Genomic DNA, 57,671 nt, shown 5'->3' with positions numbered 1-57,671 from the left:
TAAGCGCTGAGCTTCTGTTGAGGAGGCCCGCGCTGATAAGTCCTTTGTCGGGATGGAAAAGCTATTCAGTCTGCGTGAGCGCGTCGATGGAAAACGATATGTTCCACGTGGAACTTAGCATCGAGATTCCATATTCCTCGACTTGCCCTTGCTCGGCCGCGCTCGCGAGGCAACTGATTCAGCAGCAATTCATTGAAGATTTCGCCAACCGATCACTGCACCATGCCGACGTATTAGCGTGGCTAGGCTCATCCAATGGCATTGTTGCAACGCCACATAGCCAACGAAGTTATGCGCACCTGCAGGTTCGCCTCGACGATTATCTGGACAATCTGCCGTGGGTGGCCGTGATCAATGACGCAGAAGCCGCTTTGGGAACAGCCGTGCAAACCGCCGTCAAGCGCGCTGACGAGCAAGCTTTTGCGTTGGCCAATGGACAGAATCTGATGTTTTGTGAGGACGCAGCCCGACGATTGAACTTGGCGCTCAAACGTTCTCCAGGCATCAACGGCTTCAAAATTCGCGTGGTCCACAGCGAAAGCCTGCACGCTCATGACGCGGTAGCGCTAAGCCGGTGGAATTGGAGGGTCGACTCCTAAGAACCTGGAATGATCTGCAACTGATGGCGGAATCAGCACACCTGGTCGCCACGGAGATCCGCCAACTCTGAGTTTTCAGAGGACGTAGCGCGCACCCGTGTGGATGGATGCGCGGCTGAAAGGCAGAATAAATTCTGATCTGAAGTGCGGTGACAGCTTAAGCGCGCGGTTTTACCGTTCCGCATTCCTTGCCCAACCAGACTGCGCGAGTATCAAGGCTGCCCTTCTGCTGGATCCCGGTCGCGTTGAAGGTGCCATTCACCTTGGTGGTGAACTCACGATCGCTGAGGAAGGTTGCGACACCAGCACCTTGAGCCTTAGGGCAGCTGAAGCGAAATTTCCACTGGTTACCGGTGCGCTCAGTGATTTCCTGTTTGCAACCCGACTGCGGGTCGGTCAGCGGGATGTTGTCGGATCGCACCTGCTCTGGCGTCAGGCAAGCGCGAATGCCTTTGCCGCCCATGGTGATGCCCTGCTTCTCCAGTTGAGCACGCTGTTCCGGGGTCATCTGGCTTTGAATCTGACCGAGGATCAATTGCAGGTCAGGCAAATTCTGATCATCGACTTTCATGTTGCTCGAGGTCAGTTCCCACAACCCAGGCTGCAACATTTGCGCTTGGGCAGCGACAGGAAGTGTCAAACCAAAAGCCACGGCCAAACCCAGCAGACGTACGTTCATCGTGTAACTCCTGATCAGTAGTGGCCGTTAGACGTCAGCCGCTGGCTTCGGTTCATGGACCAATTAAATAGCGACATTCTGCACGGAACATGGTCTGTTAAGCATTGAAACTTCAGGAGCAAGGCTGCCCCATGGATTATTTCGGCCCGCATGTTTTCGGTTACCTGATCGCGTTGATCCACACGCTCGGCATGATCGCTGCGATCCATGCCGTACTGACCGTCCGCACGGCGCAAGGCTCCATCGCCTGGGCATTGTCACTGTTTTTCATTCCCTATCTCACGCTGATTCCTTATCTGGTATTCGGCCGCAGTACCTTCGATGGCTACATCCAGGCGCGTCGCCAGGCCAACGAGGAAATGCGCAAAGCAATCTCCGAGCTGAACTGGCGCCCGTGGGTTGAAGAGGCGCTGACCGCCCGCGCATCGAGCGCATACGCCTCGTTGAGAGCGATGCCAAAACTGGGACGCATGCCCTGCCTGGCAAACAACGAAGTGCAACTCCTGATCAACGGACAAGCCACGTTCGAATCAATATTCGAGGCCATTCGTGGCGCCAGACAGGCAGTGCTGATTCAGTTTTTCATCATCCACGACGATCGGCTCGGCCGGCGTCTGCAGACGTTGCTACTGGAAAAGGCTGCCGAAGGCGTGGCCGTGTTTCTACTGTATGACCGGATCGGGAGCCATTCCCTGCCTCACAGTTTCGTGCAGCCATTGCGTGATGCCGGTGTGGAAGTCAAAGCGTTCGCCACGCGCAGCGGATGGCTCAATCGCTTCCAGGTCAACTTCCGTAATCACCGCAAGATTGTTGTGGTCGACGGTGTGCTGGGTTTCGTCGGCGGTCACAACGTCGGCGACGAATATATGGGCGAAAAACCGCCACTGGCGCCTTGGCGCGATACCCACGTACGGGTAAGCGGGCCTGTAGTGGCGTGCATGCAGGAATCGTTTGCCGAGGACTGGTTCTGGGCAGCGCGAACACTGCCACCGCTGATCTTGCCCGACGAATATCCTGAAGATGGCGTGCTCTGCCAACTGCTCGCCAGCGGCCCGGCAGACTCCTACGAGACTTGCTCGCTCTTCTTCGTCGAAGCCATCCACGCGGCGACTGAACGCGTGTGGATAACCAGCCCCTACTTCATTCCCGACGAGGCAGTATTCGCAGCGCTCCGACTCGCAGTTTTGCGCGGGGTTGATGTGCGGATCCTCCTGCCTTCACGACCCGATCACCGAATCGTCTACGCCGCCTCCAGCCTCTACGCCTTCGAAGCAGTACGTGCCGGCGTGCGCGTGTTCCGCTACGAACCGGGGTTCCTGCATCAAAAAGTCGTCTTGATCGACAGCGAGATCAGCGCCATCGGCAGCGCAAACATGGATAACCGTTCGTTCCGGCTGAATTTTGAAGTGATGTTGCTGACGGTCGACAGTACATTCGCCGCAGAGGTGGAACAGATGCTCAACGACGATTTCGCCAACGCGTACGAAATCGCAGCGCAAGATCGCCGGGAAACGCGCCGCCTGCAACAGCTAGGCATGCGAGTCGCCCGGTTGATTTCACCGATCCTTTAGGGCGTGTAGATATCGTCGCGGGTCCAGGGCAGCTCATGGCTGCCGTCGACGTGCGTCTTTACGGCAAGCACCTGGTGAAGATTGATCCAGCCCCTGGCGAACGCATAAGCGCATCCAGCGAGGTACAGGCGCCAGATTCGCAATGCCTGCTCGGGCACCAGACCACCCGCGGCTTCGAGGTTGTCTTCCAAGCGTTCGCTCCAGTGGTCGAGCGTGCGAGCGTAGTGCAGACGCAGGCTCTCAACGTCGACAATCTCCAACCCGACCTCACTGATTTGCGCGGAAATCATCGACAGGTGCGGCAGCTCTCCGTTGGGGAATACGTACTTCTCGATGAACTCTCCGGCACCGCGTCCCACAGGTCGTCCGTCCGTGTGCTTCGCCGTGATGCCGTGATTCATCACCAGGCCGCCCTCCCTCACAGCGCCAAACAAGGTGCTGCAATATTCATGAAGATTCGCATGGCCAACGTGTTCGAACATGCCGACGCTGACGATTTTGTCGAAGCGGCCATCTTGCGGCAGGTCACGATAGTCGAGCAGTTGCAGCTCAACCAGATCTTCGAGACCTTCGGCCAATACGCGCTCACGAGCAAGATCAAGCTGTTCTTTGCTCAGCGTAATCCCAAACACCTTTGCGCCAAATTCCCTGGCGGCGTACCGCGCCAGCCCGCCCCAACCGCAACCGACATCCAACAGATACTCGCCAGGCTGAAGTCGCAGCTTGCGGCAAAGGTGACGAAATTTAGCTTGTTGGGCCTGTTCCAGGGATTCACTGCCGGTCTCGAAATAGGCGCAGGAATAGGCCATGTCGCTATCGAGCCACAGTTGATAGAAGGCATTGGAAAGGTCGTAATGGTAGGAGATAGCCTTGGCGTCGGTTTCTTTGTCATGCATGGCGCGGACCGGCTGGTTGTCATCACCTTCATCCAGCAAAGCCTGACTCCACTCATCACAGACACGGATCACGTCGCTGATGGAACCTTCAAGCTCGAGTTTGCCCTCGACGAACGCGGCCCCGAGTGCATCCAGGCTCGGGTGCGTAAATTGAGTCACCATTTGTGGGTCCTTTACCACAATCGTCACGCTGGGCGTCGGGCCCAGATTGAATTCATGGCCATCCCAAAGTCGCAGACGAAGCGGTAACTGCAGATTCTGTAAGGCCGGTGGAAGATGCGCGAGCATGGAAAATCCCCCTTGTTTCAGACGTCTGATTTGAGGGTAGACCATCCATGAAAAATAGCTGGCTATCGATAAATAGCGTTTTTCTATCGGCTTGGTTGCGCCCACCAACATTTGTTCCACGTGGAACGTGTTTCTTTTCTAGACTGGGAGAGCCTATTCATTTGCCTCGCCAACCGGAGTTATTCATGAGTAATTATGATGTCGTGATTTTAGGCGGAGGACCTGGCGGCTATAACGCGGCGATCCGCGCCGGCCAATTGGGTTTGAAGGCTGCCTGCGTAGAGGGTCGCGCAACCCTGGGCGGCACCTGTTTAAATGTCGGTTGCATGCCATCCAAAGCCTTGTTGCACGCGTCAGAACTCTACGATGCTGCCATGGGCACTGAATTCGCCAACCTGGGAATCGAGGTCAAGCCCACGCTTAATCTGACTCAGATGATGAAGCAGAAAGATGAAAGCGTTGCAGGCCTGACCAAGGGCATCGAATTTCTGTTTCGCAAAAACAAAGTCGACTGGATCAAAGGCTGGGGCCATATCGACGGCCCGGGCAAAGTGACGGTAACCGATGGCGCAGGCAACAAGACCGAACTGAGTGCGAAAGACATCGTAATTGCGACGGGTTCTGAACCCACACCCCTGCCCGGCGTGACCATCGATAATCAGCGCATTCTCGATTCCACGGGAGCGCTTGCGCTGGCGGAAGTCCCCAAGCATCTGGTGGTCATTGGCGCCGGTGTCATCGGTCTGGAACTGGGTTCAGTGTGGAGACGCTTGGGCGCGCAGGTTACGGTGATCGAGTTTCTCGATCGGATCTGCCCGGGTGTGGACGGTGAAGCAGGTAAAACGCTGCAGCGCTCGCTGAGCAAACAGGGCATCAACTTCAAGCTGAGTTCCAAAGTAACCAGCGCCACAACGTCGGCGACTGCTGTCCAACTGAGCGTTGAACCGGCGGCCGGTGGAACAGCTGAGCTGCTGGAAGCCGACTACGTATTGGTCGCTATCGGCCGCCGTCCTTACACCCAAGGACTGGGGCTGGAGAATGTCGGCCTGGCCACCGACGCGCGCGGCATGCTCGCCAACCAGAACCATCGGACTGAAGCCGCCGGCGTGTGGGTCATCGGTGATGTAACGTCCGGCCCGATGCTCGCTCACAAGGCTGAAGACGAAGCCATGGCGTGCATCGAACAGATTGTGGGCAAGGCAGGCGAGGTCAATTACAACCTCATCCCCAACGTGATTTACACCAAACCGGAATTGGCCAGCGTCGGCAAAACCGAAGAACAACTCAAGACCGAAGGCCGGGCCTACAAGGTCGGCAAATTCCCCTTCACGGCCAACAGCCGGGCAAAAATCAATCACGAAACCGAAGGCTTTGCCAAAGTGCTGGCCGACGAGCGCACCGATGAAATCCTTGGCGTGCATCTGGTAGGCCCAAGCGTCAGTGAAATGATCGGCGAATACTGCGTGGCCATGGAATTCAGCGCGTCTGCTGAAGACATCGCTTTGACCTGCCACCCTCACCCAACTCGCTCCGAGGCGTTGCGCCAAGCAGCGATGAACGTGGAAGGGATGGCGACACAGATGTGATATCGGAGCTGATCGCTCTCATGTTTCAGGTGAGAGCAATCAGCCCGTCGGCAAATGCGCCAGCGGTAAAGCCCCGGGTGCTTTCACTGTGTTGATCGCGAAGTTGCTGCGGATGTCACTGATACCCGGCAGCTTCAACAATCTCTCGGAGAGAAAGCGATCATAACTACGCAGATCCGGCACAACGACCTGTAACAGGAAATCGGATTCTCCAGATACCAGAAACGCCGAAATCACTTCAGGCAATGCCGTCACCGCAACACGAAAGGCTTCAGCTCGTTCGTCCGTGTGTCGTTCGACTTTGACGCCGACAAAGACGGTCAATCCGAGCCCGACTTCATCCCTGTCCAGGATGGCCTGATAACCGCGAATCACGCCTGCCTCCTCCAGCATCCGTACGCGGCGCAAACACGGCGAGGCCGAAAGACCAATCTCGTCCGCCAGTTGGACATTGCTCAACCGGCCGTCTCGCTGCAGGGCCGAGAGGATTCTGCGATCAAAGGCATCCAGCTTCATAGGGGTAGATCCTGTCGGTAAAACCGGCCTCTGGTAGCCGGTTCTGAGTCTGCTGATCGAGTTCGCCATTCTGATCTTTGTACAGCAGGCGATCAGGCCCTATGTACTCGCTTTCGACGGATGATGAGCCACAATGCCACCGCCGTGAACGCGACCACACCGCCGTACTGCAGCGGCTTTTTATAGGGTCGAAGTGCAGCGCGGATCGGGCTCAACGCCTGGGTCACATAACGCTTGTCCGCATTGTGGAAATTCGGGTATGGACAACGCTCGCCAAAGAACAGCGCCCATGGCACGTAAGGACCTTCCTTGACGTAGCGTTGATAGAAAATCGCTTTTTCGTTCGCATCGGTGTTCCATCCCGTCGCCGCGCACAGCACTGCGGCAAAAGCCTCGCTGGAGTGCGGCAGATTATCAGCAGCGCGGCTGGCCAGTAAATTGGCGACATACCGATAGTGATAACGTTGATCGGGCTGCGCGGCACTGCTCTCCTGACGCTGAACTTCACCCTCAGATACCAGCGGGCCGACATTGAGCGGGGTCGCTTCCAGACTGTAGTTGCCACCGAACGTGGCGTAATCCGGAGCCATCTCGTAGCCAATGATCTCCATCCCCCACTCCCGAGCCATCCAGGCCGAATTAAACAGCGCTTCAGCACGCGTGGTCGGCCACCAGGCCGCTTCGGCTTCCTGACGCAGCTGACCATAAGCCTTGGCTTTGTTTTGCAGGTCAACATCACCGAAATACTCCGGCGCCTGCTCATAGCGCTCCTCTCGCAGTAGCCGCCGTCCGAGCAAGTCACGCAATCTCGCCGCCACCGGCAAAGGTACATAGTTGTCACGAAACTGTTGGCTGTGCACAGGTGGCGCCGGGACGTTGCTGTCCACGTAATGCTTGAGCTCATCGACGGTCAGCACGCGCTCGGCAACCGTGGCAGCATCAAACCAGTAGATGCCGTTACTGCGATAAAGCTGATCGAAGGCCTGAAGATAATCGCCACGTTGCAACGCAAGAATCGCGCTCTCGCCTTCGACCCGGCACCTGGGTTGCAGCGATTCGATTTTCCAGTCCTGCGTTCGTCGCTCGCCCCAGGATTCGTCTTGCGCAAAGGTTTGGGCTGCCTTGGCGTAGGCTGCGGCCGCAGCGGATTTGTCGCCGTCTCGCATCGCCAGTTTCGCCCGCAGCCACCATGCCAGCCCGCCATCCCCTACGTGCTCAAGGAGCGCTTTGGCACTGGGGTAATCACCTTGTTGGTAACTGACCGCCGCCAGGCGATCAGCGTTATCGAAGGTGCCACGGGTGCTGCTTTGCAGAAGCTCGATCAATTTCTTTTCGTTTGGCGGTTGCTCACCAAATGACCAGCCAAGTCGGCTGAGCAACGACGCCGTGACCAGCTGTTGCACCGGCTTGTTTTGCAGCAGCAACGCCAATTGATCGCTCGGCATCGAGCTCAGTTGAGCCGCCAACAGTTTCAGCGAGGTGTAACCCACCGCCGAACCTTGGGCATTCTGTGTGGCGTAAAGCTCGATTGCCCTGCTCCAGTCGCCCGAATCGAGCACTACACGCGCTTGCTCGCCAAGACTGGCGACACCCAGTCCCAGTGGATCGCTAAAACCATCGATGCTCAGTCGTCGCGTCAGCTCGAAGGCCTGCTGCGCCTGATGGAGCAGATCAGACGAAGCATCTGCTCCAGCGTGCATGGCAAACAGCGCACGGCCCAATGAGTAAGCTGCCCAAGTGCTGCGCAAGGCGCGTTGATCAGCCGGGAGCGCCAGCACTCGGTGAAAATATTCGACGGCCAAGGGATAATCACCCGCATGGAAAGCGACAGCGCCCGCCAGATACAGCCTGAATTCACTGGAGAGACTCGCGCCTTGACGGTCGACTTCGTGAGCATCGGTCAAGGTGCGCAAGTGCTTTAGAAGAGTCTGCTGTTCAGCAGTCAGCCCCGCCAATTCGGCCTGACTGCGCTGTTCTGCGAGGTCCAGTACGGCACTGTCGCCGACGGGCACAGCGATTTTCTTCAAACCATCGATGGCCTGCCCGAGACGACTCACCTCGTAGCGGAAATTCCCTTCCGGTAGCTCCGCTAGCGACTGCGCGCGATTGTCGAGCAGGCGCATCGGGAAGTCCGGCCCGCAGGCCACTGCCGTGCCCAACGGCAAACCCAGACCCAGGCATAACAGATGGCGAGGCCAGTTACGGGTCAACATTCGAATTTCCTTGATCAATCGATGCGCACCGCGCCCAGCCGATGGCGCGCTCTCCGCCGGCCAGTATCCGACCTTCACGCAGGCGGGTGAAGGTAAGGAGTTCAGGGCTCTGTTGCAACGTGTAACCGGCCAACGCATCGGCGCCCTCACAACCTCGTGCGGCGAGGGTTATGCGTTCGGGCCAGGCACTGTCGAGGTTGCCCTGATTGCTCAGGCTGATGTCATACAGGCCTTGCTGGCTAGACAGTTTCACCGTCAAGCGACTGTCGAGCGCAACACCCTGTGCTACTGCGCGCAATGTCGTCAGGCTCCACGCCCGGCGATCATGGCTCAACGGAAGACGAAACCAGATCAAGCCCGCCAAATGCGTAGGCGGGTCGTTACGCAAGTCTGCGGCGAGTCGACTCAACTGCTGCGGATCAGCCAACAGCTCCCGCCGCTCTCCCCCTTGCTCCAGTGCAACTTCGCTTTCCACCAGCGGCACACCGTCGCCGGGCAACAGCGCGACACCGTAGGCTGGTAGGGCGAGATAAAAGGGTTTGGCGGTTATGCTGCTCCACCGAATCGCCCATTGCCGTGTCAAAACCGGATCGAACAAACCCCTTTGCGGATCGCTCACCGCGTGCACTTGCAGCACGCTGCTGTCGACCGAAGCCAACAGCGCTGGCAATTGATCGCTGTCGAGCCAAGAGGGTAAGGCAGTGATGCTCAGAGGTAGCGAGGCCGGCAAGACGCTGCGCACCTTCACCAGCAGTTTGCGATACTCCGTCAGCCGCGCCGTCCCTGCGTCGTGATCGATTTCCACGCCAGAGATGATCAAGCCCTGCTCTGCCCAATCATTAAGCAACTGGCGGATCTGCGCAGTGATCTCCTCCTGATTGAGGGCCCGCAGTTGGCCATCGAGACGGACCACCGCAATCAGTGGTCGACCGTCCGCTTTGAGCAATGCGGGGTTGATCCGCGCCCGCACCCAGCCTTCCCGGGGAAACGCCTGCAGAGCTAAAACCCGCAAGTCGGAAAACTCGGCTCGGCTATCACTCAGTGCCGTTTCGTGAGCCGGCGTCCATTGCCGTTGCCAGACGTAGAGCTGCTGATCGAGCGGCGGCCTCTCCACGGGCTCGCAACCCCCGAGCTGCACCAACACCACAAACAGGATCAACAGACGAGCAAGAAAAACCATAAAGCATCCTTTGAGACTGCCAGGAGCAGCGTCTGCCAGATGCTACAGGTCCAACACCAGAGGCTGCGAGCCTTGCGCCGGAATCGCACAGCAAATCAGCACATGTCCCTCATCCGGAACCTCGGCTGGCGGCAGCGGATAGTTGACCAGCCCGCTGATCAGGCGCGTTTTGCAGGTCCCGCAGGAGCCGCCGCGGCAGCTGAATTCCGGTTGCAAACCCCGGCTCTCCGCCAGCTCCAGCAAGCTACCTCCGTCGGGCTGCCAACGCGCCTCTTTCGCTGATCGCTGAAAGACCACCGGCACGGAGGTGGTTGCTGCCGGTGGCTGTTCGATCACCACGGCATCGGGGTCCAGTCGCCGACGCAACGTCGATGGCCCGAATGTTTCGGCGTGAATTCTCGAATCCCGGATGTCCATCTTTCGCAAACTGTCGTACAGACCTTGGGTAAAACCTCCCGGCCCGCACAGGACAAAATCCACCTGATCATAGTCCCCGACTTGCAGCACGCTCTTCAATATGGCGGTGTCGATGCGCCCTACCGTATCGAAGTCTTCGCCCTCCAGCGCGTCAGTTTCCGGCTGACTGAGCAAGCGCACCATATGCACTGCGCCACCAGCGCTTTCGAGCAAACGATCGACCTCCGTGCGAAACGGTTGATCAGCCAAAGTGCGTGAACTCTGCAATATCCACGTCGGACGAATGTGCCTCGTGCGCAAACCTTGATAAACCACTTCGCGCAGCATCGACAACAGCGGCGTAATGCCTACCCCGGCCGCAAGCAACACCAAGGGCCGACGCTCAAGCGCTGAAACGGTGAAATGCCCTTGCGGTGCACGAGCCTCTAGAAAATCGCCCACCTTGAGCTGATCGTGCAAATGCGTAGAGACCACGCCTTCGCGTTTGACGCTGATGCGGAAAAAATCATCCGACGGTGCGCTCGACAAGCTGTAGGTTCGAATGTGCACTGCGCCGTCGATGTTGAACCGCAATGGAAGATGCTGCCCGGCCTGGAAGATCGGCAGACCGACACCGTCGATTGGCTCCAGATAGATCGATCGGATGCTGTGGCTTTCCTGCTCAATCCGAGCCACACGCAGCAGGCGCCAACGGTCACCCAGGGCTTGAGCTTGAAGCCGAGCGTTTGCCTGATCCCAAGTGCCGGTCATCAAACTGTTGGGCGACACGCCGTCGAAACGCCAACGCAAAGATAATGCGGCAGGCCGCCGAACGACGCGTTCCACGTGGAACATCCAAAACCGTTCTGCTCCTAGAAACGCATCAATCTCCGGCCCATCGAGGATAAGCTCGGTTCGTCCGTAGAGATGCAGGAGATCGCCCGTTTCGAAATCGACGAATAAAAGTCCCGCGCGTGGGTTTAGCAGCAGGTTGCCTAAAGTATTGAAATGCAGATTGCCGGCGAAATCCGGAATGGTCAGCCGATTGCCCTCCACCCGGACAAAGCCAGCCTGCCCGCCGCGATGGGAGACGTCGACGGACCGTTCGCCCGCGACGTCTACGTAACTGGCAACGAAGAATGTGTCAGCGGCATTGATCGTCGCCACTGCTGCTTCATCCAGACTGTCGAGACGTGTCGCAACGCGTCGAAGGATCCGCCAGAGGTACGGAATGAAACTGGCGCAACTGAATGTACTGCGGGCAGTTGCCGAAAGACTGTTCGACCGACACGTCGAAGCCGCTTGCGGACAGCGCATCAATGCGCCCGTTGAGGCGATTGCGGCGGCGGGAGTGCAGCTCGATTCCCAGCAAGCCGATCGCCGCACCGCCACTCAGTTGCGCCGGGTCATCAGCGGCCGGCAAGCTGTTGAAATGCAACGTGCCCGGTGCCGGCGAATGCGCGAAGCCAGGTTCGCCTTCGAGAATGCTCGCCCATGGGTTGCCTTGTGGATCGACCGCTCCGTACACCATGAACGGCAATTGCTGATAAAACTTGCGGTGCTGATCAGGCATTTCGCTGCGAATGACCTTGCGCCCGAATGCTTCCATCCGATCGGCGACACCCACGTGTTGCTGCAATTGCTTTTCGCCTGCGTGCCACGGTGAACGATCCATAACGGCTTCTCCCCTGCACCCTCGGCGCAGCGTGACTGACCTAACGTGTCGGCTACAGATTCAAGCGCTTGCTTGCAAACCGACCGCCGTGCGCGGCATGCCGACAAATCCGGGCAAAGCTTCAACTCGAGCCAGCCACGCCCGGATACTCGGGTAGGCATCCAGCGAGACGTTGCCTTCAGGTGCATGGGCGATGTAACTGTACGCCGCGACATCTGCGATGGTGGGTTCGTCGCCGACCAGGAACGTAGCGCCAGCCAGTTCTTGATCAATCATCTTCAGCCAGGTGTGGGCGTAAGCGATGACTTCTTCAGCGTTATAAGCGGCGCCGAACACCGTAATCAGCCGCGCTCTGGCGGGACCAAAAGCAATAGGGCCGGCTGCCATCGAGAGCCAACGCTGCACGTGCGCCGCGCCAACCGGATCAGCTGGCAGCCACCGACCTTCGCCATATTTCTGCGCCAGATACACCAGAATCGCATTGGAGTCGGCGAGCACCACACCTTGGTCATCAATGGCCGGCACCTGACCCAGCGGGTTGATCGCAAGAAAATCGGGTTGCTTGTGCTCGCCCTTCGCCAGGTCGACAAATACCAGCTCGGTCGGCAATTGCATCAGGGAAAGCATCAGCTCCACACGGTGAGCGTGGCCTGAACGCGGGAAATTGTAGAGTTTGATGGCTTGCATGATCGACTCCGCTGTTGGTGGCGCCACTCAGGAAGATCAACGCCAATAGCCGCCAATCTTCCTCTCGCCGTCCCGCCAACAGAATCACCATTCGCTGCAATCCGTTATTTCAGCCAGTGCAATAAACCTCAGACGTGCAAGGCGGGGTGATCGCGCAACGCTGCCACCATCAGATCGACAAAGCTGCGAATCCGCGCCGGAGCCTTACGCCCGCCTTGGTAGATCACATGAACGGGCTGTGGCGGCAGCTCGAAATCGGCAAGAACAATTTCCAGATCCCCCGCCGCCACTCGGCTGGCGACCTGATAAGACAGCACCCGAGTGAAACCCAGACCCAGGCAGGCGGCGTTAATGGCCGCCTGATTCGACGTCACCACCAGGCGAGGTTCAGGGCGCAACGTCAGCGGCATTCCAGCTTCCTGAAAAGGCCAGCTGCGCTGTTGACCAATGGCCGAGGTCGCAACGATCGGCACGTCAGCCAGCCCTTGAGGATGCTGCGGTCGGCCATAAGCCTCGAGACATTGCGGTGACGCACAAATCACTCGCCGGACTTCACCGACGCGGATCGCGTGCTGGTTGCTGTCCGGCAATTCGGCAATGCGCACGGCGACATCGATGCCCTCCTCCGCCATGCTCACCACACGATCAAGGAGCAATGCGTTAATGGTGACGTCGGGGAATCGAGTCAGGTAATCAACCATAACCGGCGTCACGAACAATTCACCAAACAATACCGATGCCGTGATCGACAACTGCCCACGCGGTTGGGCGTGACTGCCTGCTGCCGAATCCTCGGCTTCCTGCACTTCGGCGAGAATTCTTCGACAATCCTCAAGGTAGCGTTGACCCGCCTCGCTCAGGTGCACGCTGCGAGTGGTGCGCGTCAGCAACGGCGTGCCGATGCGTTTCTCCAACGCTGCCACAGCGCGAGTGACACTGGCAGCCGACATGCCTAACCGCCGAGCCGCCGCAGAAAACCCCTGATCCTGAGCAACAGCGGCGAACACCTGCATTTCCTGAAATCGGTCCACTGGACATGTCCTCGGTTTGCAGCTGCCGGGTTTGCGTTGGCGGTGATCTAGCGCAGGTTCAGATAAATCGGCATCACATGATCAAGCGTCAAGGGTGCCAACTGTAAGTGTGCGTAGTTATCACGGTCGACCCATATTGCCGACTCAATCTCCGCGGCAGCCTGGACCGGAGCGCTCACGTTAACCCGGAACAATTCGCAGCGTACCTCGAAGCCGGGTTCGTTAGCGGCGGGCGCACTGAAAGCGCCTAAAAATTTCGCTTGAGCCGTATCGATCTGAATGCCGAGTTCTTCATCCAGCTCACGGGCCAAGGCCTGCACAGCCAGTTCGCCGGGTTCGATCTTACCCCCGGGCTGCATGAAAAAAGCCGTGTTGCGTTTGCGTACCAAGAGGGTCCTGCCGTCGGAGCCCATCAATAGAGCGGCGGCGATGTGAATTGTTCGGGTCATGGACTGGCCTTTGATAGCCGTGGAAGGATGTGGATAGCGGCTGCTTGGCTTGGCTGAAACGCGAAGCCAGGAAACCCGTCGGGTTTCCTGGCTGCGTAAGTAGATCGTCCAGGCTACTGGAGGTCAATCGATGGTCTCCATACTGCAGCTGTGTAGCGGCTGTGTAACATCGACCGGGCTGTGGATAACTTATTCCACAGTCACCGACTTCGCCAGGTTGCGCGGCTGATCAACGTCAGTGCCTTTGAGCACAGCAACGTAGTACGACAGCAACTGCAGCGGGATGGTGTAGAGGATCGGCGAGAGGATGTCGTGGATGTGCGGCATGTGCACAACGTGCGTGCCTTCGCCATTGGTCATGCCAGCCTGCTCGTCAGCAAACACGATCAGCTCGCCGCCGCGGGCGCGGACTTCTTGAAGGTTGGATTTGAGCTTCTCAAGCAGCTCGTTGTTCGGCGCGACGGTAACCACCGGCATGTCGTTATCCACAAGCGCCAACGGACCGTGTTTCAATTCACCGGCCGGATAAGCCTCAGCGTGGATGTAGGAGATTTCCTTGAGCTTGAGAGCGCCTTCCATCGCTACCGGGAATTGTGCACCGCGACCCAGGAACAATGTGTGGTTCTTCTCTGCAAACAGCTCGGCGATTTTCTCGACGGTGCTGTCCATGGCCAAGGCTTCACCCAGACGAGTTGGCAGCCGGCGCAATTCTTCGACCAGAGTGGCTTCAACGCCTTCGGCCAAGGTGCCGCGAACCTGGCCAAGGGACAGGGTCAGCAGCAACAGACCGACCAGTTGAGTGGTGAACGCTTTGGTGGAAGCTACGCCAATTTCGCGACCCGCTTGAGTCAGCAGTGTCAGGTCGGATTCGCGCACCAGCGAGCTGATGCCGACGTTGCAGATGGCCAGGCTGGCGAGGAAACCCAGCTCCTTGGCATTGCGCAGGGCGGCCAAAGTGTCAGCGGTTTCACCCGACTGCGAAATGGTCACGAACAATGTATCAGGCTGCACCACAACTTTGCGGTAGCGGAACTCACTGGCCACTTCCACCTGGCACGGGATGCCGGCCAGTTCTTCCAGCCAGTAACGGGCAACCATGCCCGCGTGGTAACTGGTGCCGCAGGCGACGATTTGCACGTTGCGCACTTTCGCAAACAGCTCGGCAGCTTGTGGACCAAATGCCTGTACCAGCACGCCATTCGGACTCAAGCGGCCTTCGAGGGTGCGTTGCACAACGGCCGGTTGCTCGTGGATTTCCTTGAGCATGAAATGACGGAACTCGCCCTTGTCAGCAGCTTCCGCACCGTCGCGGTATTGCACGGTCTCACGCTGGACGGCTGCACCGCTGACGTCCCAGATTTGCACCTCATCGCGACGGATTTCAGCGATATCGCCTTCTTCCAGGTACATGAAACGGTCGGTGACCTGACGCAGGGCCAACTGATCAGAAGCAAGGAAGTTTTCGCCCATACCCAAACCGATGACCAGCGGGCTGCCGCTACGGGCCGCGACCAGACGGTCCGGCTGCTTCGCGCTTATCACGGCCAGGCCATAGGCACCGTGCAGCTCTTTGACAGTCGCTTTGAGGGCCACGGTCAGGTCTGGCAGTTCCTTGAGTTTATGGTTCAACAGGTGTGCAATCACCTCGGTGTCAGTGTCCGAGGTGAACACGTAACCCAAGGCTTTGAGTTGTTCACGCAGGGCTTCATGGTTTTCAATGATGCCGTTATGCACCACCGCCAGATCGCCGGAGAAATGCGGGTGAGCATTGCGTTCGCAAGGCGCGCCATGAGTGGCCCAGCGAGTGTGCGCGATACCCAGGCGACCAAGAAGCGGCTCGGCTTCCAGTGCAATTTCCAGCTCGCTGACTTTGCCTGGACGACGGGTGCGCTCGATCTTTTCATCGTTGGTATAGACCGCCACGCCGGCGCTGTCGTAACCACGGTATTCCAGGCGCTTGAGGCCTTCGAGCAAGATGGCAGTGATGTTACGTTCTGCGACTGCGCCAACAATTCCACACATGCTATTTCTCCTGGACCGGCGCGCAAATCAAATTGATGCCGCGAGCCTGTATTTGATCGCGTGCCTCGGGCGGCAGCCGATCATCTGTAATAAGGGTATGGACGCTGCCCCAGGGCAGTTCCAGGTTGGGGATTTTGCGGCCGATCTTGTCGGCCTCGACCATCACCACGACTTCCCGAGCGACTTCAGCCATGACACGGCTCAGCCCGAGTAATTCGTTGAAAGTCGTGGTACCGCGCAATAGATCGATGCCATCGGCACCGATGAACAGCTGATCAAAGTCATAGGAGCGTAGAACTTGCTCGGCGACCTGACCCTGGAAAGACTCGGAATGCGGGTCCCAGGTGCCACCGGTCATCAACAGCACCGGCTCGTGTTCGAGTTCGCTCAAGGCTTTGGCAACGTGCAGGGAGTTGGTCATGACCACCAGGCCTGGCTGCTGGCCCAGCTCCGGGATCATCGCAGCGGTCGTACTGCCGCTGTCGATGATGATTCGAGCGTGCTCGCGGATCCGCTTAACTGCTGCGCGGGCGATTGCCTGTTTGTGCCGGGACACTGGCTGCCCGACATCGGCCACCAATTCCTGAGGCATGGTGATCGCACCGCCGTAACGACGCATCAGCAAACCATGAGTTTCCAGCGCTGCGAGATCCTTTCGAATCGTAACTTCCGAAGTTTCGAACCGCTTGGCCAGTTCGTCCACACTCACTTCACCCTGCGCGTTGAGCAAGGCAATTATGTTGTGGCGACGTTGTGGTGTATTGCGTTTCGACATGACGAGTAAGTTTCGATTCGAAAGATAACGTAAGCAATCAAAACCTATTAGCGAAACTTCGTCAAGCGAGAACGATGAAATGGCTTTTGTGAGACCTGTAGAAGCCGGCTTCCTGGCGATGCGTCTCATCTGACGTATCGCATCGATCTGAGCGCTGGCAAGCCAGCTCCTACAGGGTTGTGGATAACTTACGGCTTTTTGATTTTCTCCGGACGTTTCCAGCCGTCGATGTTGCGCTGACGTGCACGGCCCACCGCCAACTGTGAGTTATCCACATTCTGAGTGATGGTCGACCCGGCTGCAGTAGTCGCACCGTTGGCGATTTCCACAGGGGCTACCAACGAATTGTTGGAACCGATGAACACGTCCTCGCCCAAAACGGTCTTCCACTTGTTGGCACCGTCGTAGTTGCAAGTGATCGTACCCGCGCCAACGTTGGTGCGAGCGCCGACCTCGGCATCGCCCAGGTAAGTCAGATGACCGGCTTTGGCGCCTTCGCCCAAGTGAGCATTTTTCAGCTCGACAAAGTTACCCACATGCGCGCGCGCATCCAGCACCGTACCCGGACGCAGGCGTGCAAACGGGCCAGCATCACTGCCTTCACCGAGAATCGCGCCGTCGATGTGACTGTTGGCTTTGATCACTGCGCCTTTGCGCAGGGTGCTGTCCTTGATCACGCAATTCGGGCCGATGATAACGTCGTCTTCAATAACGACCTTGCCCTCAAGAATCACATTGATGTCGATCAGCACGTCACGCCCGACAGTGACTTCGCCACGAACATCGAAACGTGCCGGATCGCGCAAGGTGACACCTTGAGCCATCAAGCGGCGGCCGGCGCGCAATTGATAGTGACGCTCCAGCTCGGAAAGCTGCTTGCGATCATTGGCGCCCTGCACTTCCATCGCGTCGTGTGGCTGTTCGGTCGCCACCACCAAGCCGTCGCTGACCGCCATCGCAATGACGTCGGTCAGGTAATACTCGCCTTGGGCGTTGTTGTTGGACAGACGACTCATCCAGCCACCCAGTTGCGCAAAAGGCAGCGCCAGAATACCTGTGTTGCCTTCGCTGATCGCGAGCTCGGTTTCGTTGGCATCTTTCTGCTCGACGATGGCAGTTACTTTGCCATCGGCGTTTCGGACAATGCGGCCGTAGCCCGTCGGATCGTCCAGTTCAACTGTGAGCAAACCGAGTTGCTGCGGGGCAACCTGCTTGAGCAGGCGCTGCAATGTCTCGACTTCGATCAGCGGCACGTCACCGTAAAGAATCAACACAGTGTCGGCTTTAATGAACGGCACCGCTTGAGCCACGGCGTGGCCAGTGCCCAGCTGTTTGTCCTGCAGGACGAAATTCAGATCATCGGCGGCCAGACGATCACGTACAGCATCGGCACCGTGGCCGATCACCACGTGGATGCGCTGCGGATCAAGTTGACGTGCGCTGTGGATAACATGGCCAAGCATCGAGTTGCCGGCTATCGGATGCAAAACTTTCGGCAGAGCCGAACGCATGCGAGTGCCCTGACCAGCAGCGAGAATAACAATTTCGAGAGACATGACTGGCTACCAATCCTGGGTGGTCAGCGGCTGTGACCGGGTTTATGAAAATCGAAAAAAGAAAAAAGGGTAGCCGAGGCTACCCTTTTTTATCAATCGCGCAACAAGTGATGGCCTGTTAGTGGCCAAACTTCTTGCGGATCTGCTGGACGGTGCGCAGCTGAGCTGTTGCCTCGGCCAGACGTGCGGCAGCAGAACCGTAATCGAATTCCGCGCCCCGCTCATGCAAGGCCTTCTCGGCAGCCTTAACGGCTTCCTGAGCGGAGGCTTCGTCCAGGTCGGCAGCACGCTGCACGGTGTCGGCAAGAACCTTAACCATGTTCGGCTGAACCTCGAGGAAACCGCCGGAGATGTAATACACCTCCTCTTCCCCGCCCTGCTTGACCAGGCGGATCGGACCCGGTTTGAGATTAGTGATCAGCGGCGCGTGGCCCAGGGCGATACCAAGATCACCGAGTGCACCGTGCGCAATCACCATCTCGACCAGGCCGGAGAAGATTTCCCCTTCCGCGCTGACGATATCGCAATGGACTGTCATAGCCATCTGATTGCCTCAAACTAAATTAGCGCCCGTTACCGGGCGCCGGGATTACAGTTTCTTGGCTTTCTCGATCGCTTCTTCGATGCCGCCTACCATGTAGAACGCTTGTTCTGGCAGGTGGTCGTAGTCACCGTTGAGGATGCCTTTGAAGCCAGCAATGGTGTCTTTCAGGGAAACGTACTTACCCGAAGCACCGGTGAAGACTTCAGCCACGAAGAACGGCTGCGACAAGAAACGCTGGATCTTACGAGCACGGTTTACCAACTGCTTGTCGGCTTCCGACAGCTCGTCCATACCCAGGATCGCAATGATGTCCTTCAGTTCTTTGTAACGCTGCAGAACATACTGAACGCCGCGAGCGGTGTCGTAGTGTTCCTGGCCGATCACGTTCGGGTCCAGCTGACGCGAAGTCGAGTCGAGTGGATCGACCGCCGGGTAGATACCCAGGGAGGCGATGTCACGGGACAGAACGACGGTGGCGTCCAAGTGGGCGAAAGTGGTCGCTGGCGACGGGTCAGTCAAGTCATCCGCCGGTACGTATACCGCCTGGATCGAGGTGATCGAACCGTTTTTGGTCGAAGTGATACGCTCTTGCAGAGTACCCATCTCTTCGGCCAGGGTCGGCTGGTAACCTACTGCGGAAGGCATACGGCCCAGCAGTGCGGATACTTCAGTACCGGCCAGGGTGTAACGATAGATGTTGTCGACGAACAGCAGAACGTCGTTACCTTCGTCACGGAACTTCTCGGCCATGGTCAGGCCAGTCAGTGCTACGCGCAGACGGTTACCCGGCGGCTCGTTCATCTGACCGTAAACCAGTGCCACTTTGTCCAGAACGTTGGAATCCTTCATCTCGTGGTAGAAGTCGTTACCCTCACGAGTACGCTCACCCACACCGGCGAACACGGAATAACCGCTGTGCTCGATGGCGATGTTACGGATCAGTTCCATCATGTTTACGGTTTTGCCTACACCGGCACCACCGAACAGACCGACTTTACCGCCCTTGGCGAACGGGCAAACCAGGTCGATAACCTTGATGCCGGTTTCCAGCAGGTCGTTGCCGCCCGCTTGTTCAGCGAAGGTTGGCGCAGGACGGTGAATGCCCCAGCGCTCTTCGGTGTCGATTGGACCCGCTTCGTCGATCGGGTTACCCAGAACGTCCATGATCCGGCCCAGCGTCGCTTTACCGACCGGTACGGAGATGGCTGCGCCGGAGTCGGTGACTTCCAGACCGCGCTTCAAGCCCTCGGTGGAACCCATCGCAATGGTACGAACCACGCCGTCGCCCAGCTGCTGCTGAACTTCCAGGGTGGTTTCGGCCGCGCTCAGTACTTTCAGCGCGTTGTAGATGCTCGGTACGCTGTCGCGTGGAAATTCCACGTCGATAACGGCGCCGATGATTTGAACGATACGTCCGCTACTCATAGCTGGATCCTCTGAATATTTGAACCGTTAAACCGCGGCAGCGCCGCCGACGATTTCCGAGATCTCTTGGGTGATCGCAGCCTGACGCGCCTTGTTGTAGACCAGCTGCAAATCGCTGATCAAATCACCGGCGTTGTCGGTAGCGTTCTTCATCGCGATCATCCGCGCAGCTTGTTCAGCCGCGTTGTTCTCGACCACCGCCTGGTAGACCTGCGACTCCACGTAGCGGACCATCAAGCCGTCAAGCAGCTCTTTGGCGTCCGGTTCGTACAGATAATCCCAGTGGTGCTTGAGTTCCTGTTCCGGGGTTGCCACCAGTGGAATCAACTGCTCCACGGTAGGCTGTTGCGTCATGGTGTTGATGAACTTGTTGGATACCACGGACAGGCGATCAATACGGCCGTCCAGGTAGGCATCCAGCATCACCTTGACGCTGCCGATCAAATCATTGATCGACGGCTCTTCACCCAGGTGGCTGATAGCTGCTACGACGTTACCGCCGAAGTTGCGGAAGAAAGCCGCACCCTTGCTACCAACAACACACAGATCGATCTCGACGCCGTTTTCGCGGTTTACCGCCATGTCCTTGACCAAAGCCTTGAACAGGTTGGTGTTCAAGCCACCACACAGACCACGGTCACTGCTCACCACGACATAACCGACGCGCTTTACTTCACGGTCGAGCATGAACGGGTGGCGATATTCCGGGTTGGCGTTGGCCAGATGACCAATAACCTGGCGGATGCGCTCCGCGTAAGGACGGCTAGCAGCCATGCGCATTTGTGCCTTGCGCATTTTACTGACCGCCACTTTTTCCATGGCGCTGGTAATCTTTTGCGTGCTTTTGATGCTCGCAATCTTACTGCGAATCTCTTTTGCGCCTGCCATGTAACACCTATCAGGTTAGCAAGCGGGAGCCTTGCGGCTCCCGCTGCGGCTTACCAGGTTTGGGTGGCCTTGAACTTCTCGATACCGGCTTTCATGCCAGCGTCGATTTCGTCATTGAAGTCACCCTTCACGTTGATCTTCGCCATCAAATCGGCGTGATCGCGGTTGAAGAAAGCAATCAGCGCTTGTTCGAAGCTGCCGATCTTGGCGATTTCAACGTCAGTCAGGAACCCACGCTCAGCGGCATACAGCGACAGCGCCATGTCAGCAATCGACATTGGTGCGTATTGCTTCTGCTTCATCAGCTCGGTAACGCGCTGACCATGCTCAAGTTGCTTACGGGTCGCTTCGTCCAGGTCAGAAGCGAACTGGGCGAATGCCGCCAGTTCACGGTACTGAGCCAGAGCGGTACGGATACCACCGGAGAGCTTCTTGATGATCTTGGTCTGAGCGGCACCACCCACACGGGATACCGAAACACCGGCGTTCACTGCAGGACGGATCCCGGAGTTGAACATGGCCGATTCCAGGAAGATCTGACCGTCGGTGATCGAAATCACGTTGGTCGGAACGAACGCGGAAACGTCGCCAGCCTGGGTTTCGATGATCGGCAGTGCGGTCAGGGAACCGGTTTTGCCGGTCACTGCGCCGTTGGTGAACTTCTCTACGTATTCTTCCGAAACGCGGGATGCGCGCTCCAGCAGACGGGAGTGGAGATAGAACACGTCGCCTGGGTAAGCTTCACGGCCTGGTGGACGGCGCAGCAGCAGGGAAATCTGGCGGTAAGCCACTGCTTGCTTGGACAGATCGTCATAAACGATCAGCGCGTCTTCACCGCGGTCGCGGAAGAATTCACCCATGGTGCAACCGGAGTACGGAGCCAGGAACTGCAGTGCTGCAGATTCCGAAGCGCTCGCTGCGACAACGATGGTGTTAGCCAGCGCGCCGTTTTCTTCCAGCTTGCGAACCACGTTGGCGATGGTCGATTGCTTCTGACCGATCGCTACGTAGACGCAGAAAATACCGCTGTTTTTCTGGTTGATGATCGCGTCGATCGCCAGAGCGGTTTTACCGATCTGACGGTCACCGATGATCAGCTCACGCTGGCCACGGCCGACAGGAATCATGGCATCGACAGCCTTGTAGCCAGTCTGTACAGGCTGGTCTACCGACTTACGCCAGATCACGCCTGGAGCAACTTTCTCGACCGCATCGGTCTCGGTGTTGTTCAGCGGACCTTTGCCGTCAACAGGGTTACCCAGTGCGTCGACTACGCGACCCAGCAGTTCCTTACCAACCGGAACTTCGAGGATGCGGCCAGTGCACTTGGCGCTCATGCCTTCAGCCAGAGACTGATAGGAGCCCAATACAACGGCACCTACGGAGTCTTGCTCGAGGTTGAGAGCCATACCGAAGACGCCGCCCGGAAACTCGATCATCTCGCCGTACATTACGTCGGCCAGACCGTGAATCCGCACGATACCGTCAGATACGCTGACGACTGTGCCTTCGTTACGGGCTTGGGAGGTCACATCGAGCTTGTCGATGCGGCCCTTGATAATTTCACTTATTTCGGAAGGATTGAGTTGCTGCATTGCTCTGCTGCCCCTTCAAACTCAAGATTTCAATGCTTCGGCAAGGTTTGCGAGTTTGCCGCGAACCGAGCCATCGATAACCAGGTCGCCGGCGCGGATGACAATGCCCCCGATAAGGGATTTGTCTTCCTCGACTTGCAGGCGCACTTCCCGGTTGAGTCGTGCACTGAGAACCTTGGCGAGTTTGTCTTGCTGTTCTTGGTTCAATGCGAAAGCACTGGTCACTTCAACGTCTACCGATTTCTCTTGTTCGGCCTTGTACAGGTCAAACAGAGCGGCAATCTCCGGCAAAAGCGGGAGACGGTCGTTTTCGGCAACGACGTTGATGAAGTTCTGTGCCTTCACATCAAACTTGTCGCCGCACACGTCAATAAACGTGGCGGCCTTGTCTGCGCTCGTCAGTCGCGGGGCCTTGAGCACGCGCTGCATGGTGTCGTCTTGCGACACTGCTGCAGCCAGGCCGAGCATGGCTGACCAAGAGGCCAGTTGCTGGTGGGCCTGGGCGTGCTCGAAGGCTGCCTTAGCGTAAGGTCGGGCCAACGTGGTCAATTCTGCCATGATCGCCCTCGCTTAAATTTCAGCAGCCAGTTTGTTTACCAGCTCCGCGTGCGCGTTTTGATCGATTGTGGCACCCAGGATCTTCTCGGCGCCGCCGACGGCCAGAGCACCCAATTGGGCACGCAGCGCATCTTTGACACTGTTCAGTTCCTGCTCGATCTCGGCCTGAGCCTGAACCTTCACACGGTCAGCGTCGATACGGGCTTTTTCAACAGCCTCTTCGACGATCTGGTTACCGCGTTTCTTGGCCTGCTCAATGATTTCAGCTGCTTGAGCCTTAGCTTCGCGCAGTTGTTGACCCGCTTTATCTTGGGCCAACTCCAGGTCGCGAGCTGCTCGGGCGGCAGCGTCCAGTCCATCCGCGATCTTCTTCTGACGTTCGTGCAAAGCCGCGATGACCGGAGGCCACACGAACTTCATGCAAAACAGTACAAAAATGAAGAACGCAACGGACTGGCCAATCAGGGTTGCATTAATGTTCACGCCAACACCTCGCTCGTTCGTTGCACATCAAACCAATCACTCGAAGGTTCGAGTAATTAGCCAGCGAGTTGACCAACGAATGGGTTCGCGAAGGTGAAGAACAGAGCGATACCAACACCGATCATGGTTACGGCGTCGAGCAGGCCGGCAACGATGAACATTTTGACTTGCAGCATTGGAACCATTTCTGGCTGACGCGCTGCGCCTTCCAGGAACTTGCCACCCAACAGGCCGAAACCAATTGCGGTACCCAGTGCGCCCAGGCCGATCAACAGTGCAACAGCGATAGCGGTTAGACCAACTACAGTTTCCATCTTTCCTCCCGACTTTTACGTCGTATGGTTTAGGTTTTTTAGATTTTAAAGCGGTAAAACAAATCGTTTCATGCCCTGGTGGGCACCCACCCGTTTCACCGGGTGGGACATCAGACTAGTCGAGACTGGTCTTAATGGTTCTCTTCGTGCGCCATCGACAGGTAAACGATGGTCAGCATCATGAAGATAAACGCCTGCAGGGTGATGATCAGGATGTGGAACACAGCCCACGCCCACTGCAGAACTACGCCCAGGCCGCTAAGCCAGAGCAGACCGCTGCCGAACATAACAGCAATCAGAATGAAGACCAGCTCGCCGGCATACATGTTGCCGAACAGTCGCAGTGCCAGCGAAATCGGCTTGGCGATCAGCGTCACGAACTCCAGCAGGAAGTTGACCGGAATCAACAGCGCTTGCAGGAAAATGTTCTTGCTGCCAAACGGGTGCAGGGTCAGTTCGCCGATGAAGCCGCCGATGCCCTTGACCTTGATGCTGTAGAAAATGATCAACGCGAACACCGACAGGGCCATGCCCAGGGTAGCGTTCGGGTCAGTGGTCGATACCGCACGGAACGGAATGTGTGGATCGCCAGTGATCAGGATGGCCAGCTGAGGAATCCAGTCAACCGGGATAAGGTCGACGGCGTTCATCAGGAAGACCCAGACGAAGATGGTCAGTGCCAACGGTGCAATCACCGGGCTACGGCCATGGAAGCTGTCCTTCACGCTGCCATCGACGAATTCGACCAATACTTCAACGAAGTTCTGCAAAGCACCAGGCTGACCCGAAGTCGCCTTCTTCGCCGCCATGCGGAAAAGAAGAACGAAAATCAGACCCAACGCGACCGACCAGCCGAGAGTATCGACGTGGAAAGCCCAGAAGCCCATTTCCTTGGCTTCTGCTGCGGTGTGGGCAAAACCCCACCCGCCAGTTGGGTGCTGACCGAAGGTCAGGTTCTGCAAGTGGTGCTGGATATAGCCCGAAGCGGTTGTCTCTGCCATGGTTGCCTCAAACGCCCTAAGGTCTCGAAAGTCTTGTTCTCATCAGCAGGGGCGCGAACCAGCTGACCAGTTGGGTCAACACGAAGACACCGAATACAGCTATCGGCGCCAATGGCTTCACACCTGCGAACGTCAATGCAAAAAGCACTGCCGTCAAAATCAGTTTGCCCGCCTCACCGGCATAAAAAGACCGGACGATGGCTTGAGCTGCTCGGGCGCCGGAAAACCGAAATGCCCTGTGAGCGAAATAAACATTGGGCAGCAAGGCTATCAGGCCTCCGCAAAGTCCCGAGTACCCGGCAACGACTCCGTGCCATTGCCAGAGCGCCAAAGTGGCAATCAGCAAAACCACGAATTGAGCCATTAACACCGGAAATACTGCCAGGCGATGGAACGGCAAGCGGTTTGGCGTGCGGCTTTCCATCACAATTACTCCCCAATGGCCGGCTGCCAGAATTCAATAACTTGGCATAATTTGTGCCGACAAAATGCGCGCAGAGTATAGGGGCGGTTCTGCCCCTATTCAACTGTCAGGTAGTGATTTCCGACTGCACGCTACATGAGTAAATGTTTCAGCGGATGTGTGCGAGCACACCTTGAAGTTCATCCAGGGAGTTATAACCGATCACCAACTGCCCTTTCCCTTTCTTCCCGTGACGAATCTGCACCGCAGAGCCTAGGCGCTCGGCCAGGCGCTGCTCGAGTCGCGCGATATCCGGGTCCGGTTTTGACGGTTCCAGCGGCTCCGGTTTGCCACTCAGCCACTGACGAACCAGTGCCTCGGTTTGGCGCACAGTCAGGCCTCGTGCGACAACGTGTCGCGCCCCTTCAACCTGTTGATTCTCCGGCAAACCGAGCAAGGCACGTGCATGACCCATTTCCAGGTCGCCGTGCGACAGCATGGTTTTGATCACTTCCGGCAACGCAATCAAGCGCAGCAGGTTGGCAACAGTCACTCGCGACTTGCCCACCGCCTCGGCGACTTGTTGCTGCGTCAGCTGGAATTCCTGCTGCAAACGCTGCAACGCGACCGCTTCTTCGATCGGATTGAGGTCTTCACGCTGGATGTTCTCGATCAGCGCCATGGCGATCGCGGTTTCATCCGGCACATCGCGCACCATCGCCGGAATGGTTTCCTGGCCTGCCTGCTGGCTGGCACGCCAGCGACGTTCGCCGGCAATGATCTCGAAACGACCGCCACCAATCGGACGCACCACGATCGGCTGCATCACACCTTGGGCCTTGATCGAATGCGCCAGCTCTTCGAGCGCCTGTGGGTCCATGTCCCGGCGTGGCTGGTATTTGCCGCGCTGGATCAGGTCAAGCGGCAAATGCTGCAACTCACGTTGATCGGCTTGCACCGCTTGTTCTTCCAGCGAGCTGACAGTCGGACCGCTCAGCAGTGCATCCAGTCCACGTCCGAGACCTCGTTTCTTGACGGCCATGGGGATTCCTTAAGTTGGCTGAGCAGCGGCGGTGCGTGAGTTTTTGCGCTGACGACGAACCATCTCGCCCGCCAATGCCAGATAGGCGATAGCGCCCCGCGACGACTTGTCGTACGCCAATGCGGGCATGCCGTAGCTGGGTGCTTCTGCCAGACGGATGTTACGCGGAATCACGGTGTCGTAGAGCTGATCGCCGAAATGTTCCTTGAGCTGTGCCGAGACGTCATTCATCAGGCTCAGCCGCGGGTCGTACATCGTCCGCAACAGGCCTTCGACTTTCAGGTTCGGGTTGAGCAATTCAGCGATGCGCTTGATGTTATCCACAAGGTCACTCAAGCCTTCCAGCGCGAAGTACTCGCACTGCATGGGGATGATGACCCCATCGGCGGCGACCAGCGCATTGAGCGTGAGCATCGACAGCGACGGAGGGCAGTCGATCAAAATGTAATCGTAGTTTTCACGAATCGGTGCCAAAGCGCTGCGCAGACGACTTTCCTTCATCTGCATTTCCAGCAGCACAACTTCCGCGGCGGTGAGGTCGCGGTTGGCTGGTAACAGCTGGTAACCACCATGCTCGGAATAGTGCATGGCCTGGCCCAGATCGCACTCGCCGATGAGCACATCGTAAATCGAATTTTCCAGCCCGTGTTTATCCACACCGCTACCCATGGTGGCGTTGCCTTGTGGATCGAGATCGATCAACAGCACCCGTCGCTTGGTAGCGACAAGCGAAGCTGCGAGGTTGATACAGGTGGTGGTTTTGCCCACACCACCCTTTTGGTTCGCTATCGCGAATACCTTAGCCATTCTTGCGTGTGTTCCCAATCATGCCGTGCGGCGCAGTATCAGCAGATGGCGTTGGCCTTGGCAACCAGGTACGGCCAAGGCGTGTTCGCTATCGAGGTAAAAATCTGCCGGCAATGCTACCAGCTCATCGGCCGGATGAACGCCCTTCATTGCCAACCAGCGCGTATCTGCATCGCCAAGGTGGCGCGTCCAGTTGCTGAAGTTTTCCATGCTGCTGAACGCCCGGGAAATGATCCCGTTGAACGGCTGTGCAGGCTGGAAAGCTTCAACGCGACTGTGGATAACTTGCAGATTATCCAGTTTCAATTCGAGTTTGACCTGAGTCAAAAAGCGGGTTTTCTTGCCGTTACTGTCCAGGCACGTGACCTGCGACTGCGGAAACAGGATCGCCAACGGGATACCCGGCATACCGCCGCCGCTGCCGACGTCCAGCCAGCGACCGTTTTCGATGAACGACATCACGCTCAGACTATCCAGCAAGTGACGCGAGACCATTTCATCCGGATCGCGCACGGCAGTCAGGTTGTAAGCCTTGTTCCATTTGATCAACAGGGCCAGGTAACCCAGCAATTGCTCGTGCTGGGCTTCACTCAACGTGACGCCGAGCTGGCGGGCACCTGTGGATAACTCTTCGGCGTGTTGCGAGGTGACCAACGAACTCAAGCGCTTTGCTCCAGCTGACGGCCCGCGCCGCGTTTTTTCAAATGGATCATCAACAGCGAAATCGCTGCCGGAGTGACGCCCGGAATGCGCGACGCCTGGCCCAGTGTCTCTGGACGGGTCGCACCGAGCTTGCCCTGGATCTCTTTGGAGAGACCGGAAATATTCGTGTAATCGATATCCACAGGCAGTTTGGTATTTTCGCTGGCGCGCAGCCGGGCGATCTCATCCTGTTGACGGTCGATGTAACCGGCGTATTTCGTCTTGATCTCGACCTGCTCGGCAACTTGTGGATCTTCCGCCCCGTCGCCAGTCACGGAAATCAGGCCCGCATAGTCGATTTCAGGACGGCTGAGCAAATTGAGCAAGTTGTATTCATGGGTCAGCGGGGTGCCAAATTTTTCGGATATCGCATTGCCCTGCTGCGTGCCGGGGCGAACCCAGGTGCTTTTCAAGCGCTGTTCTTCCACCGTAATGCTTTCGCGCTTGGTGCAGAACGCAGCCCAGCGGGCGTCGTCGACAAGACCCAGCTCGCGACCCTTTTCGGTCAGACGAAGGTCGGCGTTGTCTTCGCGCAAGATCAGGCGGTACTCGGCACGGGAGGTGAACATCCGGTAAGGCTCTTGAGTACCGAGAGTAATCAGGTCATCAACCAACACCCCGATGTACGCTTCGTCACGACGCGGACACCAGGCGTCTTTGCCCTGGGCGCGCAGCGCTGCGTTGGCACCGGCGAGCAAACCTTGGGCACCGGCCTCTTCGTAACCGGTGGTGCCGTTGATTTGCCCGGCGAAAAACAATCCGCCGATGACTTTGGTTTCCAGGTTGTATTTCAGATCACGCGGGTCGAAATAGTCGTACTCGATGGCGTAGCCAGGGCGAACGATGTGCGCATTTTCCATGCCGCGAATCGATTGCACGATCTGCAATTGCACGTCGAACGGCAAGGATGTGGAAATCCCGTTCGGGTACAGCTCGTGAGTGGTCAGGCCTTCCGGTTCGATGAAGACCTGATGGCTTTCCTTGTCGGCAAAGCGATGAATCTTGTCTTCGATCGACGGGCAATAACGCGGGCCAATGCCTTCGATCAAACCGGCATCGGAATACATCGGCGAACGGTCGAGGTTGGCCGTGATGATTTCGTGTGTCCGCGCATTCGTGTGGGTAATCCAGCAGCTCACCTGCTTAGGATGCTGTTCCCTGGAGCCCATGAACGACATCACCGGGATCGGCGTATCGCCTGCCTGCTCGGTCATCACCGAGAAATCCACAGAACGGCCGTCGATACGCGGCGGTGTCCCGGTTTTCAGGCGTCCGACGCGCAAAGGCAATTCGCGCAAACGGTGGGCCAGGGCAATCGACGGAGGATCGCCAGCACGACCGCCGGAATAATTCTGCATGCCGATGTGGATAAGTCCGCCAAGAAACGTGCCGGTGGTCAAAACCACCGAATTGGCGAGGAAACGCAGGCCCATTTGGGTGACGACACCACGGACCTGCTCCTGCTCGACGATCAAGTCATCAGCGGCTTGTTGAAATATCCACAGGTTCGGCTGGTTTTCCAGTGTTTCGCGAACGGCAGCCTTGTACAGAACCCGGTCAGCCTGTGCGCGAGTTGCACGGACGGCCGGGCCTTTACGGCTGTTCAGCACGCGAAATTGAATACCACCTTTGTCGGTAGCCATGGCCATCGCGCCGCCGAGGGCATCGATTTCCTTGACCAGATGGCTTTTGCCAATCCCGCCAATGGCAGGGTTGCAGCTCATGGCACCGAGGGTTTCCACGTTATGCGTCAGCAACAGGGTTTTTGCCCCCATGCGTGCAGACGCCAGTGCTGCCTCGGTACCGGCATGACCGCCACCGATGACGATCACTTCAAAACGGGAAGGGAAATCCACCACGCACCTCGTGCCTGCTTCAAATCAGGTAATCAGAAAATAGTAAGAGCACAGGTTTTCGAACCTGGTCGGCAAGTATAGGGACTTCGCCCTCCCTAAAGAACCCTTTGCACAAAATTCGACCAGCTGTGGAAAACTCGCGGTTATAGAAATTAAAAAGAAAGAAATTTATTAAATCTTTGTTTTTATGTTTATTTCTACTGAGCATGTTTTCTGTGGATAGATCTCTGTATCCCTTTATTCACGCTGTGTACAGAGATTCAAAACCCTGTGCCCATGTGGCCATAAGCGCGTTGGATAACCGGTTTAAGCCTGTGGATGAATGGGGTGCTTATCCACAGGGGCAGTTATCTGCAGTTTTCACGCCCTGTTATCAACTGATCTTAGGGGCAGTTATTCACAGGGCTTAAACCCGGAAAATGTGTAGAACGGAGAATTGCAGGCGCGAAAAATCCGCATGAGCTGAGGAATCTGCTCGGCAGGGAGGGAAATGTTTTCATGAAAAGACAAGACAGACAGGCGCGTTACACCTGTCTGGGGATCGGAGGAAGGTCTATTTACCGATGCAGAAGCTGGAAAATATCCTGCCCAGCAGATCATCGGAGCTGAAGGCGCCGGTGATTTCACCTAAAGAATGCTGCGCTTGTCGAAGATCTTCGGCCAGCAGTTCTCCGGCTCCAGCCAAGGTCAGTTGTGCACGACCATGCTCAAGGGAAGCGCTGGCATGGCGTAGCGCGTCTAGGTGACGCCTGCGAGCACTGAAGCTGCTCTCTGACGTCTGCTCATAGCCCATGCAGGCCTTGAGGTGTTCGCGCAGTAACTCCAGTCCTTCACCGGCCGACCTGGCGCTCAAGCTTAAAGTGACGTGGCCATCGTCACTGACCTCCATCGCAATGGCTTCACCGGTCAGATCTGCCTTGTTTCGAATTAGCGTAACCTTCGCCGGGTCGGGGCGGACCTCGAGAAACTCAGGCCACAACGCAAAAGGATCCAGCGCTTCAGGGGCAGTGGCGTCGACGACCAATAACACCCGGTCGGCTTCTCCAATGGCTTTCAGCGCCCGCTCGACGCCGATCTTCTCAACCTGGTCATCGGTAGCGCGCAGGCCTGCAGTGTCGACCACATGCAGCGGCATACCATCGATGTGGATATGTTCGCGGAGAATGTCACGGGTAGTGCCGGCAATCTCAGTGACGATCGCAGCCTCGCGGCCGGCCAAAGCATTTAACAGGCTGGATTTGCCGGCATTCGGTCGTCCGGCAATCACCACCGTCATGCCGTCACGCAGCAATGCCCCCTGCCCGGCTTCACGCAGCACGGTGGATAACTCCTCGCGAACTTTGTCGAGCATGCTCAGGACGTGGCCGTCCGCGAGAAAGTCGATTTCTTCTTCCGGAAAGTCGATTGCGGCCTCGACATAGATGCGCAGTCCGATCAATTGCTCGGTCAGGCTATGCACACGCTCGGAAAAGGCGCCCTGCAACGATCGCAATGCATTGCGCGCAGCCTGTGCTGAACTCGCCTCGATCAGGTCTGCGATAGCTTCAGCCTGTGCCAAGTCGAGCTTGTCATTGAGGAAGGCACGCTCGCTGAATTCCCCCGGGCGAGCAAGACGGCAGCCCAGTTCAAGGCAACGCTTGAGCAGCATGTCCAGCACAACCGGACCACCATGACCTTGAAGCTCCAGCACATCCTCACCGGTAAATGAGTTCGGACCGGGGAAATACAGGGCGATGCCCTGATCCAGTACCTCATCGTCTTCACCGAGGAATGCGCCATAGTGGGCAAAGCGCGGTTTTAACTCACGACCGCTGAAAGCTTTGGCCGCGGCGCTCGCCAGCGGCCCGGAAATACGGACAATGCCCACGCCGCCTCGACCTTGGGCGGTGGCGACGGCAGCAATGGTTTCACGAGGTACGCTCATAAACCGGTTTCCCGATAAAGTGACAGATAGCAAAACGCCCCACTAGGGGGCGTTTTGAGTGGTGTTGTCCACAGAGTAAGTTACGCCTCGGCTTTTTTCGCAGCCAATTCGACTTTACGCGTGATGTACCACTGTTGGGCGATGGACAGGCAGTTGTTGACCACCCAGTACAGCACCAGACCAGCCGGGAACCACAGGAAGAAGAAGGTGAAAATGATTGGCATCATTTTCATGACCTTCGCCTGCATCGGATCCGGAGGAGTCGGGTTCAACTGCTGCTGGATGAACATGGTTGCACCCATGATGATCGGCAGAATGAAGAACGGATCCTTGATCGACAGGTCAGTAATCCACAGCATGAACGGCGCTTGGCGCATCTCGACGCTTTCGAGCAGAACCCAGTACAGCGACAGGAAAACCGGCATCTGCACGAGGATTGGCAAGCAACCACCCAGCGGATTGATCTTCTCTTTCTTGTACAACTCCATCATGGCTTGCGACATTTTCTGCCGGTCATCGCCATGTTGCTCTTTCAAGGCAGCAAGTTTCGGCGCCACTGCACGCATGCGCGCCATGGATTTGTAGCTGGCGGCCGACAGCGGGAAGAAGATCCCTTTGATCAGCATGGTCAGGAAAATAATCGACCAGCCCCAGTTACCAACGAGCGCGTGGATGTGTTGCAGCAGCCAGAAGATTGGCTGGGCAATGAACCACAGAATGCCGTAATCGACAGTCAGCTCCAGACCTGGGGATAACTCTTTCAGCACAGCCTGGCTTTTCGGGCCGGCGTACAGAACGGCACTGGTTTCGGCTTTGGCACCTGGCGCGACGGACATTGCCGGGCCGGTGTAACCAATGATGTAGTTGCCTTTGCTGTCTTTACGGGTCTGGACGACGTTGTTTTCGCCCTTGGCCGGAATCCACGCAGTCACGAAGTAGTGCTGCAACCAGGCAACCCAACCACCGCTGACGGTTTCCTTCAACTGCGCCTTGTCCATGTCCTTCATGGACACTTTCTTGTACGGCTCGCCACTTGTCCACAGGGCTGCGCCCAGGTAAGTCGCGGTACCGGTAGCGGTAGTCGAAGATGGATCGGAACTGGCGTCGCGCTTCAACTGCGCAAACATCGCACCGGACCAGGGCTGTGCGCTCTGGTTATCGATCAGGTAGGAAACTGTAACGTCATACAGGCCACGTTTAAGCGTGAAACGCTTGATGTAATTGACGCCGTCCTTGCTGAACTTCAGGTCTACGACCAATTGGTCCTGACCGTCAGCCAGTTGATAAACCTTCTTCTCCGAAGCGTAAACCGGACGACCGGCCGGGCTTGCGTCCGGACCATTGGTGCCAATCAGACCGCTTTGCGCCAGGTAAGTCAGTTCACCGCCGTTATCAAACAGCTGGAACGGAATTTCCGGATGATCCTGACGACGTGGATACAGCGGCAATTTCAGCTGAGCGACATCGCCACCTTGTGGATCGACTGCCAGATCGAGCACATCCGTTTTGATCTGGATGAGGTCTTTGCTCGCAGCTACCGGAGTTTCAGTAGGTGCAGTAGCGCTGGTATCGCTTGCGGCGCGGGGAATGTCGTCACTGACAGAAGCATTATTGCCAGTCGCCGTGTCCGGTAGGCCCGGTGCGGTAGTACTGGAAGCAACATTCTGAGTCGGCAGGGCAGTCTGGCCATAGTCCTGGTTCCATTTAAGAACCATAACGTAGGACACGATTGCCAGGGCGACGATCAGGATCGTGCGTTTGATATCCATGATTACTCGGCCATCGAAGAAGAACGGGAGGTAGGGATAGGCGGAACCGGGTCATAACCACCGGGATTCCACGGATGACAGCGACCTAAACGACGAAAGGTCAGCCAGCCACCGCGCAGAAGGCCATGATTTTCTATGGCTTCTAACGCGTAGCAGGAACAGCTGGGGTAGAAACGACAGTGACTGGCCATCAGAGGACTGATGGCATAGCGATAAAACTGGATCGGAACGAGTGCCAGTTTACGCATCGGGACTGTCTACCCCTACAGTTTCGGTTTTGACTGCCGGCACTGGCGTGCTGCGTGCCAGACGCTTCCAGAGTTTGCCGAAATGCTGAATCAATTCGGGGTTTTCTACGTCGCCCAAACCTTTGCGCGCGACGATAACAATGTCCCAGCCGACCAGAGAATCCTGGTTCAGACGAAACGATTCGCGCATCAGACGTTTGAGGCGATTGCGCTCGACGGAGAGCTTGACGCTCTTTTTCCCGATAACCAGCCCGAGACGGGGGTGATCAAGATCGTTATTGCGCGCAAGGAGCAGGAGATTTTTCCCCGGAACCTTGCCGGTAGGGGAGTCAAAGACTGCCTTGAAATGCCGGGGGGTAAGCAAACGCTTTTCCCGACTGAAGTCCTGACTCACCTCCAGTGCCGGATTATCAAACTGCCAGACGCGCACGACCTTTGGCGCGACGACGCGACAGGACTGCGCGACCGTTTTTGGTTGCCATGCGAGCACGGAAACCGTGGGTACGAGCGCGTTTGATAGTGCTTGGTTGGAAAGTACGTTTCATTGTCGTGTTACCTGGTTCGTCCACAACGGGCCGGAATGGCCCCCGTTTTAAGAGACCGGGGATTCTAGAGAAAGCAAGCCTTCAGGTCAATTTCCAACCAACGTTTCCTTATAAATAGATCCGCTGAAGATTTTGCGCCTCAGGCCATCACTCAATATAAAAATTAAGAAAGAAAGTATTTAAAGCTTTTCTGTAAAGCTTATAAAAGCTAGGGACCCGATCTTCTGTGGATAACCCAGTCGAGACCTTTAAAAACGTGATGTACAGAGAATGACAACTACCGTGGAAAACGGTGGTCAGGCTGTGCTGCACTGTCGGATAACCTGTGGGTGAATCACCTGTTTATCCACAGGCTGGTTATCCACTGGGTTTTGCCCCTACTTGTGCAATGGCCTTAAGTGAGGTTATCCACAGAGCTTATTCACAGACCACTGGTCGTCTTTTTACCGTGCGTTACACTCGGTCATCATGGTTTCAAGGCAACCTTCGTGTGGATAAGTCGGCGTCTCATCGCTACAATGGCCGCTTGTTTTTGCCTCACCGGCTTTCGACTTAGGGGATATCCGTGTCAGTGGAACTTTGGCAGCAGTGCGTGGAGCTTTTGCGCGACGAGCTGCCTGCCCAACAATTCAACACTTGGATCCGTCCACTACAGGTCGAAGCCGAAGGCGACGAACTGCGTGTTTACGCGCCGAATCGGTTTGTGCTCGACTGGGTCAACGAAAAGTACCTGGGCCGGGTCATGGAATTGCTCGACGAGCATGGCAATGGCCTCGCGCCTGCGCTCTCCTTGTTAATAGGCAGCAAGCGCAGTTCAGCACCACGTGCTGCACCGAATGCGCCGCTGGCCGCTGCGGCCTCGCAGGCTCAGATAACTCATGCCCCGGTCAATGCGCCGCAAGTCTCACCTGTAGCCGCACCGACCAAGCGCTCCACGCAAAAACTCGCCGACATGAGCGAGGAGCCGTCTCGCGACAGCTTCGACCCGATGGCAGGCGCCAGTTCGCAGCAAGCTCCGATTCGTTCCGAGCAGCGCACGGTCCAGGTCGAAGGTGCGCTCAAGCACACCAGTTACCTGAACCGTACCTTCACCTTCGAAAACTTCGTTGAGGGTAAGTCCAACCAGCTGGCACGCGCAGCTGCCTGGCAGGTCGCAGACAATCCCAAGCACGGTTACAACCCGCTCTTCCTTTATGGCGGTGTTGGTTTGGGTAAGACGCACTTGATGCATGCTGTGGGTAACCATCTGTTAAAGAAGAATCCGAACGCCAAGGTCGTGTACCTGCATTCCGAGCGTTTCGTGGCCGACATGGTCAAGGCGCTGCAACTGAACGCGATCAACGAATTCAAGCGTTTCTATCGTTCGGTAGATGCACTGCTGATCGATGACATTCAGTTTTTCGCCCGCAAGGAGCGCTCGCAGGAAGAATTCTTCCACACCTTCAACGCGTTGCTTGAAGGTGGTCAGCAGGTCATTCTTACCAGTGACCGCTATCCAAAAGAAATCGAAGGCCTGGAAGAGCGCTTGAAATCTCGCTTTGGCTGGGGCTTGACGGTTGCTGTCGAGCCGCCGGAGCTGGAGACACGTGTAGCAATCCTGATGAAAAAGGCCGATCAGGCCAAAGTCGATCTGCCGCACGATGCTGCGTTCTTCATTGCCCAGCGCATTCGCTCCAACGTCCGCGAGCTGGAAGGCGCGCTGAAACGCGTGATCGCCCATTCGCACTTCATGGGCCGCGACATCACCATCGAGCTGATTCGTGAATCCCTGAAGGACCTTTTGGCACTTCAAGACAAACTGGTCTCTGTGGATAACATTCAGCGCACGGTCGCCGAGTACTACAAAATCAAGATTTCGGATTTGCTATCCAAGCGTCGTTCACGCTCGGTCGCTCGTCCGCGTCAGGTTGCCATGGCGTTGTCCAAGGAGTTGACTAACCACAGCCTGCCGGAAATCGGCGATGTGTTTGGCGGCCGCGACCACACGACCGTTTTGCACGCCTGCCGCAAGATCAACGAACTCAAGGAATCCGACGCGGACATCCGCGAGGACTACAAGAACCTGCTGCGTACACTGACTACTTGATGAACACCAGCGCAGCTTATTAAGGCAAGGGACTAGACCATGCATTTCACCATTCAACGCGAAGCCCTGTTGAAACCTCTGCAACTGGTCGCAGGCGTTGTCGAACGCCGACAGACCTTGCCGGTGCTCTCCAACGTGCTGCTGGTTGTCGAAGGCCAGCAACTGTCGCTGACCGGTACCGATCTGGAAGTCGAGCTGGTGGGTCGTGTGCAGCTCGACGAGCCTGCCGATCCAGGTTCGATTACTGTACCCGCGCGCAAGCTGATGGATATCTGCAAAAGCTTGCCGAACGATGCACTGATCGACATCAAGGTCGACGAGCAAAAACTCGTGGTGAAGGCCGGCCGCAGCCGCTTTACCCTTTCGACCTTGCCGGCCGACGATTTCCCGACGGTAGAAGAAGGCCCGGGCTCTCTGACCTGCAGCCTGGAGCAGAGCAAGCTACGCCGTCTGATCGAGCGCACCAGCTTCGCCATGGCCCAACAGGACGTTCGTTATTACCTGAACGGCATGTTGCTGGAAGTCTCGGCGGGCATCATCCGCGCTGTGGCAACCGACGGTCACCGTCTGGCGATGTGCTCGATGCAGGCAGACATTGGTCAACCGGATCGCCATCAGGTGATCGTGCCGCGCAAGGGTATTCTTGAGTTGGCGCGTCTGCTGACCGAACCGGACGGCATTGTCAGCATCGTCCTTGGTCAACACCACATCCGTGCGACTACTGGCGAGTTCACCTTCACCTCGAAACTGGTCGACGGTAAATTCCCGGATTACGAGCGCGTGCTGCCCAAAGGTGGCGACAAGCTGGTATTGGGCGACCGTCAGGCATTGCGCGAAGCGTTTAGTCGTACCGCTATTCTGTCCAACGAGAAGTACCGCGGTATCCGTCTGCAGCTGGCCAATGGTCAGTTGAAGATCCAGGCCAATAACCCGGAGCAGGAAGAAGCCGAAGAAGAGGTTGGCGTTGAGTACAACGGCGGCAACCTCGAAATCGGTTTTAACGTGAGCTACCTGCTCGACGTGCTGGGTGTGATGACTACTGAACAGGTGCGCCTGATTTTGTCCGACTCCAACAGCAGTGCGCTGGTGCAAGAGTCGGATAATGACGACTCGGCATACGTTGTCATGCCGATGCGTCTGTAATCATGCTCAGCAGAAGCTAGATGTCCTTAAGTCGCGTCTCGGTCACCGCGGTGCGCAATCTGCACCCGGTGACCTTCTCCCCCTCCCCCCGAATCAATATTCTTTACGGCGCTAACGGCAGCGGTAAAACCAGTGTGTTGGAAGCCATTCACCTGTTGGGGCTTGCCCGTTCGTTTCGTAGCAGCCGTCTGTTGCCAGTCATTCAGTACGAGCAGTTGGCGTGCACGGTGTTTGGCCAGGTAGAGCTGGCCGAGGGTGGGCACAGTGCGTTGGGGATCTCACGCGATCGCCAAGGTGAATTTCAGATTCGCATTGATGGGCAGAACGCACGCAGCGCGGCTCAACTGGCTGAGATTCTTCCGCTGCAGTTGATCAACCCTGACAGCTTCCGCCTGCTTGAAGGTGCACCGAAGATTCGCCGGCAGTTTCTCGACTGGGGTGTGTTCCACGTGGAACCGCGTTTCATGTCGACTTGGCAACGCTTGCAGAAGGCCCTGCGCCAGAGAAACTCTTGGCTGCGGCATGGTACACTTGACGCCGTTTCGCAAGCGGTTTGGGACAGAGAACTGTGCCAGGCCAGCGCTGAAATTGATGAATATCGCCGCGCCTATATCAAAGCCTTGAAACCAGTCTTTGAACAGACCTTGAGCGAACTGGTTGAGCTTCAAGGTTTGACGCTCAGCTATTACCGAGGTTGGGACAAAGACCGTGAGTTGAGTGCAGTACTTGCCGGGTCTTTTCAACGGGATCAGCAAATGGGTCATACCCAGGCAGGACCGCAACGAGCTGATTTGCGCCTTCGATTGGGTGCACACAACGCAGCGGACATATTGTCCCGTGGTCAGCAGAAGCTGGTGGTTTGTGCTTTGCGGATCGCCCAAGGGCATCTGGTCAGTCAAGCCCGTCGCGGGCAGTGTATTTATCTGGTGGATGACTTGCCTTCCGAATTGGACGAGCACCACCGTCGCGCACTTTGTCGCTTGTTGGAAGACTTACGCTGCCAGGTGTTTATCACCTGTGTAGATCATGAATTACTGAGGGAAGGCTGGCAGACGGAAACGCCAGTCGCTTTGTTCCACGTGGAACAGGGCCGTATCACCCAGACCCACGACCATCGGGAGTGAAGGCATTGAGCGAAGAAAATACGTACGACTCAACGAGCATTAAAGTGCTGAAAGGCCTGGATGCCGTACGCAAACGTCCCGGTATGTACATTGGTGACACCGACGATGGCAGCGGTCTCCACCACATGGTATTCGAGGTGGTTGATAACTCGATTGACGAAGCATTGGCTGGCCATTGCGACGACATCAGCATCATCATCCACCCTGACGAGTCCATCACCGTTCGCGACAACGGTCGTGGCATCCCGGTAGACGTGCACAAAGAAGAAGGCGTTTCTGCAGCCGAGGTCATCATGACCGTGCTGCACGCCGGCGGTAAGTTCGATGACAACTCCTACAAAGTATCCGGCGGTCTGCACGGTGTAGGTGTTTCGGTGGTTAACGCGCTGTCCGAGGAGCTGATCCTGACTGTCCGCCGCAGCGGCAAGATCTGGGAGCAGACTTACGTCCACGGTGTTCCACAAGAGCCAATGAAAATCGTTGGCGAGAGCGAAACCACTGGTACCCAGATCCACTTCAAGCCGTCCGATCAAACCTTCAAAAACATCCATTTCAGCTGGGACATCCTGGCGAAGCGGATCCGTGAACTGTCCTTCCTCAACTCCGGTGTCGGCATCGTCCTCAAGGACGAGCGCAGCGGCAAGGAAGAGCTGTTCAAGTACGAAGGCGGTCTGCGTGCGTTTGTTGAGTACCTGAACACCAACAAGACTGCTGTGAACCAGGTGTTCCACTTCAATATCCAGCGTGAAGACGGCATCGGCGTAGAAATCGCTCTGCAGTGGAACGACAGCTTCAACGAGAACCTGTTGTGCTTCACCAACAACATCCCGCAGCGCGACGGCGGCACTCATTTAGTGGGATTCCGTTCGGCACTGACGCGTAACCTCAATACCTACATCGAAGCTGAAGGCCTGGCGAAGAAGCACAAAGTCGCGACCACCGGTGACGATGCACGGGAAGGTTTGACCGCGATTATCTCGGTGAAGGTGCCGGATCCGAAGTTCAGCTCCCAGACCAAAGACAAGCTAGTGTCTTCCGAAGTGAAGACCGCGGTGGAACAGGAGATGGGCAAGTACTTCTCCGACTTCCTGCTGGAGAACCCGAACGAAGCCAAACTGGTCGTCGGTAAGATGATTGATGCGGCACGTGCGCGTGAAGCAGCGCGTAAAGCCCGTGAGATGACTCGCCGTAAAGGCGCGCTGGATATCGCCGGCCTGCCGGGCAAACTGGCGGACTGCCAGGAAAAGGACCCTGCCCTCTCCGAACTCTACCTCGTGGAAGGTGACTCTGCTGGCGGCTCCGCCAAGCAGGGACGTAACCGTCGCACCCAAGCCATCCTGCCGCTGAAGGGCAAGATCCTCAACGTCGAGAAAGCGCGTTTCGACAAGATGATCTCTTCGCAGGAAGTGGGCACCTTGATCACCGCACTGGGCTGTGGCATTGGTCGTGACGAATACAACATCGATAAGCTGCGTTATCACAACATCATTATCATGACCGATGCTGACGTAGACGGTTCGCACATCCGCACCTTGTTGCTGACCTTCTTCTTCCGTCAGCTACCGGAGCTGATCGAGCGCGGTTACATCTACATCGCTCAACCGCCGCTGTACAAGGTCAAGAAAGGCAAGCAAGAGCAATACATCAAAGACGACGACGCCATGGAAGAGTACATGACGCAGTCGGCTTTGGAGGATGCGAGCCTGCACCTGAACGAAGACGCGCCGGGTATCTCGGGCGAAGCGCTTGAGCGTCTGGTGAATGATTTCCGTCTGGTGATGAAGACCCTCAAGCGTTTGTCGCGTCTTTATCCACAGGAGCTGACCGAGCACTTCATCTATCTGCCAGCGGTCAGCATGGAACAACTGTCCGATCATGCTGCCATGCAGGATTGGTTGGCCAAGTATGAAGTGCGTTTGCGCACTGGCGAGAAGTCCGGCTTGGTTTACAAAGCCAGCCTGCGCGAAGACCGTGAACGTAACGTCTGGCTGCCAGAGGTCGAACTGATCTCCCACGGCCTGTCCAACTACGTCACCTTCAACCGCGATTTCTTCGGCAGCAACGATTACAAAACCGTAGTCTCGCTGGGCGCTCAATTGAGCACCTTGCTGGACGACGGCGCGTACATCCAGCGTGGCGAGCGCAGGAAGCCGGTCACCGAGTTCAAGGAAGCCCTTGAATGGCTGATGGCTGAAAGCACCAAGCGTCACACCATCCAGCGCTACAAAGGTCTGGGGGAAATGAACCCGGATCAGCTGTGGGAAACCACCATGGACCCAAGCCAGCGCCGGATGCTCAAGGTGACTATCGAAGACGCCATTGGCGCGGACCAGATCTTCAACACCCTGATGGGTGATGCGGTCGAGCCTCGTCGTGACTTCATCGAGAGCAATGCTCTGGCGGTGTCTAACCTGGATTTCTGATCCGGTCGACCTGCAGTACAAAAAGGCCAGCGCATTTGCGCTGGCCTTTTTTTTAGCGCTATCAGTGCATTTCATGTTCATCGCGGACGACTGCTTCCGCTTGTTCCGTATCAGAAAGGGATGTGTCCCTCATGCTTGGCAGAAAGGACCTACATACCGCATATCCGGTGCTATTTATCCTACAGCCTTCTCCCACGCGCATGACTGTGGGGAGTCGTCTTAATGGAAATGGAACAGGGAGTGAGATATGCCAACACCGGCCTATATACAAATCCGTGGCTATAAGCAGGGATTGATCACCGCAGGGGCATCTACGGCCGAATCGATTGGGAACATCTATCAAGAAGGCCACGAAGATGAAGTGATGGTTCAGGCATTCAGCCATCAAATCATCATTCCCAGGGACCCCCAATCCGGCCAAGCCACCGGCCAACGTGTGCATAAGCCCTTAATGATTTCTAAGGTCTTCGATAAAGCTTCTCCGTTAATTTTGAATGCTTTAACAAGTGGAGAAGTGTTGGAAGTCTGCCGGATAGATTGGTATCGAACGGCTACTACGGGCAACCAGGAGCTTTACTACAGCATTGAGCTCGAAGACGCAGTTATTGTAGATGTACAATGCAGAATGCCGCATTGCCAGGACCCGAACATGGGTCATTTCACGCATCTCGAAGACGTATATTTCACGTACCGAAAAATCACTTGGACTCACGAAGTCTGCGGTACGTCCGGATCTGATGACTGGCGCGCTCCGATTAAAATCTGAATCCAGAGCTCAATCGCAAACACAAAAAAACCGGCTATATCAGCCGGTTTTTTTACATCTAAAAAAAACTTATGCACCTTTTCAGGTTTTTTATGATCGCTTTAAATATGTATTAATATCATGCAGTTACAGTGATTTAATCCAGCTTTATGGCAGAACAGTACACAGGTTATCCACAAATTTCAGACAGCGATTTGATCAGACGATACCGGAGCCTGAGGCATTGGCGGTATCGACCCCATCTCCCGCTGCATTTGTTCATTCCACGCCTGAACCCGATCATTAAGTGCAGCAATGGCCCGCGGACCGCTACCCTCGGCATACATCGGTTCGCCAATAATGACAGTGATCACGCCCTGCTTCTTCGCCCAACCACTTTTAGGCCAAAACTTGCCAGCATTGTGCGCAATCGGCAGCACGGGGAGGTCGGCATTCACGGCCAACGCTGTTCCACCACGAGAGAACTTGCCAACAGTGCCGTACGGGACACGCGTACCCTCAGGAAAGATCAGCACCCAGACGCCGTCCTTGAGCAATTCATCGCCCTTCTTCGCCACATGCTTGAGCGCCGATTTCGGGTTATCGCGATCAATAGCAATCGGCCGCAACATCGCCATGGCCCAGCCGAAAAACGGCACAAACAGTAACGAGCGCTTCAGCACCTGGCTTAATGGCTGAAAGTAAGCTGAAAGAAAAAACGTTTCCCAAGTGCTCTGGTGATTAGACTGAATCACGCACGGTCGGTCAGGCACATTTTCGGCGCCTTTGATCTCATAGCTGATGCCCAGGAAAACCTTGCTCAGCCACAGCGCACAGCGGCACCAGTAAACATTGATAAAACGGTAGCGCGCCTTGAATGGCAGAAAAGGCGCGATAAAAAAGCTCAGGCTGCACCAGAGCAAAGAGCTGGTGCCCAGCAGCAGGTAAAAGAGGAAGGTTCTGATGGCCTGCAGTATCGACATGGTGACGTTTACCGTTGCGGGCTCTGCCCGTCTATATAAAGCGCAATCCCGATCAATCCTTGGTCAGGAATCTCGAAAACGCTCTAATTGTGGATAAGTTCTGCGGCAATCGCCGCTAGATCATCAAAAATCAGTGTGCCTGCCGGAAGGGTCTTGCCCATGGTCTTTTCGCCTTTTCCGGTCTTCACTAAAACTGGCTGTGAATCGACGGCTTTGGCAGCCTCCAGGTCACCAAGGCTATCGCCGACGAACCAGATACCGTTCAGCGGCACTTCATAATGCGCGGCGATGGTTTTCAGCATCCCCGGTTTTGGTTTGCGGCAATCGCAACCGTCGTCCGGCCCATGCGGACAGTAGATGATCAGCCCGACTTCACCGCCCTGCTCCGCCACCAGCGCACGCAAACGCTGGTGCATGGCATCCAGGGTCGCGAGATTGTAGTAACCGCGCGCGATGCCCGACTGGTTGGTCGCCACAGCCACCGTCCAGCCGGCCTTGCTCAACTGCGCGATGGCCTCGATCGAGCCGGGGAGCGGATTCCACTCCTCCACCGACTTGATGTAAGCGTCGGAGTCGTAATTGATGACTCCATCCCGATCGAGAATCAGCAGTTTCAAACAGTCTCACCCCAGCAGCGAAATATCGGCGACGCCGAGGAACAAGCCACGTAGACGCGCCAGCAGCGCGTAGCGATTGGCGCGGACGTTGGCATCTTCGGCGTTGACCATCACCGCTTCGAAGAACGCGTCGACCGGCTCGCGCAATGCAGCCAGGCGCGCTAACGACTCGCTGTACTGACGCGCAGCCGCCATCGGTTGCACGGCTTGATCGGCCTGTTGAATCGCCGAATACAGGGAGAACTCGTTGGCGTTGTCGAAGTACTTGGCTTCCACGACGGCGGGAACGTTGCCCTCAACCTTGCTCAACAAGTTCGAAACCCGCTTGTTGACTGCGGCGAGCGCAGCGGCTTCCGGCAACTTGCGGAACGCTTCGACCGCTTGCACACGCTGATCGAAGTCCAGCGCAGAGCCGGGCTTCAACGCACGCACCGACAGATAGGTGCCAACATCGACGCCCTCGTCTTCGTAACGGGCGCGCAGACGATCGAAGATGAATTCCAGCACCGCCTCGTTGAGGCCGGCCGACTTCACCTTGGTACCGAACGCCTGCACTGCAAATGCCACGGCGTCGTTCAGGTCGAGGTCGAGCTTCTTGTCGATCAGGATGCGCAACACCCCCAGCGCTGCACGACGCAGGGCATACGGGTCTTTGCTGCCGGTAGGCAACATGCCTATACCGAAAATGCCCACCAACGTGTCGAGCTTGTCGGCGATGGCCACGGCGGCACCGGTCAAGGTCGTAGGCAGCTCGGCACCGGCGCCGCGCGGCATGTATTGCTCATTCAGCGCCAGCGCGACTTCTTGCGGCTCGCCGTCGTTAAGGGCGTAGTAGTAACCGGCGACGCCTTGCATCTCCGGGAACTCGCCGACCATTTCGGTCGACAGGTCGCACTTGGAGAGCAGGCCGGCGCGGGTTGCCCACGCGGCGTTGCCACCAATGCGCTGAGCGATGAACGCGGCCAGTCTGGAAACGCGCTCGGCCTTGTCGTAGACGCTGCCGAGTTTTTCCTGGAACACCACGTTCTGCAGGCGCAGGTTGAAGGTTTCGAGTTTCTGCTTCTTGTCTTGCTTGAAGAAGAACTCGGCATCGGTGAGGCGTGGGCGAACCACTTTCTCATTACCCGCGATGATCTGTTGCGGGTCTTTGCTTTCGATGTTGGCCACGGTAATGAAACGAGGCAGCAACTTGCCGTCCGCATCCAGCAGGCAGAAATACTTCTGATTGTCCTGCATGGTGGTGATCAGCGCTTCTTGCGGCACATCGAGGAAACGTTCCTCAAACGAGCACACCAGTGGCACCGGCCATTCGACCAGCGCGGTCACTTCATCCAGCAACGCAGGCGGAACGATCGCGGTCCCTTCCTGCAGGGTTGCCAGTTCTTCAGTGCGCTTGCTGATCAGTGCGCGACGCTCGCTGGCATCGGCCAGCACGTAGGCGGCACGCAGGTCGCTGAGGTAATTGGCCGGCGAAGTAATGCGCACGCTTTCAGGATGATGGAAGCGGTGACCACGGGAGTCGCGACCAGACTTCTGCGCAAGGATTGTGCAGTCGATGACCTGGTCACCCAGCAGCATGACCAGCCACTGAGTCGGGCGGACGAACTCTTCCTTGCGCGCGCCCCAGCGCATGCGCTTGGGGATCGGCAGGTCGTTCAGGGAATCTTCGACGATGGTCGGCATCAGGCTCGCGGTCGGCTTGCCGGCAATGCTCTGGCTGTAACGCAGTTTCGGTCCGCTCTGATCGATTTCGCTCAGGTCGACGCCGCATTTCTTGGCGAAGCCCAAGGCTGCTTGCGTTGGATTGCCATCGGCATCGAACGCGGCCTGACGCGGCGGGCCATCGAGATTGATGCTGCGATCCGGCTGCTGAGTGGCCAGCGCCGTAATCAATACAGCCAGACGACGAGGCGCGGCGTAGACGGTTTTCGTCTCGTAGTTCAGGCCGGCAGCCTGCAGGCCTTTGTCGATCCCGGCAAGGAACGCATCGGCCAGGGTGTTGAGGGCTTTGGGTGGCAGTTCTTCGGTGCCCAGTTCAACCAGAAAATCTTGAGCACTCATTGTGCAGCCTCCAGCTTGGCCAGTACTTCATCACGCAGGTCCGGGGTCGCCATCGGGAAGCCCAGCTTGGCGCGCGCCAGCAGGTAGGCTTGCGCAACGGAACGCGCCAGGGTGCGCACGCGCAGGATGTATTGCTGACGCGCAGTCACGGAAATTGCCCGGCGCGCATCCAGCAGGTTGAAGGTATGGGACGCCTTCAGGACCATTTCGTAGCTCGGCAGCGGCAATGGCTGGTCGAGTTCGATCAGGCGCTTGGCTTCGCTTTCGTAGAAGTCGAACAGTTCGAACAGCTTCTCGACGTTGGCGTGCTCGAAGTTGTAGGTCGACTGCTCCACTTCGTTCTGGTGGAACACATCGCCGTAGGTCACTTTGCCCATCGGGCCGTCAGCCCAGACCAGGTCGTAGACCGAATCCACACCTTGCAGGTACATGGCCAGACGCTCGAGACCGTAAGTGATCTCGCCGGTTACCGGGTAGCATTCGATGCCGCCTGCTTGCTGGAAGTAGGTGAACTGCGTCACTTCCATGCCGTTGAGCCAGACTTCCCAGCCCAGACCCCAGGCGCCCAGTGTCGGCGATTCCCAGTTGTCTTCGACGAAGCGGATGTCGTGGACCAATGGGTCCAGGCCCACGTGCTTGAGCGAGCCCAGGTACAGTTCCTGGAAGTTGTCCGGGTTCGGCTTCAGGACTACCTGGAACTGATAGTAGTGCTGCAGACGGTTCGGGTTTTCGCCGTAGCGGCCGTCAGTCGGGCGACGACTGGGCTGCACATAAGCGGCGTTCCAGGTTTCCGGGCCAATGGCGCGCAGAAACGTGGCAGTGTGGAAAGTGCCGGCGCCTACTTCCATATCGTAGGGCTGAAGTACCACGCAACCTTGCTCGGCCCAGTATTGCTGGAGGGCGAGGATCAAGTCTTGGAAGGTACGCACGGCTGGCGTAGGCTGGCTCACGAAATTCACCTGTTTCTTGGGCTGCGATTTAAAGAGCGGGAGTATACCCGATTCGTTCCTGCGCACGCCCCCTGGAGCCTTATGCCACGCTGCTTTTGGTGCACTGAAGATCCGCTGTACATGGCTTATCACGATCAGGAGTGGGGCACGCCGCTACGCGATGCGCAGGGTTTGTTCGAGTTGCTTTTGCTCGAAGGGTTCCAGGCCGGGCTTTCCTGGATCACCGTGCTGCGTAAACGTGAGCGTTATCGCCAGGTGCTGTTCGGCTTTGACGTACAACGCGTGGCGCAGATGAGCGATGCGGAAATAGAAGAATTGATGCTCGATCCGGGAATCATCCGCAATCGGCTCAAACTCAATGCGGCCCGGCGCAATGCGCAGGCCTGGCTGGCGCTGGAAGACCCGGTGAAATTCCTCTGGTCGTTCGTCGGCGGCCAGACAGTGATCAACCACTTCAAGGATCGCAGCGAGGTGCCGGCCGTTACGCCGGTCGCCGTGGAGATGAGCAAAGGCCTGAAAAAGGCCGGTTTCACGTTCGTCGGTCCGACCATTTGTTACGCGTTGATGCAGGCATCGGGCATGGTCATGGATCACACCCAGGATTGCGATCGTTACGCGGCGCTGGCGAACGGTGGTTAGAATAGCCGCCTCGCACAGCACAAGATCAGGAGTGACCTGTGGAAAAGTTTAAAGGCGCCTTGCTGGTTGGCGCTCTTCGGCTGTTTGCCTTGCTGCCTTGGCGCGCAGTGCAGGCCGTGGGCTCGGCGATTGGCTGGGTCATGTGGAAAACCCCGAATCGGTCCCGCGACGTCGTGCGGATCAATCTCTCCAAATGCTTTCCGGAAATGGACCCGGCAGAGCGCGAACGGCTGGTCGGTCAGAGCCTGAAAGACATCGGCAAGTCCCTGACCGAGAGCGCCTGCGCGTGGATCTGGCCAGCGCAACGTTCCATCGATCTGGTGCGCGAAGTCGAAGGCCTCGACGTGTTGAAGGAGGCCCTCGCCTCCGGCAAAGGCGTGGTCGGCATCACCAGTCACTTGGGCAATTGGGAGGTGTTGAACCACTTCTATTGCAGTCAGTGCAAACCGATCATCTTTTACCGTCCACCGAAGTTGAAAGCGGTGGATGACTTGTTGCGCAAGCAGCGCGTGCAGCTAGGCAACAAAGTCGCGGCGTCGACCAAGGAAGGCATTCTCAGCGTCATCAAGGAAGTGCGCAAAGGGGGGGCGGTGGGCATTCCCGCTGACCCTGAGCCGTCCGAATCGGCTGGCATCTTCGTGCCGTTCTTCGCGACCCAGGCACTGACCAGCAAATTTGTCCCGAACATGCTGGCGGGCGGTAAAGCGGTGGGTGTGTTTCTGCATGCGCTGCGTCTGCCCGACGGTTCAGGCTACAAAGTGATTCTCGAAGCGGCGCCGGACGCGATGTACAGTACCGATACCGAAACGTCGTGCGCGGCCATGAGCAAAGTGGTTGAGCGCTATGTGCGGGCCTATCCGAGCCAGTACATGTGGAGCATGAAGCGCTTCAAGAAACGTCCGCCGGGTGAAGAACGCTGGTACTGATCCGGTTGTGGATAACTTAGTAGGAGCTGGCGCAGCCTGCGATCTTTTGATTCTGATTTAAAAAGAACTAAAGATCGCAGGCTGCGCCAGCTCCTACAAAAGCTCTACTGGCGATCGAGCTTCTTCAAAAACACTGTCATTTCCTTTTCCGCCTGCTTGTCGCCGTGGGCGCGGGCGGCTTCCAGACCTTTCTGCCATGCATCGCGTGCCGCTGGAGAATCCGCCAGTGCCAGACGAGCTTTGCCCAACAGCTTCCATGCCGCTGAATATTTGGGATCGAACTCAACGCAGCGCTGGAAGTGTTCGGCGGCCTTGGCATTGTCCCCCAGATCTAGATAACCCTTGCCAAGGCCGAAGCGCAGCAATGAGTTATCCACACCCTTGGCGAGCATTTTTTCCAGGGATTCGAGCATTTTGCACCTCTCTTCAGACAGCGATCGTTTCCACGCTGAGCATGGCAACGATCTGGTTACGAGATCAGAAAAAGCTCAAACCCACGTGGAACAATTTCTCCACATCACGAATATGCTTTTTATCCACAAGGAAAAGAATCACATGGTCACCCGCCGCGATCACCGTATTGTCGTGCGCAATGATCACTTCTTCATCGCGGATGATTGCACCAATCGTGGTGCCCGGTGGCAGGCCGATGTTCTCGATGGCCTTGCCAATCACCTTGCTTGATTTTTCGTCACCATGGGCAATGGCCTCGATGGCTTCCGCCGCACCGCGACGCAACGAGTGCACGCTGACGATGTCACCGCGCCGCACGTGTGCGAGCAAGGTACCGATGGTCGCCAGTTGCGGGCTGATGGCGATGTCGATGTCGCCGCCCTGAATCAGGTCGACATAGGCCGGGTTGTTGATGATCGTCATCACCTTCTTCGCGCCCAGGCGCTTGGCCAGCAGCGACGACATGATGTTGGCTTCGTCATCGTTGGTCAGCGCGAGGAAGATATCGGCGTCGGCAATATTCTCTTCCATCAGCAAATCACGGTCAGAAGCACTGCCCTGCAACACCACGGTGCTGTCAAGGGTGTCCGAGAGGTGACGGCAGCGTGCCGGGTTCATCTCGATGATTTTCACCTGATAACGGCTTTCGATGGCTTCGGCCAGACGCTCGCCAATCTGTCCACCGCCGGCGATGACGATGCGTTTATAGGTTTCGTCGAGGCGGCGCATTTCGCTCATCACTGCTCGGATGTTCGCTTTGGCGGCGATGAAGAACACTTCGTCGTCCGCTTCGATCACCGTATCGCCTTGGGGCAGAATCGGCCGGTCACGGCGGAAGATCGCGGCGACGCGGGTTTCGACGTTCGGCATGTGCTCACGCAATTGACGCAACTGCTGACCCACCAGCGGTCCACCGTAATACGCCTTCACCGCCACCAGTTGCGCTTTGCCTTCGGCGAAATCGATCACTTGCAGCGCACCGGGGTGCTGAATCAGGCGCTTGATGTAATTGGTCACGACCTGTTCCGGGCTGATCAGCACATCGACCGGTATCGCTTCGTTGTCGAACAGTTCGGAGCGCGTGAGGTACGAGGCTTCGCGAACCCGCGCGATCTTGGTCGGCGTGTGAAACAGGGTATGGGCGACCTGACACGCGACCATGTTGGTCTCGTCACTGTTGGTCACGGCCACGAGCATGTCGGCATCATCCGCGCCGGCCTGGCGCAGCACCGTCGGCAGTGAGCCGCGCCCCTGCACGGTGCGGATGTCGAGACGATCACCGAGGTCGCGCAGGCGTTCGCCGTCCGTATCGACCACGGTGATGTCGTTCGCTTCGCTGGCCAAGTGTTCCGCCAGCGAACCGCCGACCTGCCCTGCGCCAAGGATGATGATTTTCATCCGTTCACTCCCTTAAACCGGTTAACCGCGCGCGGCGGCGATCTTGATCAGCTTGGCGTAATAAAACCCGTCATGGCCGCCTTCCTGGGCCAGCAACTGGCGCCCGTGCGGCTGCTTGATGCCGGCGGTCGTTGCGAGATCCAGGTCCCGGGCACCCGGAGTGCGAGCCAGGAAGGCTTCGATGACTTTGGTGTTTTCCGTCGGCAATGTGGAGCATGTTGCGTAGAGCAGGATGCCGCCGACTTCCAGTGTTATCCACAGCGCGTCGAGCAACTCGCCTTGCAACACCGCCAGCGCAGCGATGTCGTCCGGTTGGCGGGTCAACTTGATGTCCGGGTGGCGGCGGATCACGCCGGTCGCCGAACACGGCGCGTCGAGCAGGATGCGTTGGAATGGCTTGCCGTCCCACCAGGAGGCGGTGTCGCGACCGTCGGCGGCGATCAGTTCGGCGCTCAGGCGCAGCCGTGCAAGGTTTTCTCGCACGCGCACCAGACGCTTGGCCTCCAGGTCCACGGCGACGACGCCGGCCAGTGCAGGCTCGGCTTCCAGAATGTGACAGGTCTTGCCGCCCGGTGCGCAGCAAGCGTCCAGGACGAGCTGGCCCGGCGCGAGGTCGAGCAGATCGGCGGCCAGCTGCGCCGCTTCGTCCTGCACGCTGATCCAGCCTTCGGCGAAACCAGGCAGGCTGCGCACGTCGGCAGCGGCGTCGAGAATGATGCCGTCCGGACTGTAGACGCAAGGCGTGGCGGCAATGCCGGCGTCAGTCAGCAGGCCGAGATAGGCATCGCGACCGTGGTGTCGACGGTTGACTCGCAGAATCATCGGCGGATGCGCATTGTTCGCCGCACAAATGGCTTCCCACTGCTCAGGCCAGAACGCCTTGAGGGATTTTTGCAGCCAGCGCGGGTGGGCGGTGCGTACCACCGGGTCGTGTTCCAGTTCGGCGAGCAGTGTTTCGCTTTCACGCTGGGCGCGACGCAGCACGGCGTTGAGCAACGCCTTGGCCCACGGCTTTTTCAGCTTGTCGGCACAACCGACGGTTTCGCCGATAGCGGCGTGCGCCGGCACACGGGTGTAGAGCAACTGGTACAGGCCGACCAGCAGCAGCGCCTCGACATCGGCGTCCGCAGCCTTGAAGGGTTTCTGCAGCAACTTGGCCGCCAGCGCCGACAAACGCGGCTGCCAGCGGGCCGTGCCGAAGGCCAGATCCTGAGTGAAGCCGCGATCGCGGTCTTCAACCTTGTCCATTTGCGTGGGCAACGAACTGTTGAGGGAGGCTTTTCCGTTAAGTACAGCAGCCAGTGCCTTGGCGGCAGCCAGACGCGGGTTCATCGAGCGTCCGCCGTTTGCCCAAGAACAGTGCCTACTGCGAATTTCTCACGACGGCTGTTGAACAGATCGCTGAAATTCAACGCCTTGCCACCGGGCAGTTGCACGCGCGTCAGGCACAGCGCTTGCTCACCGCAGGCGACGATCAAGCCGTCCTTGCTGGCGCCGAGGATTTCACCCGGCGCGCCCTGCCCTTCAGCCAGGCTCGCGGCCAGCACTTTCAACGCTTCGCCGTTGAGCGTGCTGTGGGTGATCGGCCATGGGTTAAAGGCGCGGACCAGACGCTCCAGTTCAACTGCCGGGCGACTCCAGTCGATGCGCGCTTCGTCCTTGTTCAATTTATGTGCGTAGGTGGCGAGGCTGTCGTCCTGCACTTCGCCTGTCAGCGTCCCGGCGGCGAGGCCGGCGATGGCTTCTAGCACTGCGGGCGGACCGATCTCGGCCAAACGGTCATGCAAACTGCCGCCGGTGTCTTCAGTGCTGATCGGCGTGGCCACTTTGAGCAGCATTGGCCCGGTGTCGAGGCCCAGTTCCATGCACATCACGGTGACACCACTTTCAGCGTCACCCGCTTCGACCGCACGCTGGATCGGCGCTGCACCGCGCCAACGCGGCAACAACGACGCGTGACTGTTGATGCAACCCAGGCGCGGAATATCCAGCACCACCTGCGGCAGGATCAGACCGTAGGCGACCACCACCAGCAAATCCGGCTTCAGCGCAGCCAGCTCCGCTTGCGCGTCTTCATTGCGTAGCGTGGGCGGTTGCATGACCGGAAGGTTGTTTTCCAGAGCGAGTTGTTTAACCGGGCTTGGCATCAGCTTTTGCCCACGGCCCGCCGGGCGGTCCGGCTGGGTGTAGACCGCGACGATCTCGTAAGGGCTGGCGAGCAGGGCCTTGAGGTGTTCGGCGGCGAACTCCGGGGTGCCGGCGAAAACGATGCGCAGTGGCTCAGTCATGGAAACTCTCTATTACAAAGCAGTCGCAAAAGAAAAAGGCTTGCCGCAGCAAGCCTTTGCAAAGGAGGGCATCAAGCGTTCTGGCGGTGGAGCTTTTCCAGTTTTTTCTTGATTCGGTCGCGTTTGAGATTGGACAGGTAATCGACGAACAATTTGCCGTTGAGGTGATCGCATTCGTGCTGGATGCACACGGCGAGCAGGCCTTCGGCGATCATTTCATAGGGCTTGCCGTCGCGGTCCAGCGCCTTGATCCTGACCTTCTGCGGGCGGTCGACGTTTTCGTAGAAACCCGGTACCGAGAGGCAGCCTTCCTGATATTGCTCCATCTCGTCGGTCAGCGTTTCGAACTCGGGGTTGATGAACACCCGCGGCTCGCTGCGATCTTCGGAGAGGTCCATCACGACGATACGTTTGTGCACGTTGACCTGGGTCGCGGCGAGGCCGATGCCTGGCGCTTCATACATTGTTTCAAACATATCATCGACCAACTGACGCACTTCGTCGTCCACTACGGCCACAGGTTTGGCGATAGTGCGCAGACGCGAGTCGGGAAATTCGAGGATGTCTAAAATGGCCATAAGCGTATTTGCTGCACGTGTGAGGTAAAGTCGGGTCGATGGCCTGGCGGGTCCGAAGATGCCGGCTACCGTTGTGAAACGAATCTCCCCCTTCCTTTCATGAAGCCTTTTCAGCAAAGTCTTCCCTGAAAAAAGCCAGGAGCGAGCCACGAAGGCTCTGGCGTTTCACGCGAACGCACATAATAAAGGGATTCACCGCATGAGGAAATCACTACTCGCCCTGCTCCTTCTGGCTTTGGCCGGTTTTGCGCATGGGCAAGTGCAGCTCAGGGAAGGTTTTCCACAGCAATACACGGTGGTTACCGGGGACACACTCTGGGACATTTCGGGAAAATTCCTCCGTGAGCCGTGGAAATGGCCGGAGCTGTGGCAGGTCAATCCACAGATCGAAAACCCCAATTTGATCTACCCTGGCGACTTGCTGACGCTGGTCTATGTCAATGGTCAGCCCCGTCTGACGCTGGGTCGCGGGGCTTCCAGGGGTACGATCAAGCTTTCGCCGAGGGTGCGTAGTTCGCCGGTGGCCGATGCCATCCCGAGCATCCCGCTGAAGTCGATCAACAGCTTCCTGCTGAGCAACCGCATCGTCGACAAGGTCGAAGATTTCGATCAGGCGCCTTACATCGTCGCTGGCGATGCCGAACGGGTGCTCAGCGGTACCGGTGATCGAATTTTTGCGCGCGGTCAATTTGATCCGGCTCAACCGGTCTATGGCATCTTCCGCCAGGGCAAGGTTTACACCGACCCGCAGACCAAGGAATTCCTCGGCATCAACGCTGACGACATCGGCGGCGGTGAAATCGTTGCCACCGAAGGTGATGTGGCGACGTTGGCGCTGCAGCGCACCACACAGGAAGTACGGCTTGGCGACCGCTTGTTCAGCAGTGAAGAACGCTCGATCAATTCGACCTTCATGCCCAGCGCGCCCAAGACTGATATCGACGGCCTGATCATTGACGTGCCGCGCGGCGTAACGCAGATCGGGGCGCTGGACGTGGTCACGCTGAACAAGGGGCAGCGCGACGGGCTCGCCGAGGGCAACGTGCTGGTGGTGATGAAAACCGGCGAAACCGTGCGAGACCGCATCACCGGTCAGCCGGTGAAAATTCCCGATGAACGCGCCGGTCTGCTGATGGTTTTTCGCACCTACGACAAGCTCAGTTACGGTTTGATATTGAACGCTTCACGCTCGTTGGCAGTGCTGGATAAGGTGCGAAATCCTTAGCCAGCTTCACAAGTTACCAACAGAGTTATCCACAGCTTGTTCCCGTTGGAACGGGGCTTTTAATGATCAAGGATGATCCATGTCGCTGCCTGCTTTTGCACCGGTCTCCCCTGCGGAGCTGGAAGCCCGTTTACGTCTGCATCGTTTGCCGGAACTGGGTCCGGCGCGTTTCAAGAAACTGCTGGAAGCCTTCGGCTCAGCGTCCAGCGCCATCGCTGCACCTGCCAGCGCCTGGCGTGCTTTGGGCTTGCCCCTGGCGTGTTCAGAGGCCAGGCGATCAAGTGAAGTCCGCGACGGTGCCAGTCACGCTTTGGCCTGGCTAGAGCGTCTCGACCAGCATTTACTGATGTGGGACCAGCCGGACTACCCCGCGTTGCTGGCGGAAATAAGCGACGCGCCGCCGCTGGTATTCGTAGCCGGTGACCCCGGAATTCTGGAAAAACCACAACTGGCAATGGTGGGCAGCCGCAGTGCATCGCGTCCCGGCATGGACACGGCGGCGGCTTTTTCGCGCAGCCTTGCCAGCGCCGGTTTTGTCATTACCAGCGGCCTCGCGCTGGGGATCGATGCCGCCGCGCACCAGGCTGCTTTGGACGTTGGCGGGCAAACGGTAGGGGTACTTGGCACGGGACTTGAAAAGTTTTATCCACAGCGCAATCGGCGCCTGGCCGACGCGATGATTGCGTCCGGTAGCGCAGTGCTTTCCGAGTTCCCGCTGGACGCCGGGCCAAGCGCCAGCAACTTTCCCCGGCGCAACCGCATCATCAGCGGTTTGTCCCTGGGTGTACTGGTGGTCGAGGCCAGTGTGGCCAGCGGCTCGTTGATCACGGCGAGGCTGGCGGCGGAACAGGGTCGTGAGGTGTATGCGATTCCGGGATCGATCCATCATCCCGGTGCTCGCGGGTGTCACCAGTTGATTCGCGACGGTGCGGTGCTGGTCGAAACCATCGAGCATATCCTCGAGGCCTTGCGCGGCTGGCAGCAGTTGCCGCTGTGCCTTGACGCGCCGACAGTCAGCCATCCTTTGCTTGAGCTGTTGCATGCCGCACCCCATACGAGTCAGGCGTTGGCAGACAGCAGCAGTTGGTCGTTGCCAAAAGTGTTGGCGGCGTTGACCGAGCTGGAGATGGATGGCCGCGCCGTCTGTGAAAACGGGCGCTGGTTTGCGCGGGTGAGCTAGGTTTTACGAGGAAGATCGGTAAACTGCGCAAAGCCTAATTCCGGAGAGTTTTTCATGGTCAACAGTTGGCGTGTGCAACAAGCCGCGCAAGCCATTCGCGCAGGGGCGGTGATTGCCTATCCAACCGAAGCGGTGTGGGGCCTGGGTTGCGACCCATGGGATGAAGAAGCGGTGGAACGCCTGTTGCTGATCAAGGGCCGGGCCGTGGATAAAGGCCTGATTCTGGTTGCCGACAACATTCGCCAGTTCGACTTCCTGTTCGACGACTTCCCTGAGTTGTGGATGGACCGCATGGCCAGCACTTGGCCGGGGCCGAATACCTGGCTGGTGCCGCATCAGAATATGCTGCCGCAGTGGATCACCGGGGTGCATGAAACGGTGGCGTTACGGGTCAGCGATCATCCGTTGGTGCGCGACTTGTGCGCGGTGGTTGGGCCGTTGGTGTCGACCTCGGCAAATCCACAAGGCCGGCCGGCGGCGCGCACGCGAATTCGCGTGGAACAGTATTTCCGTGGGCAGATCGATTTGGTGCTCGGCGGCAATCTGGGCGGTCGCAAGAACCCGAGTGTGATCCGCGATCTGGCGACCGGGAACGTAATTCGCCCGGATTGAGACCGAGGTGGCCCCATTCGCGAGAAAGGCCGCTCCCACAGTAGATCTTCGGTGAGCACAGATTCTGTGTTCAACAATAATCGAGGGTGGGAGCGGGCTTGCTCGCGAAGAGGCCCTTGTAGACACCCCAAATCTCAAGGCAACAAGATGGTCGAGCCCGTCGTGCGCCGCGCCGACAACTCGGTCTGCGCCTTCGCCGCTTCCGCCAGTGAGTATCGCTGGCTGATATCCACCTTCAACTTGCCGCTGCTGATCATCTCGAACAGCTCATCGGCCATGCGCTGCAGATTCTCGGCATTGTTGGCGTAGGTTGCCAAGGTCGGCCGAGTGACGTACAGCGAGCCTTTCGCTGCCAGAATCCCCAGGTTCACACCGTCAACGGCGCCTGACGCATTGCCGAAACTCACCAGCAGACCACGCGGTGCAACACTGTCGAGCGACGTCAGCCATGTGTCTTTGCCGACGCCGTCGTACACCACCGGTACTTTTTTGCCGTCAGTCAATTCCAGCACGCGTTGTGCAACGTTTTCATGGCTGTAATCAATGGTCGCCCAGGCGCCATTGGCTTTGGCCAGTGCAGCTTTTTCCGCCGAGCTGACCGTACCGATCAGGTTTACCCCCAAGGCTTTGGCCCATTGGCACGCCAGCGAACCGACACCCCCAGCGGCGGCGTGGAACAGAACCGTTTCGCCACCCTTGAGTTCATAAGTCTGACGCAGCAGGTACTGCACGGTCAGGCCCTTAAGCATCACCCCGGCGGCCTGCTCGAAGCTGATCGCGTCTGGCAGGTGCACCAGATTGGCTTCCGGCAGAACGTGAACATCGCTGTAGGCGCCCAACGGACCGCTCCCATAAGCGACGCGATCACCGGCCTTGAAGCGGGTCACTTCGCTGCCCACTGCGTCCACCACGCCCGCGCCTTCCGCGCCCAGTCCCGACGGCAGCGCCGGCGGCGGATAGAGACCGCTGCGGTAATACGTGTCGATGAAGTTCAGGCCAACGGCCTTGTTACTCACGCGGACCTGCTGCGGGGCGGGCTCGGCGGGTTGGTAATCGACATACTCGAGCACTTCGGGGCCGCCGTGTGCGCGGAACTGGATACGCTTTGCCATCAACACTCTCCCTGGGTGGTTTTGCGAAGTACTCTATCGGACTCCTAAGCTTGATCTTCGTCAACTGCGGTGAAACAGGCTGCAGTGTTATCCTCTGCAGCAATTTGCCGCCGGCAGTAGTGTCGCGCAGCTTTGCCCGATTCAAGGTGATGACATGACGACCCGCACCGAGGCCGTGAAAGCCTACCTGCTCGACCTGCAAGATCGCATTTGCGCTGCGCTGGAAGCCGAAGACGGCGGCACGCAGTTCGTTGAAGACGCCTGGACCCGACCGGCTGGCGGTGGCGGTCGCACCCGTGTGCTGGAAAACGGCGCGCTGATCGAAAAGGGCGGCGTCAACTTTTCCCACGTATTTGGCAGCGGTCTCCCACCGTCCGCCAGCGCCCATCGACCCGAACTGGCCGGGCGCGGCTTTGAAGCGCTGGGCGTTTCGTTGGTGATTCATCCGCACAACCCGCATGTGCCTACGTCCCACGCGAATGTGCGCTTTTTCATCGCCGAGAAAGAGGGTGAAGAACCGGTCTGGTGGTTCGGCGGCGGCTTCGACCTGACGCCTTATTACGGCGTTGAAGAAGATTGCGTGCACTGGCACCGCGTCGCCGAGCAGGCCTGCGCGCCGTTCGGCCCGGATGTGTATTCGCGCTACAAAGCCTGGTGCGACAGCTATTTCCACATCAAGCATCGCCACGAACCGCGCGGCATCGGCGGTCTGTTTTTCGATGACCTGAATGAATGGAACTTCGACACCAGTTTCGCCTTCATGCGCGCCATCGGTGACGCTTTCATCGACGCTTATCTGCCGATCGTGCAGCGCCGCAAGAACGACGCGTTCACCGCCAAACAGCGCGAGTTTCAAGAGTTTCGCCGCGGCCGCTACGTCGAATTCAACCTGGTTTATGACCGCG

General features: G+C 57.6%; 53 protein-coding genes and 1 pseudogene (2 of these 54 running past the window's edge). 14 read left to right on the top strand and 40 right to left on the bottom strand.

Features of this window, described 5'->3' with window-relative positions; translation table 11 throughout:
- On the top strand, positions 1–599 hold the 3' portion of the coding sequence (folE2, locus tag ACYZTS_RS07415; RefSeq protein ID WP_461995053.1) for a GTP cyclohydrolase FolE2. 301 nt of this gene lie to the left of the window's left edge; the window shows 599 of its 900 coding nt (coding positions 302–900); its start codon lies off the left edge, out of view; it ends in the stop codon at positions 597–599.
- Between the two features lie 157 nt (positions 600–756).
- On the opposite strand, the gene ACYZTS_RS07410 is transcribed toward folE2, so the two are convergent.
- The gene (locus tag ACYZTS_RS07410; RefSeq protein WP_028620385.1) at positions 757–1,278 is read right to left on the bottom strand and encodes a DUF3617 domain-containing protein; all 522 of its coding nucleotides are present in this window, start codon (positions 1,276–1,278) and stop codon (positions 757–759) included.
- Positions 1,279–1,409: 131 nt separating this feature from the next.
- Between ACYZTS_RS07410 and cls the strand changes: the two genes are divergently transcribed.
- Positions 1,410–2,849, top strand: a complete 1,440-nt coding sequence (cls, locus tag ACYZTS_RS07405; protein ID WP_461995051.1) for a cardiolipin synthase — start codon at positions 1,410–1,412, stop codon at positions 2,847–2,849.
- Here cls and cfaB read toward each other — a convergent pair.
- Positions 2,846–4,033 carry a C17 cyclopropane fatty acid synthase CfaB gene (gene cfaB / locus ACYZTS_RS07400; RefSeq protein WP_028620383.1) on the bottom strand — a complete coding sequence of 396 codons (1,188 nt, stop codon included), beginning with the start codon at positions 4,031–4,033 and terminating at the stop codon, positions 2,846–2,848. The genes cls and cfaB overlap by 4 nt on opposite strands.
- Positions 4,034–4,218: 185 nt before the next feature.
- On the opposite strand from cfaB, the gene lpdA reads away from it, so the two are divergent.
- Positions 4,219–5,619 (top strand): dihydrolipoyl dehydrogenase, encoded by a 1,401-nt coding sequence (gene lpdA / locus ACYZTS_RS07395; RefSeq protein ID WP_028620382.1) that lies wholly within the window; start codon positions 4,219–4,221, stop codon positions 5,617–5,619.
- A 39-nt stretch (positions 5,620–5,658) separates the two neighbouring features.
- Here the strand turns inward: lpdA and ACYZTS_RS07390 are convergent, their stop codons facing one another.
- The 28 genes and pseudogenes from ACYZTS_RS07390 to rpmH form a co-directional block, all read right to left on the bottom strand.
- Positions 5,659–6,135 (bottom strand): Lrp/AsnC family transcriptional regulator, encoded by a 477-nt coding sequence (locus tag ACYZTS_RS07390; protein WP_461995049.1) that lies wholly within the window; start codon positions 6,133–6,135, stop codon positions 5,659–5,661.
- 92 nt (positions 6,136–6,227) lie between these two features.
- Positions 6,228–8,348: a hypothetical protein gene (locus tag ACYZTS_RS07385; RefSeq protein ID WP_461995047.1), complete on the bottom strand. Its 2,121-nt coding sequence runs from the start codon at positions 8,346–8,348 to the stop codon at positions 6,228–6,230.
- Positions 8,335–9,528 carry a DUF3142 domain-containing protein gene (locus tag ACYZTS_RS07380; RefSeq protein WP_461995045.1) on the bottom strand — a complete coding sequence of 398 codons (1,194 nt, stop codon included), beginning with the start codon at positions 9,526–9,528 and terminating at the stop codon, positions 8,335–8,337. The genes ACYZTS_RS07385 and ACYZTS_RS07380 overlap by 14 nt, the downstream gene beginning before the upstream one ends.
- A 42-nt stretch (positions 9,529–9,570) precedes the next feature.
- Positions 9,571–11,599: pseudogene (locus tag ACYZTS_RS07375) on the bottom strand (pyridoxamine 5'-phosphate oxidase family protein).
- A gap of 60 nt (positions 11,600–11,659) precedes the next feature.
- The gene (locus ACYZTS_RS07370; RefSeq protein ID WP_028620313.1) at positions 11,660–12,286 is read right to left on the bottom strand and encodes a glutathione S-transferase family protein; all 627 of its coding nucleotides are present in this window, start codon (positions 12,284–12,286) and stop codon (positions 11,660–11,662) included.
- A gap of 128 nt (positions 12,287–12,414) precedes the next feature.
- Complete coding sequence (locus ACYZTS_RS07365; RefSeq protein WP_461995043.1) at positions 12,415–13,317, bottom strand: LysR family transcriptional regulator; 903 nt, start codon at positions 13,315–13,317, stop codon at positions 12,415–12,417.
- A gap of 47 nt (positions 13,318–13,364) precedes the next feature.
- Positions 13,365–13,766, bottom strand: a complete 402-nt coding sequence (locus ACYZTS_RS07360; protein ID WP_461995041.1) for an NUDIX hydrolase — start codon at positions 13,764–13,766, stop codon at positions 13,365–13,367.
- Between the two features lie 189 nt (positions 13,767–13,955).
- Positions 13,956–15,788 (bottom strand): glutamine--fructose-6-phosphate transaminase (isomerizing), encoded by a 1,833-nt coding sequence (gene glmS, locus ACYZTS_RS07355; protein WP_028620316.1) that lies wholly within the window; start codon positions 15,786–15,788, stop codon positions 13,956–13,958.
- A gap of 1 nt (position 15,789) precedes the next feature.
- On the bottom strand, positions 15,790–16,563 hold the full coding sequence (locus tag ACYZTS_RS07350) for a DeoR/GlpR family DNA-binding transcription regulator (RefSeq protein WP_461995039.1): 774 nt from the start codon (positions 16,561–16,563) through the stop codon (positions 15,790–15,792).
- Positions 16,564–16,751: 188 nt separating this feature from the next.
- Positions 16,752–18,119, bottom strand: a complete 1,368-nt coding sequence (glmU, locus tag ACYZTS_RS07345) for a bifunctional UDP-N-acetylglucosamine diphosphorylase/glucosamine-1-phosphate N-acetyltransferase GlmU (protein WP_461995037.1) — start codon at positions 18,117–18,119, stop codon at positions 16,752–16,754.
- 118 nt (positions 18,120–18,237) lie between these two features.
- On the bottom strand, positions 18,238–18,663 hold the full coding sequence (locus ACYZTS_RS07340) for a F0F1 ATP synthase subunit epsilon (protein WP_028620319.1): 426 nt from the start codon (positions 18,661–18,663) through the stop codon (positions 18,238–18,240).
- A gap of 45 nt (positions 18,664–18,708) precedes the next feature.
- Positions 18,709–20,088, bottom strand: coding sequence for a F0F1 ATP synthase subunit beta (atpD, locus tag ACYZTS_RS07335; protein ID WP_028620320.1), 1,380 nt, complete (start codon positions 20,086–20,088; stop codon positions 18,709–18,711).
- A gap of 27 nt (positions 20,089–20,115) precedes the next feature.
- Positions 20,116–20,976 carry a F0F1 ATP synthase subunit gamma gene (gene atpG, locus ACYZTS_RS07330; protein WP_150582364.1) on the bottom strand — a complete coding sequence of 287 codons (861 nt, stop codon included), beginning with the start codon at positions 20,974–20,976 and terminating at the stop codon, positions 20,116–20,118.
- Positions 20,977–21,026: 50 nt separating this feature from the next.
- A complete protein-coding gene (gene atpA, locus ACYZTS_RS07325) occupies positions 21,027–22,571 on the bottom strand; it encodes a F0F1 ATP synthase subunit alpha (RefSeq protein ID WP_008155713.1) in 1,545 nt (514 codons plus the stop codon).
- Positions 22,572–22,592: 21 nt separating this feature from the next.
- On the bottom strand, positions 22,593–23,129 hold the full coding sequence (locus tag ACYZTS_RS07320) for a F0F1 ATP synthase subunit delta (RefSeq protein ID WP_008155712.1): 537 nt from the start codon (positions 23,127–23,129) through the stop codon (positions 22,593–22,595).
- 12 nt (positions 23,130–23,141) lie between these two features.
- Positions 23,142–23,612 carry a F0F1 ATP synthase subunit B gene (locus ACYZTS_RS07315; RefSeq protein ID WP_008027535.1) on the bottom strand — a complete coding sequence of 157 codons (471 nt, stop codon included), beginning with the start codon at positions 23,610–23,612 and terminating at the stop codon, positions 23,142–23,144.
- Between the two features lie 56 nt (positions 23,613–23,668).
- Entirely contained in the window at positions 23,669–23,926 is a 258-nt protein-coding gene (atpE, locus tag ACYZTS_RS07310) for a F0F1 ATP synthase subunit C (RefSeq protein ID WP_002555987.1), read from the bottom strand.
- 131 nt (positions 23,927–24,057) lie between these two features.
- A complete protein-coding gene (atpB, locus tag ACYZTS_RS07305) occupies positions 24,058–24,927 on the bottom strand; it encodes a F0F1 ATP synthase subunit A (protein WP_028620323.1) in 870 nt (289 codons plus the stop codon).
- A 16-nt stretch (positions 24,928–24,943) separates the two neighbouring features.
- Entirely contained in the window at positions 24,944–25,351 is a 408-nt protein-coding gene (locus tag ACYZTS_RS07300; RefSeq protein ID WP_028620324.1) for a F0F1 ATP synthase subunit I, read from the bottom strand.
- Positions 25,352–25,499: 148 nt separating this feature from the next.
- Complete coding sequence (locus ACYZTS_RS07295) at positions 25,500–26,372, bottom strand: ParB/RepB/Spo0J family partition protein (protein ID WP_028620325.1); 873 nt, start codon at positions 26,370–26,372, stop codon at positions 25,500–25,502.
- A 9-nt stretch (positions 26,373–26,381) separates the two neighbouring features.
- Positions 26,382–27,179, bottom strand: coding sequence for a ParA family protein (locus tag ACYZTS_RS07290; protein WP_028620326.1), 798 nt, complete (start codon positions 27,177–27,179; stop codon positions 26,382–26,384).
- A gap of 18 nt (positions 27,180–27,197) precedes the next feature.
- The gene (gene rsmG / locus ACYZTS_RS07285; RefSeq protein WP_028620327.1) at positions 27,198–27,842 is read right to left on the bottom strand and encodes a 16S rRNA (guanine(527)-N(7))-methyltransferase RsmG; all 645 of its coding nucleotides are present in this window, start codon (positions 27,840–27,842) and stop codon (positions 27,198–27,200) included.
- Positions 27,839–29,737, bottom strand: a complete 1,899-nt coding sequence (mnmG, locus tag ACYZTS_RS07280) for a tRNA uridine-5-carboxymethylaminomethyl(34) synthesis enzyme MnmG (RefSeq protein WP_461995032.1) — start codon at positions 29,735–29,737, stop codon at positions 27,839–27,841. Before mnmG ends, rsmG begins: the two co-directional genes overlap by 4 nt.
- Positions 29,738–30,290: 553 nt before the next feature.
- Entirely contained in the window at positions 30,291–31,661 is a 1,371-nt protein-coding gene (gene mnmE, locus ACYZTS_RS07275; RefSeq protein WP_461995030.1) for a tRNA uridine-5-carboxymethylaminomethyl(34) synthesis GTPase MnmE, read from the bottom strand.
- An 80-nt stretch (positions 31,662–31,741) separates the two neighbouring features.
- Positions 31,742–33,430 (bottom strand): membrane protein insertase YidC, encoded by a 1,689-nt coding sequence (yidC, locus tag ACYZTS_RS07270; RefSeq protein WP_028620330.1) that lies wholly within the window; start codon positions 33,428–33,430, stop codon positions 31,742–31,744.
- Between the two features lie 2 nt (positions 33,431–33,432).
- Positions 33,433–33,678, bottom strand: coding sequence for a membrane protein insertion efficiency factor YidD (gene yidD / locus ACYZTS_RS07265; RefSeq protein ID WP_010207715.1), 246 nt, complete (start codon positions 33,676–33,678; stop codon positions 33,433–33,435).
- Positions 33,671–34,072, bottom strand: coding sequence for a ribonuclease P protein component (gene rnpA, locus ACYZTS_RS07260; RefSeq protein ID WP_028620331.1), 402 nt, complete (start codon positions 34,070–34,072; stop codon positions 33,671–33,673). The genes yidD and rnpA overlap by 8 nt, the downstream gene beginning before the upstream one ends.
- 16 nt (positions 34,073–34,088) lie before the next feature.
- Positions 34,089–34,223: a 50S ribosomal protein L34 gene (rpmH, locus tag ACYZTS_RS07255; protein ID WP_003213577.1), complete on the bottom strand. Its 135-nt coding sequence runs from the start codon at positions 34,221–34,223 to the stop codon at positions 34,089–34,091.
- A gap of 565 nt (positions 34,224–34,788) precedes the next feature.
- Here rpmH and dnaA point away from each other — a divergent pair.
- The 5 genes from dnaA to ACYZTS_RS07230 all read left to right on the top strand — a co-directional run bounded on the left by dnaA (position 34,789) and on the right by ACYZTS_RS07230 (position 41,765).
- The gene (gene dnaA, locus ACYZTS_RS07250; RefSeq protein WP_461995028.1) at positions 34,789–36,309 is read left to right on the top strand and encodes a chromosomal replication initiator protein DnaA; all 1,521 of its coding nucleotides are present in this window, start codon (positions 34,789–34,791) and stop codon (positions 36,307–36,309) included.
- Positions 36,310–36,348: 39 nt separating this feature from the next.
- Positions 36,349–37,452, top strand: coding sequence for a DNA polymerase III subunit beta (gene dnaN, locus ACYZTS_RS07245; RefSeq protein WP_028620333.1), 1,104 nt, complete (start codon positions 36,349–36,351; stop codon positions 37,450–37,452).
- Positions 37,453–37,472: 20 nt separating this feature from the next.
- Complete coding sequence (gene recF / locus ACYZTS_RS07240) at positions 37,473–38,576, top strand: DNA replication/repair protein RecF (RefSeq protein WP_461995026.1); 1,104 nt, start codon at positions 37,473–37,475, stop codon at positions 38,574–38,576.
- A 5-nt stretch (positions 38,577–38,581) separates the two neighbouring features.
- Positions 38,582–40,999 carry a DNA topoisomerase (ATP-hydrolyzing) subunit B gene (gene gyrB / locus ACYZTS_RS07235; protein WP_461995024.1) on the top strand — a complete coding sequence of 806 codons (2,418 nt, stop codon included), beginning with the start codon at positions 38,582–38,584 and terminating at the stop codon, positions 40,997–40,999.
- A 247-nt stretch (positions 41,000–41,246) separates the two neighbouring features.
- Positions 41,247–41,765 (top strand): Hcp family type VI secretion system effector, encoded by a 519-nt coding sequence (locus tag ACYZTS_RS07230; RefSeq protein WP_461995022.1) that lies wholly within the window; start codon positions 41,247–41,249, stop codon positions 41,763–41,765.
- A gap of 182 nt (positions 41,766–41,947) precedes the next feature.
- On the opposite strand, the gene ACYZTS_RS07225 is transcribed toward ACYZTS_RS07230, so the two are convergent.
- The 4 genes from ACYZTS_RS07225 to glyQ form a co-directional block, all read right to left on the bottom strand.
- A complete protein-coding gene (locus tag ACYZTS_RS07225; RefSeq protein WP_028620337.1) occupies positions 41,948–42,727 on the bottom strand; it encodes a lysophospholipid acyltransferase family protein in 780 nt (259 codons plus the stop codon).
- Between the two features lie 83 nt (positions 42,728–42,810).
- On the bottom strand, positions 42,811–43,344 hold the full coding sequence (gene gmhB / locus ACYZTS_RS07220; protein WP_461995020.1) for a D-glycero-beta-D-manno-heptose 1,7-bisphosphate 7-phosphatase: 534 nt from the start codon (positions 43,342–43,344) through the stop codon (positions 42,811–42,813).
- Positions 43,345–43,350: 6 nt separating this feature from the next.
- On the bottom strand, positions 43,351–45,405 hold the full coding sequence (gene glyS, locus ACYZTS_RS07215) for a glycine--tRNA ligase subunit beta (RefSeq protein ID WP_461995018.1): 2,055 nt from the start codon (positions 45,403–45,405) through the stop codon (positions 43,351–43,353).
- On the bottom strand, positions 45,402–46,355 hold the full coding sequence (gene glyQ, locus ACYZTS_RS07210; RefSeq protein WP_008155694.1) for a glycine--tRNA ligase subunit alpha: 954 nt from the start codon (positions 46,353–46,355) through the stop codon (positions 45,402–45,404). Before glyQ ends, glyS begins: the two co-directional genes overlap by 4 nt.
- Before the next feature lie 81 nt (positions 46,356–46,436).
- On the opposite strand from glyQ, the gene tag reads away from it, so the two are divergent.
- On the top strand, positions 46,437–46,994 hold the full coding sequence (gene tag / locus ACYZTS_RS07205; protein WP_461995016.1) for a DNA-3-methyladenine glycosylase I: 558 nt from the start codon (positions 46,437–46,439) through the stop codon (positions 46,992–46,994).
- 38 nt (positions 46,995–47,032) lie between these two features.
- Positions 47,033–47,920, top strand: coding sequence for a lysophospholipid acyltransferase (locus ACYZTS_RS07200; protein WP_028620341.1), 888 nt, complete (start codon positions 47,033–47,035; stop codon positions 47,918–47,920).
- Between the two features lie 104 nt (positions 47,921–48,024).
- On the opposite strand, the gene ACYZTS_RS07195 is transcribed toward ACYZTS_RS07200, so the two are convergent.
- From ACYZTS_RS07195 to def, 5 genes are all read right to left on the bottom strand, one after another.
- The gene (locus ACYZTS_RS07195; RefSeq protein WP_461995013.1) at positions 48,025–48,333 is read right to left on the bottom strand and encodes a tetratricopeptide repeat protein; all 309 of its coding nucleotides are present in this window, start codon (positions 48,331–48,333) and stop codon (positions 48,025–48,027) included.
- Positions 48,334–48,397: 64 nt separating this feature from the next.
- Positions 48,398–49,771, bottom strand: a complete 1,374-nt coding sequence (trkA, locus tag ACYZTS_RS07190; protein ID WP_461995011.1) for a Trk system potassium transporter TrkA — start codon at positions 49,769–49,771, stop codon at positions 48,398–48,400.
- Positions 49,772–49,792: 21 nt separating this feature from the next.
- Positions 49,793–51,103, bottom strand: coding sequence for a 16S rRNA (cytosine(967)-C(5))-methyltransferase RsmB (gene rsmB, locus ACYZTS_RS07185; protein WP_461995009.1), 1,311 nt, complete (start codon positions 51,101–51,103; stop codon positions 49,793–49,795).
- Positions 51,100–52,059 carry a methionyl-tRNA formyltransferase gene (gene fmt / locus ACYZTS_RS07180; protein ID WP_461995007.1) on the bottom strand — a complete coding sequence of 320 codons (960 nt, stop codon included), beginning with the start codon at positions 52,057–52,059 and terminating at the stop codon, positions 51,100–51,102. Before fmt ends, rsmB begins: the two co-directional genes overlap by 4 nt.
- Before the next feature lie 71 nt (positions 52,060–52,130).
- On the bottom strand, positions 52,131–52,637 hold the full coding sequence (gene def / locus ACYZTS_RS07175) for a peptide deformylase (protein ID WP_028620346.1): 507 nt from the start codon (positions 52,635–52,637) through the stop codon (positions 52,131–52,133).
- Positions 52,638–52,836: 199 nt separating this feature from the next.
- On the opposite strand from def, the gene ACYZTS_RS07170 reads away from it, so the two are divergent.
- The 3 genes from ACYZTS_RS07170 to ACYZTS_RS07160 all read left to right on the top strand — a co-directional run bounded on the left by ACYZTS_RS07170 (position 52,837) and on the right by ACYZTS_RS07160 (position 55,654).
- Positions 52,837–53,862, top strand: coding sequence for a LysM peptidoglycan-binding domain-containing protein (locus ACYZTS_RS07170; RefSeq protein WP_461995006.1), 1,026 nt, complete (start codon positions 52,837–52,839; stop codon positions 53,860–53,862).
- A 79-nt stretch (positions 53,863–53,941) separates the two neighbouring features.
- Complete coding sequence (gene dprA / locus ACYZTS_RS07165; protein ID WP_461995004.1) at positions 53,942–55,042, top strand: DNA-processing protein DprA; 1,101 nt, start codon at positions 53,942–53,944, stop codon at positions 55,040–55,042.
- A 54-nt stretch (positions 55,043–55,096) separates the two neighbouring features.
- Positions 55,097–55,654 carry an L-threonylcarbamoyladenylate synthase type 1 TsaC gene (locus ACYZTS_RS07160; RefSeq protein WP_028620349.1) on the top strand — a complete coding sequence of 186 codons (558 nt, stop codon included), beginning with the start codon at positions 55,097–55,099 and terminating at the stop codon, positions 55,652–55,654.
- Between the two features lie 134 nt (positions 55,655–55,788).
- Here the strand turns inward: ACYZTS_RS07160 and ACYZTS_RS07155 are convergent, their stop codons facing one another.
- The gene (locus ACYZTS_RS07155) at positions 55,789–56,766 is read right to left on the bottom strand and encodes an NADPH:quinone reductase (protein WP_461995002.1); all 978 of its coding nucleotides are present in this window, start codon (positions 56,764–56,766) and stop codon (positions 55,789–55,791) included.
- 154 nt (positions 56,767–56,920) lie between these two features.
- Here ACYZTS_RS07155 and hemF point away from each other — a divergent pair, with 154 nt between their 5' ends.
- Positions 56,921–57,671 carry the 5' portion of an oxygen-dependent coproporphyrinogen oxidase gene (gene hemF / locus ACYZTS_RS07150; RefSeq protein ID WP_028620351.1) on the top strand. 164 nt of this gene lie beyond the right edge of the window, so the window shows 751 of its 915 coding nt (coding positions 1–751); the start codon lies at positions 56,921–56,923; the stop codon falls past the right edge of the window.

Source organism: Pseudomonas sp. TMB3-21 (assembly GCF_054898145.1).
Note: the sequence above shows the minus strand (reverse complement) of the source record. Positions and strands in the feature narration are given on the sequence as shown.

Coding starts and splice junctions, on each gene's coding strand:
- ACYZTS_RS07390 (WP_461995049.1), bottom strand. CDS start 6,135: ATGAAGCTGGATGCCTTTGATCGCAGAATCCTCTCGGCCCTGCAGCGA.
- atpE (WP_002555987.1), bottom strand. CDS start 23,926: ATGGAAACTGTAGTTGGTCTAACCGCTATCGCTGTTGCACTGTTGATC.
- cls (WP_461995051.1), top strand. CDS start 1,410: ATGGATTATTTCGGCCCGCATGTTTTCGGTTACCTGATCGCGTTGATC.
- ACYZTS_RS07170 (WP_461995006.1), top strand. CDS start 52,837: ATGAGGAAATCACTACTCGCCCTGCTCCTTCTGGCTTTGGCCGGTTTT.
- atpD (WP_028620320.1), bottom strand. CDS start 20,088: ATGAGTAGCGGACGTATCGTTCAAATCATCGGCGCCGTTATCGACGTG.
- lpdA (WP_028620382.1), top strand. CDS start 4,219: ATGAGTAATTATGATGTCGTGATTTTAGGCGGAGGACCTGGCGGCTAT.
- ACYZTS_RS07155 (WP_461995002.1), bottom strand. CDS start 56,766: ATGGCAAAGCGTATCCAGTTCCGCGCACACGGCGGCCCCGAAGTGCTC.
- atpB (WP_028620323.1), bottom strand. CDS start 24,927: ATGGCAGAGACAACCGCTTCGGGCTATATCCAGCACCACTTGCAGAAC.
- cfaB (WP_028620383.1), bottom strand. CDS start 4,033: ATGCTCGCGCATCTTCCACCGGCCTTACAGAATCTGCAGTTACCGCTT.
- dnaN (WP_028620333.1), top strand. CDS start 36,349: ATGCATTTCACCATTCAACGCGAAGCCCTGTTGAAACCTCTGCAACTG.
- ACYZTS_RS07380 (WP_461995045.1), bottom strand. CDS start 9,528: ATGGTTTTTCTTGCTCGTCTGTTGATCCTGTTTGTGGTGTTGGTGCAG.
- mnmE (WP_461995030.1), bottom strand. CDS start 31,661: ATGAGCGTACCTCGTGAAACCATTGCTGCCGTCGCCACCGCCCAAGGT.
- ACYZTS_RS07320 (WP_008155712.1), bottom strand. CDS start 23,129: ATGGCAGAATTGACCACGTTGGCCCGACCTTACGCTAAGGCAGCCTTC.
- ACYZTS_RS07160 (WP_028620349.1), top strand. CDS start 55,097: ATGGTCAACAGTTGGCGTGTGCAACAAGCCGCGCAAGCCATTCGCGCA.
- ACYZTS_RS07295 (WP_028620325.1), bottom strand. CDS start 26,372: ATGGCCGTCAAGAAACGAGGTCTCGGACGTGGACTGGATGCACTGCTG.
- dprA (WP_461995004.1), top strand. CDS start 53,942: ATGTCGCTGCCTGCTTTTGCACCGGTCTCCCCTGCGGAGCTGGAAGCC.
- trkA (WP_461995011.1), bottom strand. CDS start 49,771: ATGAAAATCATCATCCTTGGCGCAGGGCAGGTCGGCGGTTCGCTGGCG.
- ACYZTS_RS07225 (WP_028620337.1), bottom strand. CDS start 42,727: ATGTCGATACTGCAGGCCATCAGAACCTTCCTCTTTTACCTGCTGCTG.
- glmU (WP_461995037.1), bottom strand. CDS start 18,119: ATGTCTCTCGAAATTGTTATTCTCGCTGCTGGTCAGGGCACTCGCATG.
- atpG (WP_150582364.1), bottom strand. CDS start 20,976: ATGGCAGGCGCAAAAGAGATTCGCAGTAAGATTGCGAGCATCAAAAGC.
- rsmB (WP_461995009.1), bottom strand. CDS start 51,103: ATGAACCCGCGTCTGGCTGCCGCCAAGGCACTGGCTGCTGTACTTAAC.
- ACYZTS_RS07300 (WP_028620324.1), bottom strand. CDS start 25,351: ATGGAAAGCCGCACGCCAAACCGCTTGCCGTTCCATCGCCTGGCAGTA.
- ACYZTS_RS07290 (WP_028620326.1), bottom strand. CDS start 27,179: ATGGCTAAGGTATTCGCGATAGCGAACCAAAAGGGTGGTGTGGGCAAA.
- ACYZTS_RS07410 (WP_028620385.1), bottom strand. CDS start 1,278: ATGAACGTACGTCTGCTGGGTTTGGCCGTGGCTTTTGGTTTGACACTT.
- yidC (WP_028620330.1), bottom strand. CDS start 33,430: ATGGATATCAAACGCACGATCCTGATCGTCGCCCTGGCAATCGTGTCC.
- tag (WP_461995016.1), top strand. CDS start 46,437: ATGCCACGCTGCTTTTGGTGCACTGAAGATCCGCTGTACATGGCTTAT.
- ACYZTS_RS07385 (WP_461995047.1), bottom strand. CDS start 8,348: ATGTTGACCCGTAACTGGCCTCGCCATCTGTTATGCCTGGGTCTGGGT.
- ACYZTS_RS07230 (WP_461995022.1), top strand. CDS start 41,247: ATGCCAACACCGGCCTATATACAAATCCGTGGCTATAAGCAGGGATTG.
- yidD (WP_010207715.1), bottom strand. CDS start 33,678: ATGCGTAAACTGGCACTCGTTCCGATCCAGTTTTATCGCTATGCCATC.
- def (WP_028620346.1), bottom strand. CDS start 52,637: ATGGCCATTTTAGACATCCTCGAATTTCCCGACTCGCGTCTGCGCACT.
- ACYZTS_RS07195 (WP_461995013.1), bottom strand. CDS start 48,333: ATGCTCGAATCCCTGGAAAAAATGCTCGCCAAGGGTGTGGATAACTCA.
- fmt (WP_461995007.1), bottom strand. CDS start 52,059: ATGACTGAGCCACTGCGCATCGTTTTCGCCGGCACCCCGGAGTTCGCC.
- recF (WP_461995026.1), top strand. CDS start 37,473: ATGTCCTTAAGTCGCGTCTCGGTCACCGCGGTGCGCAATCTGCACCCG.
- ACYZTS_RS07370 (WP_028620313.1), bottom strand. CDS start 12,286: ATGCAAGCCATCAAACTCTACAATTTCCCGCGTTCAGGCCACGCTCAC.
- glmS (WP_028620316.1), bottom strand. CDS start 15,788: ATGTGTGGAATTGTTGGCGCAGTCGCAGAACGTAACATCACTGCCATC.
- ACYZTS_RS07340 (WP_028620319.1), bottom strand. CDS start 18,663: ATGGCTATGACAGTCCATTGCGATATCGTCAGCGCGGAAGGGGAAATC.
- ACYZTS_RS07350 (WP_461995039.1), bottom strand. CDS start 16,563: ATGTCGAAACGCAATACACCACAACGTCGCCACAACATAATTGCCTTG.
- glyS (WP_461995018.1), bottom strand. CDS start 45,405: ATGAGTGCTCAAGATTTTCTGGTTGAACTGGGCACCGAAGAACTGCCA.
- rpmH (WP_003213577.1), bottom strand. CDS start 34,223: ATGAAACGTACTTTCCAACCAAGCACTATCAAACGCGCTCGTACCCAC.
- ACYZTS_RS07360 (WP_461995041.1), bottom strand. CDS start 13,766: ATGACCCGAACAATTCACATCGCCGCCGCTCTATTGATGGGCTCCGAC.
- atpA (WP_008155713.1), bottom strand. CDS start 22,571: ATGCAGCAACTCAATCCTTCCGAAATAAGTGAAATTATCAAGGGCCGC.